Source organism: Micromonospora sp. NPDC049559, from assembly GCF_040676675.1.
In the GTDB taxonomy this organism is placed as follows: Bacteria; Actinomycetota; Actinomycetes; order Mycobacteriales; family Micromonosporaceae; genus JBFAPK01.
On record NZ_JBFAPK010000030.1, the window covers coordinates 56134 to 111999 of the forward strand.

Here is a 55866-nt window from a genome sequence, read left to right on the forward strand (position 1 = left end):
GCCGGCGTACCGCGAGGGGAAGGCATTCGAGGGCGACCGCCGCGACGGCCAGCGCGTCGTACGGGCGGGCCGGCCGGTCGCCGACCTCGGTCCCGAGGCCGTGCAGCGCCGGCAGGAGCGACCCGACGACGAGCAGCAGCGCGAGCGGGAGATCCCGGACCGTGACGTCGTACCGACGCCACCGGTCCGGGACCCACCGAACGCCGATCACCGGGAGAGCGTAGCGGTCGCGGCGCCCGCCGGGGTGCGCCGACGACGGGGCACCAGGTGGCCGCGGCGGCGGGCCAGCGCCATGAAGACGAGCGTCAGCACCACGCCGGCCAGCACCGAGTACGCGCTCGCCTCCGGCCCGAACTCGCCGCCCGTGAGCAGGGCCGGACCCGACAGCACGCCGTCCAGCAGCCCGTCCCCGCTCTTGCCCGAGACCTCGGTACCGAAGATGCCGGCCTCGGCGAAGTTCCAGCCGAAGTGCAGGCCGATCGGTAGCCAGAGGGTCCGGGTGGCGGCGTACGCGGCGGCGAGCATGCCGCCGGCCTCGACCGCGATGGCGATCGCGCCCCAGAGGCTGGCGTGCGGATTCAACAGGTGCGACAGGCCGAAGAGCAGGCCGGTCAGGGCCAGCGCCAGCCACGTACCCAGGCGCTCCTCGACGATCCGGAACAGGATGCCGCGGAAGATCAGTTCCTCCGTCACGGCGGCGGCGGCCGTGAAGCCGAAGAACCCGAGCGCGCCCAGCGCCGAGCCCCAGCCGGTCACCCGGTAGCCGCCGAGGAACGCGATGTTCACGATGACCGCCGCGAACATCCCGGCGCCGATCAGCAGCCCGCGACCGACGGCCGCGCCGGCGCCGGCACGGGCCACCTCCACCGGCGCGCGGCGCTCGGTCCGGCGCACCACCCAGCCGTACGTGACCAGCGCGAGCACCGCCGTCGCGACCCCGAGTACCAGGGTGAGCGGCGCGTTCCCCGACACCGCGCCGACGGCCAGACTGCCGGCGAAAGCGACCGCCGCGACGGCCCCGAGCTGCTTCAACAGTCGCATGACGACTCCTTGGCGAGATCCCCGCGGCCGGAGCGCCGCGGCTGCGTCGAACGCTATGGATCCGCCGGGCCGGAATCGTCACCCCACCGTGGACAGTCGCGGGTAGCTCGCTCGGGGGACAGCAGCGAGCGCCCCGACCGCCCGGGCGCCCCGACTGCCCCGGGCGCAGCGAATGCCCCGGGCACGGCGACCGCCTCGGGCGCGGGGCGTCCGACTCCGGTGGGATCGGAAGCTCCGCGGCCCGGGGCGCGGTCAGCTGCCGGTCTCGGCGTGCGGCGTGGTGACCGGCTTCGACTCCGGCGAGCCGTGCTGGCGGAGGAAGACGCTGAGCACGATCAGCGCGCCGACGGCGAGGAACTCGCTCTGCCAGTTCTGCATCGACTGGAACCAGAAGTCGCTGGTACCGAGGAAGTGCCAGGCGGAGATCGGCGGCGCTCCGGTCTCCAGCGACTGCTGCTCGTTGTACTCGGCGGTGCCGCCGAGCAGGTGCAGCACGAAGGAGGCCCCGAAGAGCAGGAACAGCGCGATGGAGAGGCTGTTGCGGTACAGCACCGCCGCCAGGCCGCCGGCGCGTACGGGCCGGGGCGAGTCGGGTCCGGCCGCCCGGGGATCGTCGTCCGGCCGGTCGCTGTCCGGCTCGGGCTTGGACTCGGCCGATCCCCGCTGCACCAGGTACACCGTGAGCAGGACGTACGCGCCCATCTGGAGGAACTCCGACTCCCAGTTCTCGAACGTCGCCTCCACGAAGTGACCGGTGCCGAGGTAGTGGAGATAGCTCTCGGATGCCCGGCCCGCCTGGGTCAGCTCCTCGTTGTGGGTCTGCCAGCCGAAGAGGCTCTGCAGCACGAGGAAGAGCAGGAACGCGCCGAACATCGCCACGGCGAGGCCGTGGTCGCGCAGCCAACGGCGTACCGGGGTCGAGTGCGGCCGGGAGTCCTCCGGCTGCTTCGTGGCGGCCGGTCTCCCCTCGACGATCTGCTGGCCCATACCAGGATCTCCTTCCCCCGGTCGTGCCTCCCCAGGCGGGGAATCACCCCTGGCGTTGAACTTCCCTGGCGGGAGTCGCGGAAAACCTGGTCACGACGGTGCCAACCCTCCCGTAGCGCACCCCGTCGGCCGAGCAGCCCTCATCCCGCGAGCCGACGAAGTCAGAGAGCATCCCCGTGGCGATGGTCCAGCGGCGCCGCGCGGTGTCGGGATCAAGCGCGTACCCGGCGCTGCCACGGGGCCGGCTGTGGAATCCGCCGCCACCACCACCGGTCGGGCTCCGGCGGCACGGACGCCGTACCCAGTTCCGCCGCCAACTCGGCGCCGCCGTCGTCCTCCGTGAGCGCCACGAACCGCCGGTCGACGTCGTCCAACGACGTGGCGAACCGCGCCCGGAGTGGCTCGGGCAACGCCCGACCCAGCCCGGCCAGTTCGTCACGGAGTTCGAGGTCCTCCCGGTAGTGGACGGCCGGGTACCACCCGTCCGGCGGCCAGCCGTCCGCCAGCCGAGCCGCCATGCCCTCCCAGGCGCCGAGCCGGGTGCAGGCGCGCCACGCGGTTTTGCTGAGGTAGATGTCCAGCTGCCAGTGCAGGTGGCCGGCGATCGGCGCGACCGTGCAGCTGACCGGGGCGGACCAGTTGCGGTCGTCCCGCGACAGGGGTCGGTCGCGGTTCCGACCGCTCCGGCTAGTCCGTCGGATTCCGGTCCTGGCCCGAGCCGCGTACCCACAGGCGGACTCCCAGCAGGAGGCACGCCGCGCCGACGACCGCCACCGCGCTCTTGAGCGCCCACGGCGCGTCCTCGACGAACGGGAAGGCATTGCCGGCGGCGAGGGCGGCGAGCGCGACCAGCAACAGCAGGACGGCCAGGATGCGATCCCGAGACATTGCGACACCGTACCCGGTGAGATCACTGTCTTGATCGATGTCGGGGGCGGAAACTGTTACAGAACGCGGACATTCCTGGGATGGGCCCCGGACGTACCGGGTCGAGCCTGGTCCACGTGCACCCCGGACCGTCGTACTCGCCGATCGCCCCGTGGCCGGGCTCCGGCCGGCCCGCGGCGTGGCCGCTGCCACCCGTTCGCGACACCCATCCGAGCCGGCCGCTGCTCGTGGCGGCCGGCTGCTACCTGCTCGCCCTGGGGCTGACGTCCGGCGTGTTCCTCTGGACACGCGCCGGTCAATGGCTGGACGGCCTGCTGCTACCGCGCGCCGAGCGGGGCGGCGGGTACGAGCAGCGGACCGTCCTGGTCGGTCCGGCCAGGGCGGTGCTGGACGTCTTCGGCAGCCCGACGGTGCTGGCCGCCCTGCTCGGCTCGGTGCTGCTGGTGGGCCTGCTCGGCCGGCGGCTGGTGGCGGGGGTGGTCGGCGTCGGCATGGTCCTCGGGGCGGTGGCCGTGGCCGGCGTGGCCAAGTCGGTGCTGCTCCGCCCGGACTACCAGATCGAGAGCTCGACCACCCACAACAGCTTCCCCAGCGGCCACGTCACGGCCGCGACCGCGCTGCTGATGGCGTTCCTGCTGGTCCTGCCGGGGTGGGCCCGGCCGTGGCTCGCCGTGCCGGGCGCGGCGGCGGTCTCGGTGGTCGCCTCGGCCACCATGATCGCGGGTTGGCACCGGTTCAGCGACACGCTCGGCGGGGTCCTGCTGGGCGCGGTGCTCTGCTGCCTGGCGGCGGCCGCCCTGGCGGCGCGACGTGGCGACGCCGGTCCCGGCGACGCCGACGAAACGCGCGCCGGACCGAGGCGGGCTGCCCTGATCGGGGCGGTGCTGGGCCTGGTCGTGCTGGTTTGGGCGCTTCTGGCGGTCGTACCCCGGCTGGCCGCGTCGGTCGAGCCCGGTCCGCTCGCCGCCATCGTCGCGACCACCGTCCTGACGACGGTGACGGTGGTCGCGGTGCTGTTCCCGCTGCGTACGACGGACTTCCGCGACCGGACGAACCGTCGGAACTTCCGCGACCCGACGAACCGCCCAGAACGGCCGGGTCCGGGCCGGAACGTCGAGAACCGGTACGGCGCGGCGCGAGTCGAGGCGGGGTCGGCACCGTGGAACTAGCGAAATGGCGAAGTCGGCCTATGCTGCGATACTTGGCGACATGTCCCGGGTCCTGCTGATCGAAGACCACCAGACGGTGCGCGACGGTCTACAGCTGGCGTTGACCCGGCAGGGGCACACCGTGGACGCCGTGGCAACCGGCGAACAGGGGCTGGACCGGCTGCGGGCCGGCGCGTCCGACGTCGTGATCCTCGATCTCATGCTGCCCGGGATGGACGGGTTCGAGGTCTGCCGGCGGATCCGGGCGCTCGGTGACCTGCCGATCATCATGCTCACCGCCCGCAACGACGACATGGACGTGGTGGCGGGCCTGGAGGCGGGCGCCGACGACTACGTGGTCAAACCCGTACAGGCCCGGGTGCTGGAGGCGCGGATCCGCGCGGTGCTGCGGCGGGCCGCCGCCGAGTCACGCCGCGGCGGCGGCGAGCAGGGCCCGGAACAGTACGGCAACCTGACCATCGACCGGGCCGCGCTGGTGGTCGGCAAGGACGGCGTGCCGGTCAGCCTCGCCCCGACCGAACTGCGCCTGCTGCTCGAACTGTCGCGCACGCCCGGCCGGGTGCTCAGTCGCCAACAACTGCTGGAGGCGGTCTGGGAGCACGGCTACCTCGGCGACTCGCGGCTGGTGGACGCCTGCGTACAGCGGCTGCGGGCGAAGATCGAGGACGACTCGTCGGCCCCGGTCTTCGTACAGACGGTGCGCGGGTTCGGGTACCGGTTCGGGCCGCTGTGAACCCCTGGCGACGGTCCGGCCTGCGCGCCGCCGGGCTCCGGGTCCGGCTGCTCCTGGCCTTCGCGCTGCTCGGGCTGGTCACCACGGCGGTGGTCGCCGGCGGAAGCTACCTCCAGGCGCGCCGGGTCATCCTGCAGCAGGCGCAGGACGCCGCGGTGGTCTCGCTGACCGACCAGCTCACGAAGTTCTACCCGATCCGCCAGCTCCCACCGCAGCAGGAGGACCTCGACCGGATGGCCCAGCTCCTCTCCGACCGGGACGGGTACGCGATCGTCATCTACCACGACATGCGGGCGCAGGGCAGCCAGACGGCCGACCTGCTCACCCCGGAACTGCGGCGGGACGTACGGGACGGCGACCGCGTCGTCTGGCAACGGGTCTCGGTGCGCGGGGCACCCGCCCTGGTCATCGGCGCGCCGCTGATGCTGGAGCAGCCGGACGGTACGTCCGAGCCCTCCGGCGTGGAGGTCTACGCCGTACGCAGCCTGCTGTCCGAGCAGCGCAGCATCGACCAACTCGCCCTCTGGGCGTGGCTGACCGGCGGGCTCTGCCTGGTCTTCGCCGCCCTGCTGGCCTCGCTGGCGGCCAGCGGCGTGCTGCGACCCGTACGCGAGCTGGGCCGGGCCGCGCACCGCCTCGGCGAGGGCGACCTGACCACGCGGCTGGCGGTCCGGGGCTCGGACGAGCTGACCGAGGTGGCCCGGACCTTCAACCACACCGCCGAACTGTTGGAGCGGCAGGTCGGCGAGCTGCGCCGGATGGAAGCCGACGCCCGGCGCTTCGTGGCCGACGTGTCGCACGAACTGCGTACGCCGCTGGCGGCGATGACGGCGGTCACCGACGTCCTCGACGAGGAGGCGGACCGGTTGCCCGGGGACGCCGGCCGGGCCGCGCGGCTGGTCAGCGAGGAGACGCAGAAGCTCACCCGGCTGGTCGACGACCTGATCGAGGTGAGTAGGTTCGACTCGGGTACGGCGCGGCTCGCCCTCGACGAGGTCGACGTGGCCGCGGCGGTGACCGCGACGCTGCGGGCGCGCGGCTGGGCCGACCGGGTACGCGCCGAACTGCCGCCGGGGGTCATGGCCCGGCTGGACCCCCGCCGGTTGGACGTCGTCGTCGCCAACCTGGTCGGCAACGCCTTCCGGCACGGCGCTCCGCCGGTGTGGCTGCGGCTGCGCGCCGAACCCGACTGGATCACCGTCGAGGTCGGCGACCACGGACCCGGGCTGGACCCGGAGACGTTGCCGCACGTCTTCGACCGGTTCTTCAAGGCGGACACCGCGCGGACCCGGTCCGAGGGAAGCGGGCTCGGCCTCGCCATCGCCTGGGAGAACGCCCGCCTGCACCGGCACGCCGGGCACCAGGGCAGCCTCGTCGCCGGGAACGGTCCGAGCGGCGGGGCACTGTTCACGCTCCGCCTGCCGCGCGCGACCACCGACCCCGCGGAGGCCGCCGAGTCGGCCACGGCCGAGCGCGCGGGCGCCGCCGGTCCCGCGGCCGATCCGGCCACGGTCGGTCCTGCGGCCGCCGGCGATTCCGCGGCCGCCGGAGGCGTACGGTGACCGGGCGGAACGGAACGCGCGCCCGGCGGGCGGGTGCCACCCGGCTCGCGGCGCTGCTCGCCGCCGGGGCGCTGCTCGCCCTGCTCCTGACGGGCTGCGGGGTGCGGCCCAGCGCGGTCGTCACCGGCCGTCCCGCGCCGGACGGACCGGCCATGGGGATCCGCCTGTACCTGGTCTGGCACGGCCAGCTCGCACCGGTCACCCGCCCGGTCAAGCAGCACCTCTCCCGGGAGCAGGTGCTCAGGATGCTGGCGGCCGGGCCGGACGGGTACGAGCGGAGCCAGGGCCTCACCACCGAGGTGCCGCCCGACCTCGTACCGACCGCCCCGCCGTCGTCGAGGGCCGAGTCGATCGGCCTCACCGTGACCATGTCGGGCGCGGTGACCACCCTGTCGGCGATCGCCGCCGACCAGATCATCTGCACCGCGAGCGGCATGGCCGCCGAGGGCCAGAAGCCGGCTCCGGTCACCATCTCCGGACCCGACGGCTCCCGGCCGCCACGGCTCTGCCCCTACTGACCCACGGTGCGGTCACCGCGGTACGGGCCGGGGCGGAGGCGACCCCGGGACGGGCCGGCCAGCGCCCCGGAGATCAGGATGTCGAGCAGGGCGGGGAACTCGACGCCGGCCTGCTGCCAGATCCGGGGGTACTGCGACGTGTCGGTGAATCCCGGGAAGGTGTTGACCTCGTTCACGACCGGTTCGCCGAACTGGCCGGCGCCGGCAAGCCCCGGGCCGGCCGCGGCGGACTCCGGACCGGTCCCGGCGGACTCCGGACCGGTCCCGGCGGACTCCGGACCGGTCCCGGCGGACTCCGGACCGGGCTCGGCGGACTCCGGGCCGATGGTCGCAGCGGAGGGCTCGGCGTCGGGCAGGAAGAAGTCGACCCGGAGCAGGCCGCGGCAGTCGAGGGTGTGGAAGGCGCGTACCGCCCGGTCCTGGAGCAGCGCGGTGGTGGCGGGATCGAGCGGGGCGGGGATCTGGAAAACGGCGCCGCCGTCGTACTTCGCGTCGTAGTCGAAGAAGCCGGCGCCGGAGACGCTGATCTCCAGCGGCGGGCCGGCCGCCACCCGGCCGTCGGGGTACTGGAGGACGGCGACGTCGATTTCGCGTCCCCGTGCGGACCGCTCGACCAGGATCTTCGTGTCGAACTCCCGGGCCAGCCGCAGCGCGTCGGGCAGACGCGCCCAGTCGTCGACCCGGGTGACACCGAGGCTGGAGCCCGCCCGGGCCGGCTTGACGAAGACCGGCAGGCCGAGGCGTCGCCGGTCGGCCGGGGAGAGGTCGTCGCCGGGGCGCAGGGTGACCCCGGGGCTGACCCGCAGGCCCTCGGCGGCGAGGAGCTTCTTCGTGACCGCCTTGTCCATGCCGGCGGCGCTGGCGAAGACGCCGTTGCCGACGTACGGCACGCCGAGCCACTCCAGCAGCGACGCCACGGTGCCGTCCTCGCCGTACGGGCCGTGCAGGGCCGGGAAGACCACGTCCTGGGCGGCCAACACGCGCAGGGCCCGGACCAGCGACGCCGGCTCGCCGTCGACCCGCCATCCGCCGTCCCGGCCGACGAGGACCTCGGTCACCTCGTACCGCTCGCGGTCCAGTCCCGCGACGATGCTCGTCGCCGAACGGACGGACACCTCGTGTTCGCCGTTCTGCCCGCCGTACAGGACGGCCAGTTGGGTTTTCACCACGTCTCCACTTCCTCGTGCAGGTATCGCCGACCCACCCGGGCGCCGATGCCGGTCAAGATCTCGTTGGGATTGGTCCCCGCCCACCGGGCCCACTGGGCGACCGTCGGCCGGCTCCGGTCGTCCCGCTCGGGCCCGAACACCACGGCCGGGTCCCCGATCGCCACGGGCAGGTCGCCCGCGTCGACGACGCACTGGTCCATGGCGATGCGCCCGACGATCGGGCAACGCCGGCCGGCGAGCCACACCGCGGCGCGCCCCTCGGCCGCCCGGGGCAGACCGTCGGCGTAGCCGAGCGGCAGCAGGGCCAGCGTGGTCGGCTCGCGGGTCACGTACTCGGGGCCGTACGAGACACCGGTACCGGCCGGCACCCGCTTCACGTTCACCACGTCGGCGCGCAGCGTCATGGCCGCGCGCAGCCCGTACCGGCCCGGCCCGTCGCCGCCGAACGGGTCCACCCCGTAGAGCGCCAGCCCGATCCGGCACAGGTCGTAGCGGGTCCGAGGGGCGGAGAGCGCCGCCGCCGAGTTGGCCAGGTGCACCAGGTCGGGGCGCAGCCCCGCGGCCCGCGCGGTCGTCAGGGCCTCCTCGAAGACCGCCACCTGCCGCGCCAGGCGCGGGCTACCCGGTACGTCCGCGTCGGCGAGGTGGGACCAGACCCCGCGTACCCGTACCGCGCCCTCCAACTCGTACTTGCGGGCCCAGCCGGTCAGCTCGGGCCAGTCGTGCTCGCCGGCCCCATTGCGGGACAACCCGGTGTCGGCCTTGAGCTGCACCATCGCGGGTACGCCGAGCCGGCGGGCCGCCTCGGCGACGGCGTGCAGGTGGCTCGCGGTCGAGACGCCGAGGTCGGTGCCGGCCGTGATCAGCGCCCCGAAGTCGTCGTCGGGTCGGTGCAACCAGCTCAGCACCGGCGCGGTGATGCCCGCCGACCGCAGGGCCAGCGCCTCGGCCGTCGAGGTCACCCCGAGCCACCCGGCGCCGGCGCGCAGCGCGGCGCGCGCGACCGGTACCGCGCCGTGGCCGAACCCGTCCGCCTTCACGACCGCCATCAGCCCGGTACCGGCCACCGCCGCGATCGTCCGCACGTTCCCGGCGATCGCCGCGAGGTCGACCACCGCCTCGGCCAGCGCGCTCATCGCGCCGCCCCCAGCCGGTGCACTTCCGGGCGGTGCGGGTCCGGGCGGCGCGGGTCCGGGCGGTGCGGGTCCGGGCGGCTTCCGTCGCGGCGGCCCGCCGCCGGCCGGCGGCGCGCGGGGAGGTCGAACAGCCAGGACGCCCCCGCCGCCAGCAGGACCCGGTGGACGGCCAGGCTCAGGACCATGACGAGCCCGGTCGTCAGCACCGGGTAGCCGAGCACGACCAGCTCCTGCCCAACCCGGTCGAGCCCGGAGAGCGGCCCGACGACCAGCCGGTGCAGCAGGGCCAGTACCGGCATGTGGATGACGTAGACGGGCAGCGTGTTGCGGCCCAGCCGGGCGAGCGGCTCGGCGAGGGCGCGCCAGCGGCACAGCCGGGCGGCGGCCGTGATGCCGAAGGCGACCGCGACGACGGAGACCAGCGGCCACACGCCGAACCAGCTCTGCGCGCCGGCCGCCGCCATCGCGGCCAGGACGAGGGCGTACGCGCCGGCGGTGAGCACGAGCCGGCGTCGGGTGGCGGTGGCCGCCCACGCCTCGATCCGCGGTCGCAGGTGCAGGCCGGCGAGGAAGAAGATCAGGTTCTGGTAGCAGCCACCACGGTTGCCGGGGGTGTCGAGCAGGCCGGCGGCGGTGACGGCGGAGAGGACCGCGGCGGGCACGAGGACCACTGCCGGGGGCACCCGGCGCACCGCCTTGGCGAGGACGAAGTACAGCGCCAGGGCGTAGAGGTACCAGAGGTTGGAGGGGGTGACGGTGAGCTGCTCCAGCAGGCCGCGGAGGGACGTCGCGCGGTCGGTCGGGAAGCCCGGGGCCGCGGCGAGCAGCACGGTGTGGATCAGCAACCAGGTGGCGTACAGGTAGCCGAACCGGGCGATCCGGCCCCGCGCGACGGACCGCCAGGGACGCCGTACGGCGTTGGCCGCGAAGACGCCGGAGATGGTGAAGAACAACGGCATCCGCAACGGCAGGAGCTGCTCGCCCAGGATGCCCCACACGCCGGGCACCGGTACGCCGATGTGCCACTCGACCCGCAGGTAGTCCTTGACGACGACGTGCCAGCCGACGACCAGGATGATGCAGACGCCCTTCGCGACGTCGGCCCACTCGACCCGGCCCGATCCTCGGCCGGCGGCCCCGCCCCGCGTCCCGGCCGGCCGCCGCATCCCGGCCGACGGACGCGCCTCGGCCGACGGACGCGCCTCGGCCGACGGACGCGCATCGGCCGGGGGTTGCCACGGCGCGGGCCAGGCGGCCGGCGACGTTCGCTCTCGGATCACCCGTCCGAAGCTGTCACCCGCATATCCGTACCCGATGCGCGAAGTGTCACGAGCCGGTAATGGATGCCGGCGGGCGCCCGTACCCGGCTCCGGGCCCCGCCTCAGCCCAGGGTGACCTCTCCCGGCTCCCGGTCGGGTCGCAGCCCGCGCCAGGCGGAGTGGCGCAGCCGGCCGTCCGGCGTGATCGTGCGGTAGACCACCTCCCCCACCAGCACCGGTTCCACCCAGCGCGCGCCCCGTGCCTCGGCGGCGGGGACGGGGATCGCGAACGGCGAGGTCTCCCGCGCCAGCGGGCGGAAGCGCCGGTCCAGGTCGTGCAGCATCTCGTTGGTGAACCCGGTACCGACCCCGCCGACGTACGCCAGTCCACCGTCGGGCCGGTGGACGCCGAGCAGCAGGGAACCGACCGTACCGGCGCGGCGACCCTCGCCCGGCCGCCAGCCGCCGATGATCACCTCCGTGGTCTGGATCAGGGCGGTCTTGCGCCAGTCGGGCGAGCGCCGGCCGGGCTGGTACCGGGAGTCGACGCGCTTGGAGACCACTCCTTCGAGCCCCTGCTCCCGGGCGGCGCCCATGACGTCGCCGGGGTCGCGCTCGAAGACCGGGGAGAGCAGGACGCCCGGATGGTCCAGCCGCAGCCCCAGCAGCGCGTCCCGCCGTGCGGACCAGGGCCGGTCGAGCAGCGGCCGGTCCAGCCTCGGCAGGTCGAACAGCACGTACCGCACCGGGGTCGACGCGACCAGGGCCGGGCTCGGCGAGATCACGTGCATCCGGCGTTGCAGCGCCGAGAAGCTCGGCGCGCCCCGCTCGTCCAGCGTGATCAACTCGCCGTCGAGGACCACGTCGCGCCCGCGCAGCAGCGACGGCAGGACGTCCAGCTCCGGGTAGCTCCCCGTGACGTCCTTGTCGTTGCGGGAGAGCAGTCGGTACCGGCCGGTGCGGCTCGCGTACGCGAGCGCCCGTACCCCGTCCCACTTGAACTCGTACGCCCAGCCCGACTCCTCGGGCAGCTCACCCGCCACCGCCAGCATCGGCCGGATGATCGCCGGCGAGCCCGTACCCCGCATGGGCCGAGCCTGCCGCACCGGTCCTCGCCGCGCTGGAGAACAGGGGCGAAGCGCCTGGCGGGAGCAGCGGCAGTCGGGCGCGCACACGGGCGGCAACTTCTCCCATGCGGCGGATCCGCCGGCGGTAGCGGCACTCGGTAGCATGACCCGGTTCGTGTCCGGGACGACTGGCCTTCGTCCTCCGTTCACCAGAACCTGTTAGGACCACACGTCGACCGGAAGTCCGAGAATGGTTTTCTCGTCACCCACCTTCCTGTTCCTCTTTCTGCCGCTGACCCTGCTCGGCTACCTCGCCGCGCCGGCCCGGCTGCGCAACGGCTGGCTGCTGCTGGCGAGCATGCTCTTCTACTTCTGGGGCGCGGGCGGCGAGATCGGGGTCCTGCTCTACGTGGGCCTGGTCAGCTTCTTCGGGGCGCTGATCGGCTGGCGGGCCGGGCGGCGCGCCCAAGCCGCCCGGGAGTCGGGCGCTCCGCCCGCCGTGCCCCGGGCGGCGATCGTCGCGCTGATCGCGCTGCTGCTCGTACCGATCTTCCTGTTCAAGTACCTGCCGCCGCTGACCCACCTGGCCGACTCGCTCGGCTGGAGCGACCGGTTCGGCATCGGGCCGGTGACGTGGGCGCTGCCGCTGGGCATCTCGTTCTTCACGTTCCACGCCATCTCGTACGTGGTGGACACCGCGCGGGGCGTGATCCCGGCCGAGCGGTCGCTGCGCGACTACCTGCTCTACCTGTTCCTGTTCCCGCACCAGATCGCCGGCCCGATCGTCCGGTACTCGGAGATCGTCGACGAACTCAAAAGCCGCCGGGACGTACGGCTGGAGATGGCCGCGTACGGCGTCACGCGCTTCGCCTGGGGCCTGGCGAAGAAGGCGTGCGTCGCCGACTCCGCCGGCATCGTCGCGGACTCCGCCTTCGCCGCGGCCGGTCACGACATGTCCGCGCCGACCGCGTGGCTCGCGGCCCTCGCCTACACGGTGCAGATCTACTTCGACTTCAGCGGCTACTCCGACATGGCCATCGGCCTGGCCATGCTCTTCGGCTTCCGCTTCCCGGAGAACTTCAACGCGCCGTACACGGCGCTCGGGCCGGCGGACTTCTGGCGGCGCTGGCACATCACGCTCTCGCGCTGGTTCCGCGACTACGTCTACATCCCGCTCGGCGGCAGCCGGCACGGGATCCGGCGCGAGTACGCCGGCCTGCTGGTCACGTTCCTGCTCACCTCGCTGTGGCACGGGGCGACCTGGCCGTTCCTCGTCTGGGGCGGCCTGCACAGCCTGGGCCTCCTGGTCGAGCGGATGACCGGGATCCGCGACAGCAAGCGCCTGAAGTGGCTGCGCCGCGCCGTCACGGCGGTCTTCGTCGTCGTCGTCTGGGTGCCGTTCCGGGCGGAAACGCTGACGCAGGCGGGCCAGATCTGGCGGGCCATGGTCTCCGGCGGGCTCGGCGCGCCACCGCCGAGCGTGCTGACCGCGCTCACGCCGGTGACGGTCGCCGCGCTCGCGCTGGGGCTGGCCACCTTCTTCGCGCCCCGGACGAGGACCGGGTTCCAGCTCGTGCACGGCCAGTTCCAGGGCTTCCGCCTGCGGGTGGCCACGGTCACCGCGCCCGTCCTGCTCGGCACGGCGATCGTCGGCAGCCTCTGGCTCGACTTCAGCCCCTTCCTCTACTTCCAGTTCTGAAAACCCGACCGAGCGACAGTTCCGAGACCTACCGATCCAGCCACAGCTCCGAGACCACCCAGCGACAGTTCTGAGGACCCATGACGCAGACGCCGAACCTCGAACGAGACGTCGAGAGCCGGGTCGCACCGGCACCCGCCCGGGCGCGGCGCGGCCGGAGCGGCGGTCGCCTGCTCGTCGGCGCGTTGGCGGTACTGCTGCTGACGCCGACGCTGTTGAGCCTCCGTGGCGGCGACGACGCGGTGGAGAACCGGGCCCAGGTGCCGTTCCCGAAGCTGGACGCGTCCACGGTCTTCGATCCCAACACGTACGAACAGTTCGACGATGCGCTGAAGGACCGGCTCACGCTACGGCGCAAGATCATCAAGGCCGTGGGTGAGGCGGGGTACGACGGGCTGGGGTACAGCCTCAACAGCAAGGTCTACGTCGGCGAGGACCACGTACCGTTCCTGTCGGAGGACTTCACCAAGCCCTGCCACACCCCCTTCGACGCGGCACAGGTGGACGGGCGGCTGCGGGCCTTCGAGCAGACCGCGCGACGGTCGGGCAAGGACGTGCTCTTCGTCGTGGTGCCGGACAAGTCCTCGGTACTGCGCGACAAGCTCGGCTGGCCGGCGGACTCGCTGATGGTCTGCGCCGATCCGGTACGCGAGCGGTCGCAGGCGCGCTGGGGCGCGGACACCACCGGGCCGGTGGTGACGATGTGGCCGCAGTTCGCGGCGGCGGAGCGGGCGGAGCCCGGCCGGGTCTGGCAGGCCGGGGACAGCCACTGGAGCTACCAGGGTTCGATGATGTTCACCCGGGAGGTGCTCGACCGGCTGGTGGCCCGGGGCGACGCGCCCGCCGGGCTGCGTGGGGCGCCGGGTGCGGAACGGCGTCCCGACCGGCGTCTGGAGGGCGACCTCTACCGGTTGATGGGCATGAACCGCAAGGACAGCGTGGCGAACTGGGTGGTCGACCGCGAGGGCGTCACCGTGAGCACCGCGACGACCGCGACGACCACCGGCCGCGGGCTGCGCACCCGTACGACGAGCGCACCCGCCGGTACGCCGATGGTGCCGGGCCGGACGCTCGTCGTCTACGACTCGTTCTTCTACGTCGCCGAGCAGCAGATGGCCCCGTACTTCCAGCAGATGATCGCGCTGCACTGGGACGACTTCCTGCCGATGGCCCGCGCCGGCCAACTGCCCGAGTTCGACCGCGTGATTTTCGAGAGCGCCCAGCGGAGCTGGCCGCAGCGGACCGTGGACCAGCTGCCGGAACCGGCGGTCACCGCCACCCTCACCGCGGCGCTGAGCAAGCCGGCCGCCGCGCCGCGCCGCTGACCGGCGCCGGGGGGCCGTACCCGGGTGCGGCTCAGGGCCGGTCGGCGGCGCCGGTGGCGAGCGACTCCCGGAGCAGGGCGGCGAGTTCGGGCCAGGTGTCGACGGCCGTGGCCCAGCCGGGTACGGCGTCTGCCGGGACCTGTTCGCCGGTGCCGCCCAGAAACAGGTAGCGGTGCTCGACGGTGTCCAGGTGGGCCAGCACGTCGAGGCGGTCGTCGACGAAGTGGGTGATGCCGACACGCTGGCACACCGGCGCCTTGTCCCGGCGTTCCCGGACGAAGTGCAGGTTGCCGGCGGGAATGCCGGTACGGCCGAAGAACCCGTGGTGCTCCAGCCACGCGCTGGTGTTGGCGGCCACCTTCGGACCTGCTTTCGAGACGAGGTGAACCCGGCCGGCGAACGGCTGCACGGTCAGCGCGGCGAGCGCGTCGACGACCCCCGGTACCGCCGGAGTCTCCAGCGGCCGGCCGCCGAAGAACGAGGTGTCCTCGTCCCGCCCGGCCAGGGCCACGATCACACCGCCCACGTCGACGCCGAGCGTCGGCGGTCGCGACCGGCCCGGACCCCGGTACGGCGAGCGCAGCCGACCCGGCCGCTGCTGCCCGACCCGCTGCCGTGCCATCCTCGACCTCCGACTCGACCCCCGGGGGAACGCGGGTCGTCCCCGCCGCCAGGCTAGGCGCCGTGTCAACGCCGCCGGCCGTTCGAACGCACCGGGTGGCCAACGGCCGGCCTCGGACAGCGACCGGCCGGGGAGGGCCGAGGGGGCGACTGCGGACCTCGCGGGCGGGTGGTCACCAGGCGCGGGCGGCCTCGATGACCGCGTCGCGTACCCGGACCACCGCCGGGCCGAGCGTGGAGTTGGCGCGCCGGGCGGGTCGCCTCGCGGGCATCGAGCCGGTCACCCGGGCGGCAGCGAGCGCCGGAACCCGCCCGGGGGCGACCCGTACTCCCGCTTGAAGGCGTGCGCGAAGGCGTACTCGGAGGTGTAGCCCACCCGCCGGGCGACCGCGGCGAGCGGTACGTCGCTGTCGCGCAGCATCCGGGCGGCGAGGGTCATCCGCCACCAGGTCAGGTACGCCAGCGGAGGCTGGCCGACCAGGGTGGTGAACCGACGGGCGAACGCGGCCCGGGACAGCCCCGCCACCGTACCGAGCTCCTCGACCGTCCACTGCCGCGCCGGCTCGCCGTGGATGGCGCGCAGCGCCGCCGCGACCGCCGGATCGCGCAGCGCCGCCGCCCAGCCGGTCACCCCGTCGTGCCCGGCCCGCTCGGCGAACCAGGCCCGGAGGATGTGCAGCAGCAGCACCTCCAGCAGGGCGGGCACCATCGCGTCGCCGCCGGGTCGGGCCTGCCCCAGCTCGCCGCCGAGCAGCTCGATGGCGGCCCGGAGCCCGGGGTGGCGACCCACCCGGGCCGGCAGGTGGATCACGTCCGGCAGTTCGGCCAGGAGCGGGTGCGCCCGGGACCGGTCCATCAGGTACGCCCCGCAGAGCATGACCAGACCGGGGCCCTGCCCGTCGCCGTCGCTCCGGTCGGCCGCCGTGGCGCCGCCGATGCCGTCGGCCCGGTCTGCGGGGATCGTGGCGGTGCCGGCCGGTGGCTCGGCCAGCGAGGTCGCCGCCTCGGTCAGCGGGCCCGACGGGCTGTCGGCCAGGCCGTGGGCGCCGCCGCGCGGCAGGAACGCCACGTCACCCACGTTCAGCGCGATCGGCGCCGCGTCCGCCGGCAGGAGCCAGCAGGATCCCTGCAACACGACGTGGAAGCCGGCCCCGTCGAACGCGGGAAACCGCCGGCCGAAGGAGGACGGCCGGCGTACCAGGGAGGAGTGCGGCCGGCCGGTACGCATCGCGGTGACCGCGTCGGAGAGCACATCCATCCCACGGACAGTATCGGCCCGGGCTGACGGCGAGACGACCGCGCATCCGTACAAGATCCTGGCGCATTGGGAGTCTCTCCTGGCCACCGTACGGTGATTCGGCAGGGCCGGTCCGCGCCAGCCGTCCGGCATTCCGTCCCGGACCAGGAGAGCAATGTGAGAATCGCCGTCTACGGCGCCAACGGATTCCAGGGAAAGCTCGTCCTCGCCGAACTGGCTCGGCGAGGCATCGAGGCGGTCCTGGTCGGCCGCGACGCCGCCCGGTTGCGCGCGGCCGCCGGCGCCGTGACGGGTGCCGAGCACGCCGAGCGGCGCCTCGCCGCTACGGACGACCCCGACGCGCTCGTCGCCGCCTTCCGGGGCTGTGCCGCGGTCGTCAACTGCGCCGGACCGTTCAGCCGCTCCGGTCACGCCGTCGTCCGCGCCGCGATCGCGGCCGGCTGCCACTACGTCGACACCTCGGGCGAGCAGGTCTACCTCCGGACCGTCTTCGACGCGTTCCCGGTCGAGGCCGAACGGGCCGGGGTTGCCGTCGTACCCGCCGCCAACGACGGCTGCGTGCCCGGGGATCTGCTCGCCCGCCTGCTCTTCGAGCGCATCGGGCCGATGCGGGAGATCACGGTCACCCATCTCGTCGCCGGCGGCGGTGGGATGTCGCGCGGGTCGCTCCGCTCGCTCGCCGAGACGATCGAGACGCTCCGCGGCGGCGGCCTCGGGTACGACGGCGGCCGATGGCGCCCGCTGGCCGCCATCCGGTACGCGTCGATCGTCCCGCCCGACGCGCCGGCGCCGGTCGACGTGGTCAGCCTGCCGCTGTCGGAGGTGATCACCATTCCGCGACACGTTCCGGTCCAGCGGGTCGAGAGCCTGGTCGAGGCGGCGCTGCGGGCCCGGTTGAACGGACCACTCGCGCCCGAGGTCGTCGACACCGTCCCGGAGGGTCCCGCCGAGGCGGCCCGGCGTAGCCAGCGCTTCACCTACCTGGTCGACGGTACCGGTGCCGACGGTCGGTACGCCCGTGGCGTCGTGCGAGGTCCGGACACCTACGGCAGCACCGCGGTCATCGCCGTCGAGGCGGCCCGTCGGCTCGTCGTGGAGACACCGAAGCCCGGTGTGCTCGCCCCGGCGCAGGCGTACGACCCGGCCGGCTTCCTCGACTTCCTCGCCCCGTACGGCATCACCTGGAGCGTCGAACTCACCACCGGCCCCGCACTCGGACCGGCGTTCGGTCCGGCAAAGCCCCGCTGAACCGATCGCGTGCCGGCTCCGTGTGGATGGCGAACGGCTCCGGACCTGCTGGAACCGCGTACACAATGGAGAGTCAGATGCTGCGCACGCGCGTACTTCCCCTCGCCGTCCTGCTGGCCGCCGGAGCGGTACTGCTGTCGGCCTGCGACTCGACCACGGGCGCGCCGGCCGCCCAGCCCCCGGCGGCCCAGAGCACCATCCCCGTCGCCGGTCAGGGCGGCGCGAGCGACCTCTCGCTCCTCGCCGGCACCGCGAAGTCGAACAACGCGACCAAGGGCACCGGCGACTGGGCGATGCCCAACGGCGGGGTCGCCAGCGGCGCGAAGGCCCAGGTCGCGCAGAAGTGGGTCCAGCTCACCGCCGGCAAGGCGGGTGATCTCGACCCGGTGGTGGTCAACGGCGCCGGACTGACCCTCTACCGCTTCGACAACGACACCGCGAACCCGTCGAAGTCGAACTGCAACGGCGACTGCGCCGTCACCTGGCCGCCGGTCACCGTCGCCCCGGGCGGCAAGATCTTCATCGCGGGCCTCAAGAAGTCGGCGATCGGGCTGGTGACGCGGGCGGACGGTACCCGCCAGGTGACCATCAACGGCTGGCCGGTGTACCGCTTCGCCAAGGACACCAAGCCCGGCGACACCCTCGGCCAGGGCGTCGGCGGTACCTGGTTCGGCGTGACCCCGACCGGCGGCAAGGCCGGCGTCCCCGCCGGCGGAACCGACCAGCCCGACGCGGGTGACCCGCGGGTCACTCCCGCCACCAGCGCCGTCCTCTTCGACGACGCGAACTTCAGCGACAACGGCGCCTCGCAGGGCGTGGCCGGCCGCGGCTGCCAGAACCTGAGCCGCCCCGACGTGACCTCCTCCGTGGCCGCGCCCGGCTCGCTCAAGCTCTGGTCCGAGAAGAACTGCAAGGGGCAGTCGGTCGTGATCAACGGGGACGTCACCGACCTGGCCAAGCTCGACTTCGACGACACGGTCGCCTCGGTCTTCCTCGGCTGAGCGCGTACGACCCGACGGCTGCGCCGGTCTGGTGATTTCCACCGGGCCGGCACACCCGTGTCGGGCCGCTCGGGCGACGGGACCGGGCCGGCACCGACCACCGGATCGGCAGTGGAGCAGCGAACCAACCCACCACCTCGGGACGGCCCTGACCATGACCTCTCACCCAGCCACCGGACACGATCACCCGAGCCCCAGGGCGCGACGGCGTGCCCGGCCCGTACCCGGACGGGCCCGAGCGGTCGTCGCCGCGCTGGCCGCGTTGCTGGTGGCGAGCCTGTCGACCGGGTGTGCCCGGTCCGTGCCCGGCACCGGCGGCGCCGAGCGCTGGAGCCCGACCCGGGTCGCGGGGCTTGACATCACCACGGGCGAGAGCGGGCCGCGCCCGGGTGTCGCCGACTCCCGGCTACGGGTGCTCGGCACCGACGGCGGCGAGATCGACCGGCTGGCCCGCAACGCCGTGGACGACGTGCAAAAGTACTGGAGCGAGCGGCTGCCCGCCGACTTCGGCGAGCGGTTCCGGCCGGTCACCCGGCTGGTCTCGTACGACTCCACCGGCCCGGGCGCGCAGGTTTGCCAGGCCAGCACCGCCGGACTGGTCAACGCCTTCTACTGCGGCCAGGACGACACGGTCGCCTGGGACCGTGGCGAGCTGCTTCCCGGCCTCGACGACGCGTTCGGCCCGATGTCGGTGGTGGCGGTGCTGGCGCACGAGTTGGGGCACGCCGTACAGTTCCGCCTCGGCCTCGACCCGGACACCGGTTCGATCGTGAAGGAGCAGCAGGCCGACTGCTACGCGGGCGCATTCTTCCGGTGGGTGGCCGAGGGGAACGCGCCGCACTTCCGCATCTCCACCGGGCCCGGGCTCAACCAGATCCTCTCCACCCTCTTCTCCATCCGGGACTCCGCGGGCGTCGGCTTCGACGCGCGGGGCGCGCACGGCAACGCGTTCGACCGGGTCTCCGCGTTCCAGTTCGGCTTCGGTGACGGTCCCCGGCGCTGCGCCCGCATCGACGACGCCGAGGTGCGCGGCCGGATCACCCAGCAGTCCGGCGACGACGCGGCGCGGGAGCCCGCCGGCGACCTGCGGGTGGACGACCGGGACGCGCTCGTGGCGCTCGGCCGGACCCTGCGGGACGCGTTCGACCCGGGCGGCGCCGCCTCCCCGGGGCTCGTCATCGGATCGGCCGGCTGCCCCGCTGCCGTGCCGACCACGCCCGCCACCTACTGCCCCGACACGGACATCGTCGGGCTCGACCGCGTCGCGCTGGTCCGGATCGGTACGCCACCGGCCCGGGGCCGGCCGGGCGGCCTCGGCGACTTCGCCGCGTTCGCGGAGGTGGCCTCCCGGTACGCGCTCGCGGCGCAGCGGGCGGCCGGCTACCCGCTCACCGGTCTCGCCGCCGCGCAGCGTACGGCGTGCCTCACCGGCGTCTGGGCGGCGACCATCGTGGCGGGCCGGGGCGCGGCGTTGCGGCTCTCGTCGGGGGACCTGGACGAGGCGGTGGCCGAGATGCTGCGCGCCGAGAGCCTGATCGCCGCCGACCTCGACGGCGCCAGCGTTCCCTCCGGCTTCGCCCGGGTCGAGGCGTTCCGCGACGGCTTCTCCGGCGGCGGCGCCGCGGTCTGCACGGGCCGGTACCGCTGACGCACCGGCGGCGGAGGGACCGGCGAGCCCTTCCGCCGCCAGTATCGTCGCCAGCTCGGGTCCGGTCGGATCGGGTCCGGTCGTCCGTCGCCGGCCCGGGTCCGGTCGTCACCGGCTCGGTTCGGGTCCGGTCGGTCGTTGCCGGCCGGACCCGAACCGCCCGTCACAGATTGACGCTGGTGTAGTGCATGCCGTCGGTGTTCTCGACCCGGATCTGGGCGACCTGGTCCGGGTCGATCAGGGCGGTGCCGTCGAGCGTGGTTCCCTCGGCCGCGCCCTTCTGCGACACCAGCCAGCTGCCGGCCAGTACGGTCGTGCCGTCCTTGCCGACCACCAGCAGCCGGCAGCGCTGCCCGGCGGGAATGCCGGCGACGGCGGCGGTGAGCTTGATCCAGCCCGGTGACGGGGCGACCGCGACCGTGATCCGCGCTCCGGTGATCGGGTCCGAGGCGCTGGCGAACCGGGTGCCGGGCGCGGCCGTGGGGGCCGACGCGCTCGGCGTGGGGAGGGCCGTGGGCGTGGCGGGCTCGTTCGTGACCCGCCCGATCACCACGCCCGCCGAGATCGCCGCGGCGACGACTACCGCCGCGGCCGAGGCGACCAGCGCGGTACGCCGGGTGCGGTTGCCGGCGGACTCGTTCCGGATCTGCCGCAGGGTCCGCTGGAGCAGCAGGTCGCCGCCCTCGGGCGGCCCGTCGAGCAGCATCGCGTCGGGTACGGCCTGCAGGGCGTCCGCCCACTCCCGCAGCGACTCGACCTCGGCGCGGCACGCGGCGCACCCCGCGAGGTGCTCCTCCACCTGCCGCCGCTCGTCCGGGTCGAGCGACTCCGTCAGGTATCCGCCGAGGTCCACGTGGTCGTCGGCGGAGTTGATGCGGTCGGGAGTTCTCATGAGGCAGTCCGTTCCATCCGAGCCGGGCCTTCGGCGTGGATCTCGCGTAGCGCCCGGAGTGCATAGAAGGAGCGAGATTTGACCGTCCCGGGCGGGATGCCCAACGCCTTGGCGGCCTCCGCGACTGTACTCCCGAGTAGGTAAATCTGTTCGAGCACCTCACGGTGCTCCTGGGAGAGTCGGCTCAGGGCGTCCACCACGACCATCGAGTTGACGACCTGGTCGGCGTGGTCGCGTTCGACCGCGACCTCGGTCGGGGTCTCCGGGACCTCCGTGGGCCGGGCGTTGCGGGCCCGTACGGTGTCGATCACGATGTTGCGTACCACCGTCAGCAGCCACCCCCGGACCGAGCCCTTGCCGTTGAGCACGCTGTCCGGGTGTCGCCAGGCCCGTACCAGCGCCTCCTGGACCACGTCCTCGGCCGCCGCCCGGTCCCGGGTCAACTGCGTCGCGTACGCCAGCATGGCGCGCCCGTGTTCCTGGTACAGGGATCGGACCAGGGCCTCGTTCGCCACCTCCTGGCGGCGGCGTGTCGCCCTTAACCCTGCCATCTGTTACCACCCTCCCAGGCCCCACCCACCCGGCTTCCGCCGGCCACGGACCACAGGATGAAGTAGCGGTTTTCGTCCGGGTAGTTACCAGTTGGTAGCTGTGTCGCAAGCCACTTCGTTGACAGCGCAATCATCTAGTTCTCCCCGGGCGGGGCGGCCTTACCGCCGTCGGGCGCCACCGCGAACCAGAGCCCCTCCGCACCCTGCCCGCGGATCTGTCCCGGCACCTGGTCCTCGGCGAAGCGGTACACCGGCCAGCCGCCGACCGTGACCTGCTGGGTGCCGTCCTGGCGGTGCACCACGCCCAGCTTGGCCGGGTCGAGGTTCTGGAAGGTGATCTTCTCGCTGACCAGCACCGGCGGCCACCGCTCGGAGCAGTCGTCGGCGCAGGTCGAGGTCGGCGGGGTCGGGCTGTCGTCGTCGAACCGGTAGAGGGTGAAGCCCTGACCGTCGAGCACCACCTGGCCCAGTTCCGGATGCTGCCCGAGCTGCACCGACTTCGGCCAGTAGCCGCCCTCGGCGCTGCGCCGTCCCAGGTCGCCGCCGGTCGCGCCGCCGGCCTCGGCCTGCGGTACCGCGACCGGGTCCCGGACCGTGGTGGTGCAGCCGGCCGCCAGCAGCGCCACGGTCAGCGCGAGCGGGCCGGACAGCGTACGGGAGAGAACCGCCTTCATTGCCGAACCATCCTTCGGTCGAGGGCCTGACCACGGTCACCGGAGCCGGTACGACCGCGCCCCGACCGCGGCTGGTCCAGCCGCAGGCCGAGCACGCCGACGTCGAACGAGCCGTCCGGGCCGGACTCGAAGCGCCATGCCGCATTGGGTGCGTCCCCCACGACCAGCACGGCGGCACTGTTGTCGGAGCCGGCGGCGAGCGCACCGAGCCGTTCGAGGGCGGCCGGCGGGATCGGCGCGGTGACCACCACGAACTGCCGACGCAGCGACCGGGCCGGACCGCCCGCACCGCCCGCCGTCCCCGCCGGAGCGCCCGCCGTCCCCGCCGCGCCGGCCGGGCCGGCCGGGTGCGCCTCCGCCAGCTCGCGCACGTCCGAGATCGTCCGGATCCGCCCGGGCGCCAGCCGCCCGCCGGGCACCGGACCGAGGACGCTGATCGCGACGGCCGCGGCGGCCGGATCGGAGCCGATCTCGTCCAGGAAGGCGCCCGCGACCGACATCGACGTCGCCGGGTCGCCGGTGAGGGCCACCAGGCCGGGGGCGCGCCCGAGGTTCACCACGGTCAGCTCGCCGCCGATCGTGCCGACCGTGGCGAGCAGCGGCAGCTCCGGCGTGCCGGGGCCGGCCGAAACGGCGTCGAGCTGCCAGTTCGGTGCCTCCCACACCGAGCCCTGCTCGCGTACCTGCCAGGGCGGCGGCGCCTGCGGCAGCGCCGGTGCCAGCCGCAGCGACACCCGGTCCGGGCCGACCACCGCCGCGTAGACCTGGGGTCGGGCCGCCCCCGCGGGCAGCTGGCCCAAGGCCCGCTCCAGCACCGCCCGGTCCCGCCCGGTGCGCTCCGCCCCGGCCGAGGACGCGGTCGGGACCGCGGCTCCCGGCCCGCGCGAACGGCGGCGCAGCAGCACCGCGCCGGCAACCCCGGCGGCGAGCAGCAGCGCCGCGCCGACGAGGACGGCGGCACCGGCGGCCGGGGCGAGGCCGATGACCCGAACGTGCGGAACCCCGGCCGGCGGTGCGCCCGGTTCGTCCGGCGGCACGCCGGGCTGGCCGGCCGGCGGGAGACCGGGCTGACCGTCCGCGACCGGCGGCGCGCCGGGCTGGTTGGCCGGCGGGAGACCGGGCTGGGCGGTCGAGTCCGGCAGCGGACCGATGCGGATCTCGCCCGAGCGCGCCCCCTCCGGCAGCTCCAGCACCCAGCCCGCGCGCAGCTCCTGCGCCGGCTCGGTCAGGGTCAACCCGTCCGGCTGCGGCCGGCCCTGGTTCAGCTCGAAGATCTCCGGCCAGCGGTGGCTGTCACCGAGGACCCGGTCCGCCACGCCGGGAAGGGTGAGGTCGCTCGGCGTACCCGGCTGACCCGGCACCACCCAGTACGGCACGGCCGGGTCGGCCGCGGCCCGCCCGGGCGCCAGCGGCACCACCACCAACAGCGCCATCAGCGCCGCCACCAGCCACCCCGCCGTCCTGGCGGTACGGCCTGCTCCGCGTACGGGGACCAGCCTGGACATGACTACCTCGCTCACAGGATCGTCGCGACTCGTACGGGTGGGCAGGCGCTCGCGCCGGCAACCGAGACGAACACGTAATTCCGGGCCGGACCGGTTCACCGCCGCCCGTGCCAAATCGCCCCGCCCGTCCGCCCGGCCCGCCCGCCGGGGCGGACCGGGCGGCGCCGGTGCTACTTCCGGGTCACCCCGTTGAGCCCGTACTGGCGCTGGATGTCCTTGCCGTAGTCCCGCCACCAGTCGTCCGGGGTCTCGTTGCGGCTGATGTTCGGGTTGCCGTGCCAGGTGGCGTTGTACTTGCCGGTCTCCGGGTCGTAGTGCGCGCTGATGTCGTACTTGACCCCGTCGGGCTGCGCGTCCTTCGACGGCGAGAACGACGCGTTGCCGTTCAGCTTGTCCTCCTCCGCCCGCGCCGCCTCGTCGGCCTTCTTGAAGCCGTTCACGGTGTCCGCGTGCTTGCGGGCCGCGTCGGCCTCCTTGCGGTACTGCTCGGCGCCCTGCTTCGCGAACTTGTCGCCCGGGTTCTGCTTCGCCCAGCGCTCCGCGTTGTTCGCCTTCGCCTCGGCCAGGTCGGCGTCGCGGAACGCCTTCTCCACCTCCGGGGTACGGAGGGAGTCGGCGTGCGCCCGCAGCGTGTCGGCCTTCTGCGTGATGCTCCCGACCTCGTCGTTGACGATCTTCGAGACCTGCTTGGGGAAGTACTTCTGGTGCCACTCCTCGTTCACCTGGGACGGGAACCGCTCCCCCCGGCCGCCCGTGTAGGGCTTCAGCTCCCCGCCGAAGACCGGCGGCGAGTGGTGCTTGTTCTGGTGCGAGTCGAGCTTGACCACCACCCCGTCGTGCTCGCCCATGCCGACGAAGTCCTTGTTCCCAGAGGCCGTGGCCGGACCGGAGCCGGAGGCGGTGGCGTTTCCGGCGTCGTTGCCGGCGCCGGGCCGGTTGTTCTTCTTGGCGCCGCCGGCGCCGCCGCCCGCGCAGGAAGTGGTCTTGTTCCGGACCAGACCGAGCGGGTCGGACTCGCGGTACGGGTTCCCGACGTACGCGGCGGGGTCCGGGGCGGGGGCGAGCCCGAGCGGGTCCTGGCTGACGTACCGGCCGGAGATCGGGTCGTAGTAGCGGTACAGGTTGTAGTGCAGGCCGGTCTCGGCGTCGAGGTACTGGCCGGGGAAGCGCAGCGGCATCTCCGCGCCGTGGCCCGAGCCGCCCGCACCCCGGCCGGACCCGTCGGCGCCGGTCCCCGACCCGTCGAGCGGCGCGCCGTAGAGGGTGCTCTCGCCGTGCCAGGCCAGCGCGCCGTCGGTGCCGACCAGCTCGGTCGGCGTACCGACCAGGTCGGTGACGATCGAGTAGAAGCGGTGGTCGAGGGCGTCGCCGCCGGCGCGTACCGACTGCGCGACGGGGCGCCGCTGCTCCGGGTGGTGCTCCCACGTGGTGATCCGGCGCTCGCCCCGCGCGTCGGTGTGCGCCTGCTCCACCAGCACGGTCCCGTCCCAGACGAAGTCGAACCGCTCCGCCGGTACCCGGGACCCGCCGGGCGCGTACCGGTGCTTGGCGATCCGCCGCCCGAGCGGGTCGTACCGGTAGCGCCAGCGGTCCCCGTCCGGGGTGTGCACCTCGACCAGCCGGTCGTGGCCGTCCCAGCCGAAGTGCCAGGTCCGCTCGGCGCCGGTCGGGTCGGTCACCGTCCGCGCGGTCATCCGCCCCTGCGGGTCGTACCGGTAGCGCACCGCGCCGGCCGAGGCGACCAGGCTGCCGTCGTAGCGCAGCCGCCCGAGGTACGCCGAACCGGTCGCGCTCGTCGACGTCAGGTTCCCCACCGCGTCGTACCGGTAGGTCTCCCGCCGGCCCGGACCCGTCACGCCCGTCACCCGCCCGGCCGGGTCCAGCTCGAACTCGGTCCGGCCCGCCCGGTCGTCGGAGATCGCGGCGAGCTGGCCGTCCGGGCGGTAGTCGAACCGCCGCTGCCGCAGCCCGGCGACGACCTGCGCGGTGAGCTGGTCGCCTCCGGCGAAGCCCTGCGCCAGCACCACCGTGCCGTCGACGCTGCGGACCAGCTCCCGGCCCGCCTCGTCGTAGCGGAACGTGGTGGTGTGCGCGGCGGTGCGCAGCGAGACCGGGCTGCCGGTGCGGTCGTACGACCAGCTGCTCTCCTCGCCCGACGGGGTACGCCGGGAGCGGGTGCCCGCCTCGTCGTCGTACCGGAACGAGAGCGTGCGGCCGTTCGTGGTCGACGCCACCACCCGGCCCCACTCGTCCCGCTCGACGATCAGTACGGCGTCCTCGTTGGCCGCCCAGACCAGGTTGCCGACCGGGTCGTACCGGTACGCGGTGGTGCCGGTGGGGGTGCGCCGCTCGACGACGTTGCCGAGCAGGTCGTGCTCGTACTCGGTGACCTCGCCCAGCCCGTTCGTGGACCGGACGAGCTGCCCGGCCGCGTCGTACCCGAAGCGCAGCACCCGGCCGTTGAAGTCCGTCTCCTCGACCAGCCGCCCCGCCGCGTCGTACGCGTACCGCCAGACCAGCCCGCGCGGATCGGTGACGGCGGTCAGCCGCAGCTCGGTGTCGTACGCGTAGGTCGTCCGCGCGCCGGTGGCGTCCACGGTCGCGGTGACCAGCCCGAACGGGCCGTACTCGGTGCGGCTCGCCGCGCCGGCGGCGTCGACGCGCTCGACCGGGTTGCCCTCGTCGTCGTACCGCACCTGGTCTGCGCCGCCCCGCGCGCCGGTACGCGTGACCCGCCGGCCCGCGACCGTGACGTCGCGGCGCGGCTCGTCGTCGGCGCGCCGCCCGAAGCCCTCGGCGAGCCGCTCGTACGTGAACGACTCGGCCACCCCGACCGGCTCGTCGCGCGGGTCCGGCGCCTGCTCGTAGTACCGGGAGTAGGCCCGGTCGCGGTCGTGCACGCGGATGCTCAGCGCCTCGCCGCGCGGCGTGACCGCGACCGCGCTGCCGTCGGGCCGGACGATCCACTCCAGCCGGCCGGCGTCGTCGTACCCGTACCGGGTGATCCGGCCCAGCGGGTCGACCTTGGCCAGCAGCCGGTTGTACCGGCCCCACTCGAACCGGGTGGTGTTGCCGAGCGGATCGGTCTCGCTCGCCACGTGGCGCAGGTCGTCCAGCTCGTACACGGTGGTGTTGCCGAGCGAGTCGGTGTAGCGGGTGATGCGCCCCTCGACGTCGTAGGCGAGGACCGCGCTGAGGTATCCGCCGTCCCCCTCGGTGCGGACACAGCGGCCGTCGGCGTCGTACGCGTACCGGTAGCCGGAGCCGTTGCGGTCCCGCCACGCGGTGATCCGCCCCTGGTCGTCGTACTCGAACCGCATCGGCCGGCCGGAGGCGTTGGCCACCTCGACGAGGCGTCGCCGCTCGTCGTAGCCGTACCCGGCGGCCGCGCCCAGCGGCTCGCCGTCGGCGTCGAGCAGGCGCATCGCGGTGATCCGCCCCGCCTCGGTACGCAGCGCCACCCGCCGCCCCGACGGGTGCCGTACCACGGTCGGGGCCAGGTCGTCGTCGCGCAGCACCTCGACCCGGTTGCCGTCGGCGTCCGCGATCTCCGCGAGCAGCCCCACCTCGCCGTGCCGGGCGAACCGGAGCGTCCGGCCGAGCAGCGGATCCGCCAGCTCGGCGGTACCGTCCGCGGCGACGGTCAGCGGCCAGCGCGGGCCCTCCAGCGGCAGCGCCGGGGCGCCGGCCGGGGCCGACGGGTAGACCAGGACCATGCCGTCCGGGGCGAAGTAGCAGGCGCCCTCGGCGTCGAACTCCAGCCGCTGGTCCAGCGTGGAGGCCCAGGACGGGCCGAACCAGCCGCCCGCCCGGTACGACGAGACGTGGGTCCGCTCCAGCGCGAGCGCCAGCGGGGCGGGCAGCTCCAGGTCGACCTGGGCGAGCACCATCTCGCCGGTCGCCACGTCGACCGGGTCGGTGACGCAGTCGCGGGTGTCGATCGAGACGGAGGTGTCCTTCGGTACCGGGGGACGGTTGCCGCCGCCGACCAGGCCCCGACCGCCGCCGAACCCGCCGCCGATCGTCCTGCCGCCGCCGGCGTCGAGCCCCTTGACGCCGCCCTTGATCCCGTCGGCGACCGGTCCGGAGAGGAGCTTGCCGCCCTTCGCGGCGAACTTCATCACCCGGCCGACCAGGCGACCGCCCGGTACCAGCCCGAGGGCGATGCCGGCGCCGGCCATGGCGATCTCGCCGGCGTCGCCGCCGAGCAGCGCCGAGCCGAAGTCGATCAGGCCGGAGAGCAGGCCGATCGCCTCGCCCAGCGGCGGGAAGATGAACGAGGCGATGGCGGAGAGCACGTCCAGCACCGTCGTGATCCACTCGATCACGGTGCTGCGCAGGAAGTCCACGAACGCCTGGAACGCCTCGGCGATCTTCTCCCACAGCGACCGCTGCGGCGCGTCCTTGGCCAGTTGCCGCAGCGTCTGCGCGGCCGTACGGGCGGCCTGGTCCCGCAGCGCGGTCGCCTGCCCGAGCAGCGCCTTCGCCTGGTCCAGCGCCTGCTGCGCCTGATCGGCCCGGTTCCGGGCGGCGGTGACGTCGTCGGCGGCCCGGTCCTTGGCGGTCTGGTCGGCGTTCGCGTCCCCGCCCAGGGCGGCCACCGCCGACTGGGCGAGCGCGAGCGCCGCCTGCGACGCGCCCTGGTCCTGCGACGCGTTGCGGGCCTGCTCCAGCGCCCGCAGCGACATCGACTGCGCCTCCTGCAACGACGGCAGGTAGCGCAGGTAGGCGTCGGCGGCCTGACCGTACGAGTGGGCCATCCGGTCCAGGCGCCCCGGCAGCTTGTCGATCAGGTTCCGGAAGGCCTCCATCGCCTTGCCCTGGCCGACGTCGATCTGACCGCCCGAGGCGAGCAGGTCGTGCGCCTCCTGGGTGGTACGCGCCAACTCCTGGTACGCGTTCGTGATCTCGTCGAACGACTCCGGATCGCCCGGTACCGGATCGGAGTCCAGCTCCAGTACCGACCACTCGGCGGCTCCTGGACGTGCCATGGCCAACCCCCCAACTTCCACCTCTGACCTGCTCCTCGCTGCTCGGGAGCCGCCTCGAACACGTGGCGAGGGCTTCGTCGGTTCAGCCCGGCCGGCGGCGACCGGGCCTCGGGGCGGGACCCGCGTGCCTGGGCCGGTGAACCGATCCGTGGTGGGGAGCCGTGTACCGCGCGGAGTTGCTGTGACGGCCCGGAGGACTACCCCATGAGCGTGATCGACGTTCCCGGCGCGGAGCTGGAGCGGGTCCACGACCTGCTGCAACGCACCAAAGATCTGATGGACAGCGCACCGATCAAGGCCATGGGCCACCTGGTGGACTCGCTCGGCCAGCACGACCTGGAGTCGGCCGCCCACGAGTTCGAGAAGCGGTGGGGCGACGGCCGGCACGTGGTGGGCAAGGACCTGGAGGGGGTACGGGACGCCGCCAAGTCGGTCGCCGACGCCTTCCGGACGACCGACGAGGAGACGGTCGCCGCACTTGAGGCGCCGCAGGGCGACGGATGAGCCCGCCGGCGACAGAGGATCAGGAACCAGGTGAAGGAGCAGTACCCGTGACCGACGCGACGACGACCGCCGACAGAACGAGGACCGCCGACGGGATGACGACCGCCGGCGCGGCGACCACCGCTACCGCGCCGACCGGCTTCGAGCTGCGTACGCCCGTGGAGTGGGTCGACTTCGCCATGGCCGACGAGGCGAGCGAGAACCGCATCGCGCACGACGTCTGGACCCGGGCCCGGGAGGCCGGGCTGACCGAGAGCCAGGCGGGGGAGTTCACCGAATCGGTACGCCGGTCGGTGCGGCACGCCCGCCGCAGCGGCGCCCGGCACGCCGCCGGCGTCTTCCAGCTGTACGAGGACGGCCCGCTCACCGCGACGGTGCTGGTCTCGGTGGTGACCCCGCCCGCCTCCGGCGACGTGCTCGGCGCGCTGACCGCCGTGCGGCAACCGGAGCAGGGGGACGGGACCTGGCGCCGGGTCGGCACCGCGGAGATCGACGGCATCGGTACCGTCGGCCGGGTCCACGGCATCCAGGACCTGACCCTCGACGAGCGGACCATGCGCTGCGCGGTCATGCACACGGTCGTACCGCTGCCCGGCTCCCCGGACGTGCTGGTGGTGACGGGTTCGAGCCCGAACGTGGCCGAGGCGGACGAGCTGTTCGAACTCTTCGCCACGATCACCGGTACGCTCCGGCTCACCCGGGGCGAGGAGCGAGCCGCCCCGACCGGCGCGCCGCGGGCGGACGCGGACTGAGCGGCGCGCCGCCGGTGGGGCGGGCGGAGCGGGCATCCCACGAGGGGGACACCGGGAAGGTGTCCCCCTCGTCGCGTTCCGCGCCTCGGTGCCGGTGCCGGTGCCGGTGCCGGGGCCGTGCACGTAGCCGTCGTCCGGACCGACCACGCCTCCCGCGCCGGACGTCACCGGCGGAACGGCCGGATCTTGCCCGCCGGCCGTCCCGTCAGCCCCGCACCGGCTCCGCGTTTCGCGCGGACGCCGGCCCGGGCTCGGGCAGCGTCTCGCGGGCGGGTAGCGCGGCGCGGACCGACTCGACGTCGGCGCGGGGCACCTGCACCACGCGTACGGTGCCGTCGCCGAAGTGCGCGAGCACCCGACCGGGACGGCCCCCGCCGAGCTGGCCACGGGAGAGCTTCGCCCCGAGCAGCTCGCCGTCGCCCAGCCCCTGCGGGCTGATCAGCGCGCCCTGCCGGTTGCGGCGGGCGTCCACGTGCCAGCCGCCGAAGCCGCCGGAGAGCCCGTCGATGGTGCCCGCCATGACCAGGGCCCGCCCGGTCTCCGCGCCGGTTCGCGCGATCTCCCCGAGGTCGCTGCCCGCGTCGCACTTGAGCAGCAGCTCGGCGTCGTCGAGCACCACCACGGCCGGTCCGGGCACGCCCGCCAGCACCGAGGTGAGCCGGGCCGAGGTGAGGTCCTCGCCCGCGACCAGGTCGAGCACCCCGGGCAGCCCCGCCAGCTCCCGCAGCGGCGACCGCCGGGGCGCCGCGATCACTACCGGGGTGCCCCGGCCCAGCAGCTCCGCGACCATCGTCAGCAGGACGGTGCTGCGCCCGGAGCGGGGCGGACCGGCCACGACGAAGGTCGGGATACTGGCCAGGTCCGGGCCGACGCCGGCGAGCTGGTCGCCGCCGACCCCGAGCAGCGTCCAGAGCGGACCGGGCGAGCCGACCAGCGCCCGCGCCTGCGCCAGGGTCACCTCGTCCGGCAGTACGTCGATCCGGAACGGCCGGGCCGCCTTGGGGAGATCCGCGTCGCGCCGGCGGGCCGCCTCGGCGATCTCGGCGAGCACCCGTGCCTGGCCCTGTCCGGAGCCGTCGGCCCCGAGCAGCGCGATCTGGGCCTCCGCGCTGTCGACCGCCCGGATGGCCCGGCCGGTGGGGATCTCCTCCGGCAGCTGCCGGTAGTTGATGCCGACCATGCTGTAGTCGCTGCGCTCGGAGAGCCGGAGCACCAGCTTCTCCTCAGTGGTGGCGGAGACGCGGGTGGAGAACATGCTCCGGTCGCCGGCGAGCACCACGTGGATGCCCGCGCCGGCCCCCTCGCGCAGCAGCGTGAGCAGCGCGGCCATGAGGGTGCCGTTGTCGAAGTCGGCGAAGGTCTTGTCGAAGACCTCCCAGCGGTCGAGCAGCACCAGCAGGTGCGGCGGCCGCGCCTCCGGGGCCGCGGCGGCACGGAGTTCGACCAGGCTCGCCGAGCCGGTCGAGGCGAGCAGTTGCTGGCGCCGGCCCAGCTCGGCGGTGAGCCGGGAGAGCAGCCGGCCCAGCCGCTCGGCCTCGGTACGCCGCACCACCGCGCCGCAGTGCGGCAGCTCGGCCAGGGCCAGCAGCGCCCCGTTGCCGCAGTCGATGCCGTACAGGTGGACGTCGGCCGAGGAATGCGCCAGGGCGAGCGCGCCGGCGAGGGTACGCAGGGTCTGCGAGCGGCCGCTGCGGGACGAGCCGATCACGTGCAGGTGCCCCAGCGTGGCGAGGTCCAGCTCCAGCGGTACCTGCTCCTGCCGGTCCGGCAGGTCGACCAGCCCGTAGCCGACGGCGGGCAGGTGGTAGTCACCGGTACGGGCGGCCGGCAGGTCGGCCAGGGTCAGCGTGGCCGGCAGCGCCGGCAGCCAGGGGCTGTGCTGCGGCGGGATGCCCAGCCGCTCGCTGGCCCCGCGCACCGCCTCGACCAGCACGGCGAGGTCGGTCAGCTCCGTGGACTCCGGGCCGGCCCCGCCGGGCCGCGCCGGGGCCGGCCGACCGAGGTCGGTCCAGTCCAGCGGGGTCAGCGCCGGCGCCGGCCGCTGCCGCTGGCCGCTCCAGGCGCCCGGGCGGAACCCGCCGACCCGGCCGGCCTGGAACGGCACCAGCGACGACTGGGCCAGGCGCACGTACGCCCGGCCCGGCGTGGACTTGGAGATCGAGGCGGCGTCCGGGGCGTTGAGCACGTCCTGGCTCTCGCTGCTGTCGGTGACCCGCAGCGCGATCCGCAGGTTGGTGTTGGCCCGGATCTCCGGCGAGACCACGCCGCCCGGACGCTGGGTCGCCAGCACCAGGTGGATGCCGAGCGACCGTCCGCGCTGGGCGATGTTCACCAGGCCGGTGACGAAGTCTGGCAGGTCCCGCACCATCGAGGCGAACTCGTCGATGACGATCAGCAGCCGGGGCATCGGGGTGCGCGTCGGCTCCCGGCGGAGCAGCTCCACGTAGTCGTCGATGTCCTTCGCGCCGGCCTCGGCCAGGATGTGCTCCCGGCGGCGCAGCTCGGCCGAGAGCGAGGTCAGCGCCCGGCTGACCAGGTGGGTGTCCAGGTCGGTGACCATGCCGACCGTGTGCGGCAGCAGCACGCAGTCCTTGAACGCGCTGCCGCCCTTGTAGTCGACCAGCACGAAGGTCATCGCGTCCGGCCGGTTCGCCACCGCGAGCGAGGCGACCAGCGTCTGCAACAGCTCGGACTTGCCGGCGCCGGTGGTGCCGGCGACCAGGGCGTGCGGCCCGTCCCGCTTCAGGTCGAGCGCGAACGGCCCGTCCAGCGAGACGCCGACCACGGCCTCGGTGGTACGTCCGCCGGTGGCCCAACGGGCCGCCACCGCCTCCGGCTCCGGCGGCTCCAGCGCGAGCACGTCGAGCAGCCGGCTGGCGTCGGGCAGCGCGCCACCCTCGTCGGCGCCGCCGGTGTCCCGCAGCGGGGCCAGCGCCCGCGCCACGGTACGCAGCCAGCCCGGGGAGACCAGGTCGGGGTGCACGCCCGCGACCGGCTCGGCGAGCGTACGGGTCAGTAGCAGCGTGCCGTCGGGCTGCTGGGAGACCACGGCCTGGCACTCCTCGGGCAGCAGCTTCTCCTCCGCGTCGAGGCAGAGCGCGTAGACGCCGACCGCCGGCCCCTCCCGGAGCAGCTGGGTCACCCCCGGCAGCGAGCGCAGCCGGCGGGCCCCGTCGAGCACCACCAGCACGTCGCGGAACGCCGCCTCGGCGGTGGCGGAGGCGGCGGCCGAGGAGCGGGCCGAGATCATGGCGACCAGTTCGGCGATCCGGCGGGCGAGCGTCTGGGTGTCCGCGCCGATCGTGGCGACGGTCTCCTGCCCGTCGCGCGGCGACAGGTGCGGCAGCCACCGCGCCCACGACCAGCCGGGCTCGTCGCCCGTGCCGCTGAGCAGGTAGATCTGGAGATCCTCGGGGCTGTGCAGGACGGCCGCCTGGGCGAGCAGCCAGCGGGCGGTGGCGCGGGCCGTCTCGCCCCCGGCGACGCCGACCACGCCGTGCCGGCGTACCGCCACGGTCGCCGGTACGTCCAGGGCGCTCCACCGAACCTCGCGGCGGTTTTCGTCCCGCGCCGGGTCGGTGAGCACCACGTCGGAGGGGAGGTCGGCCGTGCCGGCCCGCAGCTCCAGGAAGTCCGGGTCGGAGCGGCGCCGCTCCCAGAGGCGGCGCTGCGGCCGTACCGCGATCAGCAGCACCGCCGCCGGGTCGGGGGCGGCCTCCCGGCGGGCCCGCCGTTCGCTTTCCAGCGCCTCGCGCGCCTCCTGCGCGACCCGCGCCTTCTTCTCCTCGTACTGGGCCAGCCGGGCGCGGTACGAGGCGCGTCCCTGGCGCCGGTTGCTGATCTGGTTGGCGATCAGCGCGAGCGGCGAGAGCAGGGCGAAGAGCAGGGTGGCCGGGTTGTGGGTGAGGAAGTAGCTCGCCCCGGAGACGACCAGTGGGGCGAGTACGCCGATCAGCGCGAGCGGTCGCCGCTCCGGTGGGGCCGGCGGGTTGGGCAGGGTGAGCCGGGTGGTCCGGGCCGGCGGCAGCAGCCGGGGCGGCCGGTTGTAGTCCAGCCCGGTCCGGTCCTCCGACGGTTGCAGGGCGGCGTCGGCCCGCTCGGGGATCCGTAGCTCCAGCAGCGACGAGCCGACGGCCAGTTGGGCGCCCGGTGCCCAGAGCGTCTCGCCGGTCGCGGCGGTACGGTCCAGCAGCAGGTTGTCGCCGACCGGCAGCAGGTGGCAGCGGCCGTCCGGGGTGACGCGTACCCGGGCGGCCACGGCGGGCAGCGCCGGATCGGAGAGGCGTACCCGGCAGGTGCTGGCCGCGCCGACGGCGTGCTCGCCGATGTCCAGCGGATGTATGTCGCCCGCGTCGGTGCCGGCGACCACGCGGATCTCCACCAGTCCCCGGGGCGGCGCGGTCGGCCCGTCCACGGGACGGTCCAGCGCCAGAACCGTACCCTGGCGCAGCGGCGCGTCGGCCAGCGTCAGGCCCGGGTCCAGCGGCGCGCCGGCCAGGTAGACCGAGGGCGGCCGGTCGGCCGGGACGGGCCGGCGGGCGGCCAGCGCCTCGGCGAGTTCCCGAACGGTGGTGTCGGGCGCGGCGTCGACCTGGTAGTCGGTGGTGACCGTGGTCGGGTCGACCACGGTGAGCAAGAGGCGCACGGCATTCTCCTGGTTGGTCGGTCCGATCGAACAGCCGACGGACGACGAGACGGCTCGGGGCCGCGCGGTGGGCGTACCACCCGCGCGGCCCCGTGGTCGGCCGGTTCAGCCGAGGCTGTTGCCGGTCTGGGTGTCGGTGTCCTCGAACGCCGTGCCGACCTGCTGGAGGTACTGGCTGATGCCCTCCATGCCCTGCAATGTCTGGTCGACGCTGCCCTTGTACTCGTCGAAGTACGGGCCGAACTTCGCCTGCGCGGCGGGGGTGTTGTACCCGCCCTGGATCAGAGTGTCGATCTTGCTCTTGGCCTGGTTCATCCCGTCCAGCAGCGTCTGCATGTTCTGCTGCAGCCAGCTCGCCGACTCCTGCATGTCCTCGGTGACGACGTGGTACGTGGCCATGGTGATACCCGCTTTCCTGAATTGGTGGGGTGTCGCGGGGGACCGGCGGCTCATCGCCGCTGCGGCGTCCCGCCGCCGTTGACACCACCCACACGGACCCGCGCCGGATTCGGTTCAGCCGGTTCCGCGTCCGGTCCGGGAACGTTTCCGGTCCGGCCGGTCCCGTTTCCGGTTCGGCTCCCGGGCCGGCCGGTTCGGCTTCCGGTTCAACCGGTCCCTTTCCGGTCCGGCGGTTCCGGTGAACCGCCGCGCTGTCCGGCCCGTGTGGATGCCGACCGGCCCACCGCCGCGGTGGGCGCAGGAGCGAGAGACCACGAGGTGGACCATCATGATGCTGCGCAGCAAGCTCGCGGGTACCGCGTTCGCCGTGGCCGGCCTGGCGGCGCTGGCCGCCTGCGGCACCACCACGCCGGCGGTCACCCCGGCCGCACAGACCGGCGTGCCCGCCACCGCGTCGCCGGTACCGACGGTCGAGGCGACGCCCGAGGTGATCGAGGCATCGCCAAGCTCTCCCGCGAGTCCCGTACCGCGGCCGACGGTGGCGAAGACCCAGCGTCGCGTCGAGATCTACAGTGGCCCGTCGGACGTACCGCTGCCGTCCCCGGCCGCCAACGGCAAGGCCGGCAACGTCGTGCAGCTGAACAGCACCGCCTCGGACGAGATCGGCACGTACGTCGCCGACGGCCGGGGCATGACCCTCTACCGCTTCGACAAGGACACCGCCAAGCCGTCGAAGTCCGCCTGCACCGGCGACTGCGCCAAGACCTGGCCGCCGCTGCTGATCAAGTCGCCTGGCAAGATCTACCCGAGCGGGGTGGACCCGCGGCTCGTGGGCTACGTCGAGCGGCCCGACGGCACCTGCCAGGTCACCGTCAACGGCTGGCCGGTCTACTACTTCGCCAAGGACACCAAGCCCGGTGACCTGCTGGGCCAGGGCGTGGGCGGCGCCTGGTTCGCGATCGGCCCGTCGGGCGGCAAGACCCGGGCCGCCGTCGAGGTGGTTCCCGTACCGGGCAGCGCCGGCTACTGAGTCGGGGAGTCGACGATGACCAGCCCGTACGAATTCCTGGAGCAGAACGGCCCGCAGCAGTGGGGCGCGTACGGCGGCGGCCAGCCGACGGACGCGGCGCGGCCGACGCCCGCGCCGGGATGGGGACCGGCGCCCGCCCCGCAGTGGGGACCGGCGACGGAGTCCGGCGGCCCGGGCGGCCCCGGCGGTACGACTCGGCGCGGCCGGCGGGTGCGCTGGCCGCTGCGGCGCGGGGCGACGCTCGCGGTCGCGGTACCGGTGGCGCTGCTGGTGGCCCTGGTCGCGGTCCTCGGCTTCGGCTGGCCCGGCTTCCTCAACCGCACCGTCTTCGACGCCGCCGGGGTGCAGGCCGGCGTGGCGAACGTACTCCGGACCAGCTACCAGGTCGACGCGAGCGAGATCAGCTGCCCGCCCGACCAACCGGTCCGGGCCGGCACCCGGTTCCCCTGCTCGGTGGTGGTCGACGGCCAGCGGCGGACCGTGACGATCGTGGTCCGCTCCGACGACGGCCGGTTCGAGGTCGGGCGCCCGCAGTGACCGCCCGAGACGACTCCGGCCACGGCCGGTTCGGGTGGGGCCCGCCGGGCCTGGCGAAGGCCCTCGGGCCCGATCTCCTCGCGTGCGGCGGGGCCCGCCGGGGCGTCGGGTCGCGACCCGGCTGGGCCGGACCCGGCCGCCGGGTCAGCGGGGCGCCGCATCGGTGTCGGTGCAGGTCCGGCCGGCGTTGAGGCAGTCGACCACGCGCGCCATCGACGCGTCGGACATCAGGTTGACGAAGAACGCGTGATCGGTGAGTGGGCTGTTGCGCTGCCCGTCGAACGCGTCGATCCGGTACCGGGTGCCGGCCGGCAGGTCGTACGCGGTGACGATGCGCAGCCGTGGTACCGCGAAGGTGCCGACCGGGCAGCCGCCACCGGGCAACGGGAAGGCCAACTGCTCCCGGTGGTCGGCGCTGTCCACCCGCCGGCCGTCCCAGCAGCTCGGGAAGTCGAAGACGCGCAGCACCCGCTCGCCCGGGGCGCAGAGCGGATACCGGGTGGTACGCCGGTCCGGGGTGTCCGAGCAGGTCCAGGTGGCCTGCGCCCGCGCGCCGCCGTTCGTGATCGCGACGGCGTCGCCCATCGTGCCGCGCAGCAGCCTCGGCATCGGGACGACGGGCGTACGCGGGTTGCCGTGGAAGCTGAGCGTCACCTCGACGGGTACCTGGATCGGGCCGCCGTGCTCGTCGCCCTCGGCCGGGACGGTGCGCAGCACCGGCCAGTAGTAGGTCGACCTGTCGCCGTTGGCGCAGCTCGTGCCCGCCCCCGCGAGGCTCTCGACGGTGGAGTTCACGTCGGTCGAGAGGTTGCCGACGTAGTCGTGCACGTGGTGGACCGGGCCCGGGACACCGGGCACGACCACGACGTTGGCGGTGTTGCGGTGGCCGTTCTCGTTGCGGCCGCAGTCCCAGGTGTACGTGCCGGTCGCCGACCCCGCGACCGGCGCCGGCTCGGCCGGCCCGCGCGGTACCGCCGACATGTCGACGTAGTCGGGCCCGAGCCGCGCGGCGGCCACCGACCGCGGTGACTCCGCGCTGGCGCCGGCGCCCAGGCCGACCCCCACGCCGATCCCGAGCAGTAGCACCTCCAGTACCAGCGCGAGGACGATTCCCCTTCGTCCCGCCGCCGGCGTCCGCATGAATTCCAGCCTACGTGTCCGCATCCGTCGCCCCCGGCTCGCTCAATCCGGCCCCCCGTGGTTGAGCTGCACGAGCCGGAGGCTATGCGGCGGCCGGTCGCGCTGGCCAGCGCGTCGAGGCCGGAGTGTGTTCCGTTACATGGGAGGCCCGGCTCGCGCGTGCCCCACGGGCCGGGCGGGGGTGTTTGGGCGGTAACGCACGGTGGTACATGACGTCAGGAATACCTGGCCCTGCGGCCCGGGCGTGACCGACACGCTCGCCGCCGTCCTCGACCACCGCCCGGAGACCTCGAAGCCGATGCCCAGCACCGATCGGCCGGACCTCGCCCGCCGAGGGGCGTCATGACCGTCGAAGCGATCCGGTCCGACCCGGACGAGGTACCGTCCACGGCCCGCCACCTCATGCTGGCCATCGTCTGCGTCACCCAGTTCATGGTGGTGCTCGGCGTCACCCGTGACGATCACCCTGCCGGCCGTCGAGGCGGACCTGTCGTTCCGGCCGCGGGATCTCCAGTGGACGATCAGCGCCTACCCGCTGGCGTTCGCGGGGGCGCTGGTCGTCGCCGGCCGGGCCGCCGATCTCTACGGACGGCGCCGGTTGTTCGTCGCCGGACTGGCCGTGTTCGGCGTGGCGTCGCTGGGCTGCGCCGCGGCGACCACGCCGGCGCTACTGCTGGCGGCCCGCGCGGTGCAGGGCCTCGGCGCCGCCGCGCTGGCGCCCTCGGCGTTGGCGATCCTGGTCGCGATCTTCCCCGCCGGGCGGCGGCTGAACGCCGGGGTCGCCTGGTACACGGCGGCGCAGGCGGTCGGCGGCGCGTCCGGCTGGGTCGTCGGCGGCGTCGTCAGCGACCACGTGGGCTGGCGCTGGCTCTTCGTGGCCAATGTGCCGGTATGCGTCGCGGCGGTCCTCACGACCTGGCGGGCGCTCCCCGCCGACCCGTCCGCGGTACGTGGCGGCGCGCGACAGCTCGACTATCCCGGCGCGCTCCTGGTGACCACCGGGATCACCCTGGTCGTCCTCGGCCTCACCCAGGTGGGTGCCGGGGGGAGCGGTTGGTCGGTCGCCGTCGGGCTCGGCGCGGGTCCGCTGCTGCTCGCGCTGCTGACCCGGGTGGAGCGGCGGGCCGCCAGCCCGCTGGTACCGGCGCGGCTGCTGCGCCGAAAGGCGCTGGTCACCGGGTTGGCGGTAGCGCTGGTGTTGACCGCCGCCACCACATCCGTGCTGTTGCTCTGCTCGCTCTACCTCCAGCACGTCGCCGGCTGGAGCGCGGCGACCAGCGGGCTGGCCTTCGTGCCCTTCAACCTCGCGGTCATCGCCGCGTCGATGATCGGGCCGATGCTGCTGCGCCGGCTCGCCCCCGACGCGGCGATGGTGCTCGGGCTCGGCGCCATCTGTGCGGGCTCCGTCGTGCTCATGGCCCTGCCGGAACACGGGCCGCCGCTGGTCGTGACGGTACCGGCGTTCGTGCTGCTGGGACTGGGCAATGGTCTCGCCGCCGTGGCGGCCGTGAGTGCCGGCACCCGGGCCGCCGGGGACAGTCCCGGGGTGGCGTCCGGGCTGCTGAACAGCGCCAGCGAGTTCGGTGTCGCGCTGGGGCTCGCCGTGCTCGTCACGATCGCGTCCGCCCGGACCGCGGCCCTGTCCGGCGTCCGGCCGGCCGCGGCCCTGCTCGACGGGTACCGCTGGGCGTTCGCCGCCGGCGCGGTGGTCGCCGCGGCGGTCGCGCTCGCCGTGCTGGCGACGTCACGGCCCCGGCCCGGCCGGCGTGGCGTCAGGCCCGTACCAGCGGGACCTCGACCAGGTGCTCGGCCAGGAACCAGGTCTGCAACTCGCCGGTACGGATGACGTTGGAGACGAGGATGTCGTTGCTGCCGTCGTCGCCCATCTCGGCGACCCGGCCGGCGGCGTCGTGGCAGTCGATGAGGATCATCTCGTGCGTCTCCAGCAGCCGGGAGAGCATGACGGGCACCTCCTCGGCACCGTCCGGGGGCCGGGGCACCCTGGTGATCTCGGCGACGTGGCGGGGGTCGCCCACCGCCACCCCGCCGAGGGTCTGCACCCGTTCGGCCAGCAGGTCGACGAGGGCGAGCTGCTCGCCGGCGTGCTTGTCCAGCAGCAGGTGCAGCTGGTAGAAGGTCGGGCCGCGCATCAGCCAGTGGTACTTCTTGTAGAGCGCGTAGAGGATCTGGGTGTCGGCGAGCACCCGGTTGAGCCGTTCGCACGAGTACATCCGCGTCTCGAACGAGAGCCCGAGCGGGAACTGGCGGACGGTACCGAACTCCTGGATCTCCCTGCCACGCTGGTGCAGCCAGGGCTGGCTGCCGTCGTCGTGTGCGCCCGGTGAGCTCATGAGCGGCCTCTCTCTCGCCATGGGCGATGGTCGTCGGGACGCGTGGCTACCCCGCCGAACCGCCGCCAAACCCGCCGCATCCACCGAAACCGCCCCGGGCCTGCCGGCTCTCGCAACCGGGCTGGGCCGCCGGCTTACGGGCGGCCGCCGCGGTTCACCACGCGCTGGTCGGCCATCCCCTCGCGCCAGTCCCGTACGTGGTCCCGCAGCTGGTCGAAGAGGAGCAGCGGCGGCCCGCCGACGAGGTTGCGTGACGCGGTGTCCCCGGCGTGGGGGTGCGGCCGGGTCGGTGCGGCGGCCTCCGCCGCCCGTACCGCCCCCGCCATCTGCTGGAGCTGGTCGACGGAGAGCCGTTCCCGCAGCCGGGGAAACTCCGCGGTCTCCTCGTGCGCCGCGTGCGCCGAGACCGCCTGGGCGAAGGCGTCGAGCTTGCCGTCGAACTCCGGATGGTCGACGCCGAGGTCGTAGAGTTCGGCCAGGGCCTGCTTGGCCTCGTGTTCCTCGGCCAGCCGGCCGTCCACCACCCGCTCGCCGTCCTGGATCGCCCGGCGCGCGGCGGGGTGGACCACCTCCTCCTCCGCGGTCTCGTGCACCGCGAGGACGTGTACGAGCTGCTCGAAGAGTTCCCGCTTCCGCCGACCCGTCTCGCGCGGGATCCGGCTGAACAGAATCTTGATCTCCTTGTGCTGCGCCAGCAGCACGTCCACCACGTCCTGCTCCCTCGTCATCCGGATCACCTCGCCGTCGGCGTCGTAGGGCGGAAGTACGGCTCGACCGGGAGTTCCCCGGCGTACGGCGGCTATGCGGCCGGGGCGGTCAGCCGGGCCGCGAGCGCCGCCCGCAGCCGGTCGACGCCGGCGCCGGTGCGCGCCGAGACGGCCACCGCCTCCGGGTACGCGCGCCGAAGGTCGCGCACGGACTCCTCCGGCGCGATGTCGATCTTGTTGAGCACCAGCAGCTCCGGCACGTCTCCGGCGCCGATCTCGCGCAGCACGCTCCGTACCGTGCTGATCTGGTTGCGGGCGTCCGGAGCCGAGGCGTCGACCACGTGCAGCGCCAGCTCGGCGCGGGTCACCTCCTCCAGCGTCGACCGGAAGGCGTCGACGAGCTGGTGCGGTAGGTACCGGACGAATCCGACGGTGTCGGTGACGGTCGCGACGGTGTCGCCGAGCCGGATCCGGCGTACGGTCGGGTCGAGGGTGGCGAAGAGCACGTCCCGCACCTGGGCGTCGGCCCCGGTCAGCCGGTTGAGCAGGGAGGACTTCCCCGCGTTGGTGTAGCCGGTGATGGCGACCGACGGGACCTCGTTGCGGGTCCGGCGGCGCCGGGTGCGTTCCCGCCGCCGGGCCACCTCGGCCACCCGGTCGCGCAGCCGGGCGGCGCGCTGCCGCAGCCGCCGTCGCTGCGTCTCCAGGCGCATCTCACCCGGACCCCGCACCCCCATCCCGGCGCCGCCGGCGGTACGGCCACCACCAACCCGGGACAGCTCCCGGCCGGAGCCCGCCACCCGGGGCAGCTGGTACGCGACCTGGGCCAGCTCCACCTGGAGCCGCCCCTCGCTGGTACGGGCGTGCTCGGCGAAGATGTCCAGGATCAGCGCGGTGCGGTCGACGGTCCGTACGCCGATTCGCTCCTCCAGGTTGCGCACCTGGCCCGGGCTCAGCTCACCGTCGGCGATCACCAGGTCCGCGCCGGCCTGTTCCGCGGTCGTGGCCAGCTCGTCCACCTTGCCCGACCCCACGTAGGTCGCGGGGTCGGGGCGGGGTCGGGTCTGCACGACCACGTCCACCACGGCGAGGCCGTCGGTGTCGGCGAGCCGGCGCAGCTCCGTCAGCGAGAGTTCGCTACCCGGCCCGCTGCCGTCCGCGCCGTCCCCCTCGCGGACCGCGAGCAGGACCGCCCTCGGCCGCTCGACCTGCTCGTCCGTGCCGAGCAACCACGCTCCCGCCATGGACCCCCTCCAACCTCCCGGCGGGCCTACCCGGTTTCCCGGGCCGTCATGCTCCCGGTTCCGGGTGTGAACCGGGGCATTCCGGGTAGGCGGCGCCGGAGAGTGGTACCGGCAGAGTGGAGTGATCATGAATCTGTCCCACATCCCGCTCCGGACCGCCGTCGGCGCGTACTTCCTCAACTCCGGTCTCTCGAAGTGGAACCTGGAGGGCGAGGCGGCCGAGGGCATGTACGGCATGGCGGTCGGGGCGATTCCCGCCCTCAAGCGGTTCGCACCCGGCGCCTTCGCGCGGCTGCTCGCCGGCAGTGAGATCGCCATCGGCGTCGGCCTGCTGCTACCGGTGGTGCCGTCCGCGCTGATGGGGACCGGACTGATCGGCTTCGGCGGGGGGCTGCTGCGGCTCTACTGGGCCACCCCGGGGATGCACCAGCCGGGCGACCTCCGCCCGACGCAGCAGGGCGCCGCGCTCGCCAAGGACGTCTGGCTGGTGGGCGCCGGCCTCACGCTCGTCCTCGACGACATGTTCAACCGCGGTCGCCGCGCCGGCAGGAAGATCGGCCGGAAGGTGCGCTGACCGGCAGCCCGGTCGCCCCGGCGACCGTCTTTATTACCTCACCACGCTGCCCGACGCCGGCCTGGTGCCCGCCGAGCGGGTCGGCCGGCGGCTGCGCCACCGACGTGCCGGCCTCGGCGACCAACTCGGGGGCCTCGACGTGCCCCGGTCGTCCGGGCGTAGCGGCCTCGCCGGCTCGTCGCGCGCCGTCCGCCGCCCGTAGCGCGCAGCCGGCCACCCCTGGCGCGCCGTCCGCCGCCCGTAGCGCGCCCAGCGCGCAGCCGGCCACCCGTAACGCGTAGCGCGCAGCCGGCCCATCCGGACGACGATGGCACGGCATCCACGACTTTACAAGCGTTGATGTTAAGACTTTTGCCTGTAACAATTAGGTGTCTTAACAGTTAGGTCCACCGTTCCCGGCGCGCCTGCCGCCGGAGCGCCCGTGCGGTGTCAGACCGGGACTGGTTCGGCCGCCCGCGGCCGTGCCGACGGCGGACCGCCTCGCGTCTGCCGCGTGGGCGGCGGGAAGGACCACCATGACCCAACATTCGCTCGGGACGGGGCTCCGCCGGCCCGGTGGGCGGAAGGTCGCGCTGGTCGCCGCGACCACGCTCACCGTCACGGCCAGCCTCTTCGTCGGGATCGGTGGCGCGGCCGCGGACACGGTGGGCGCCATCACCGGGTACGGGGGCAAGTGCGTCGACATCGCGGCGGCGAGCAGCGCCAACGGCACCCAGGTGCAGCTCTACGGCTGCAACGGCAGTACGGCCCAGCAGTGGACCGTCGGCGACGACGGCACCATCCGAGGGCTCGGCAAGTGCCTCGACGTAGCCGCCGCCGGCACGGCCAACGGCACCAAGGTGCAGATCTACGACTGCAACGGCACCGCCGCCCAGCGCTGGACGTACGCCGGTGGCGCGTTGACCAACGTCAACTCGGGCAAGTGCCTCGACGCGACCGGCCCCAGCTCCGCCGACGGTACGCCGTTGCAGATCTGGACCTGCACCGGCGCCGCCAACCAGACCTGGACGCTGCCGACCGGAGGCGGCACCCCGCCCACCACCCCGCCGCCGTCGGGTGGCTTCGTGCACCCCGGCGTGCTGGTCAGCCGCTCGCAGCTCGACTTCGTGAAGGGGCGGGTGCAGGCCGGGGCGCAGCCCTGGACGGCGGCCTACAACCAGATGATGGCCAGCCGGTACGCCTCGCTGTCGCGGACCCCGGCGCCGCGCGCGGTGGTGGAGTGCGGCTCGTACTCGAACCCCAACTACGGCTGCACCGACGAGCGCGAGGACGCCATCGCCGCGTACACCGACGCGCTCGCCTGGTACATCACCGGCAACGCCAGCTACGCCCAGAAGGCGATCCAGATCATGGACGCCTGGTCGGCGACGATCACCTCGCACACCAACAGCAACGCGCCGTTGCAGACCGGCTGGGCGGGTTCGGTCTGGCCCCGGGCCGCCGAGATCATCAAGTACACGTACAGCAGCTGGCCCAACGCCAACCGCTTCGCCACCATGCTGCGCAACGTCTACCTGCCGATGGTCCGCAACGGCTCCAACAGCAACGGCAACTGGGAGCTGAGCATGATGGAGGCCGCCATCGGCATCTCCGTCTTCCTCGACGACCGCACCAGCTACAACGCCGCGGTGACCCGCTTCCTCAACCGCACCAAGGCCTACGTCTACCTCAGCAGCGACGGCTCCCTGCCGTACACCGTGCCGGGCAGCGGTCGGGACACCGCCGCCGAGATCATCGAGTACTGGCAGGGCCAGTCCACCTTCGTGACCGGGCTGACCCAGGAGACCTGCCGCGACTTCGTGCACACCGGGTACGGCATCTCGGCCATCTCGCACGTCGCCGAGACCTCCCGCATCCAGGGCCAGGACCTGTACCCGCAGGTCGGTGAGCGGCTGCGCCAGGCGCTCGGCTTCCAGGCCAAGTACCAGCTCGGTGAGGCCGCGCCCTCCTGGCTCTGCGGCGGCAGCCTCAACCTCGGCCTCGGCCCGGTCACCGAGGTCGGCTACAACGCCCTGGCCAACCGCCTCGGCAACACCATGACCAACACCCGGACGCTCACCCTGCAACAACGTCCGGCCGGTACGAACAACCTCTTCGTCGCCTGGGAGACCCTGACCCACGGCGACAACCCGAACTGACGCACCCGCCCGGTGGCCACCCGACACGCGCCGCGAAGGCGTGACCGGGTGGCCACCGTCCGCCACGCCCGCATCTCGGCGTACCCCCGCTAGCTCCTGTTCGTGCTGCTCGTGGCCCGGTGGCGCCGGCTCGGTGCCGGGCCGGCCGGTCTTACGTAAGCTTCGAAGATCGGCGGCGCGCGCCGATCCGCCGGGTCGGGCCGACCGGTCCGGCGCCCGGCGGGCCGGTGACGGACGGGAGACGATGGGGGCATGACGCGGCAGCGGTTGGGCCTGGTGGTGCACGAGGGTCGGGCGGCGGCGGTCGAGGCGGCCGGCATCGTCCGCCGCTGGGCCGTCGAGCACTCGGTCGAGGTCAGCGACATCGACGTCTGGTCGCCGGACGCGAAGGACTGGAAGCACTGTCACCGCCGCACGGCCGTCGACGAGATGGCCGCCGCCGGTCACCCGGCGCTGATCGTCACGGTCGGCGGCGACGGTACGTTCCTGCGCGGCGCGCGGGTGGCGGCCGAGGACAACGTACCCGTGCTCGGGATCAACGTCGGGCGGGTCGGCTTCCTCACCGAGGTGGAGCCGCACGAGATCGGCTCCGCGCTGACGGCGTTCTTCGCCGGCCAGGTGCAGCTCGACGAGCGGTTGATGCTGACCCTGCGCGCGTCCCGGCCGCTGGAGATCCCCGAGGGCATGCAGGCGCTGCTGCGCTACGGGCGCGGCCCGCTGCTACCGCCGCCACCGCTGCGCCCGGGGTCCGAGCCCGTCGACGGGAGCGGCGTCGCGCTGGACGTCACCGCCCTCAACGACGTCGTCTTCGAGAAGCTGGCCCGGGACCGGCAGGCCAGTCTCGGCGTCTACCTGGACGAGACGCTCTTCGCCTCGTACTCGGCGGACGCGCTGGTGGTCGCCAGCCCGACCGGCTCGACCGCCTACAACTTCGCGGCCGGCGGGCCGATCCTGTCGCCCCGGCTGCGCGCCCTGGTCTTCACGCCGGTCGCGCCCCACATGGTCTTCAACCGCAGCCTGGTGATGGCCGCCGACGAGGCGGTCTCGATCCGGGTGCTCGAACACTCCGGCCAGGTGGCGGTCAGCGTCGACGGGCAGCTGCGGGGCGTACTGAACCCGGGCGACTGGGTCACCGTGCTCCCCGCGGAACGTCCGGCGAACCTGGTCCGGCTGCGCTCCTCGCACTTCTACTCCCGGCTGCGGGAGCGGTTCTCGCTGACCGACGCGCCGGCCGCGATCGCCGACAGCCTGCCCACCGGCTGACCGCCCGCCGGGCCGGCCGGCGCGCCCGTCACCGGCCGATGCGCCGCACCGCCGGCCGTCACGGCCCGGCGGCGCCGACGGCCGCGCGGAGACCGTACCCGCCGTCAGCGCCCGCGCGGAGACCGTACCCGCCGTCAGCGCCGGCGGGCGGGCGCGGCCGTGCGGAAGCCGCGCAGCCGCAGCGAGTTGCTGACCACGAAGACCGACGAGAACGCCATCGCGGCCCCCGCGATCATGGGGTTGAGCAGCCCGGCGGCGGCCAGCGGCAGGGCGGCCACGTTGTAGGCGAAGGCCCAGAACAGGTTTCCCTTGATCGTCCGCAGGGTCGCCCGGGAGAGCCGGATCGCGTCGACCGCGACGGTCAGGTCGCCACGGACCAGGGTGAGGTCCGAGGCCTCGATCGCCACGTCCGTACCGGTGCCCATGGCGAGGCCGAGATCGGCCTGGGCGAGCGCGGCGGCGTCGTTCACCCCATCGCCGATCATGGCCACCACCCGGCCCTCCGCCTGCAACCGCTGGACCGCGTCGACCTTGTCGGCCGGCAGCACCTCGGCGATCACCTCGTCGATCCCGACCTCGGCGGCGACCGCCCGGGCGACGGTGGCGTTGTCCCCCGTCAGCAGGACCGGGGTGAGTCCCAGGCCGCGCAGTCCGGTGATCGCGTCCCGGCTCGTCGGCTTCACCGTGTCGGCCACCACCAGCGCGCCGCGGGCCCGACCGTCCCAGCCGGCCGTCACGACGGTACGGCCGGCGGCGGCGGCCTCCTCGACGGCGCGGGTCAGCTCGGCCGGCACCTCGACGCCGTGCTCCGCGAGCAGCCGCGCGCGACCGACGACGACGCGGTGACCGTCGACCGTACCGGTCACGCCGAGGCCCTCGGCGTTGGCGAAGCCGGTCACCGGGGGCAGCGTTCCGACCCGCTCGACCGCGCCGGCGGCGACGGCCCGGGCGATCGGGTGCTCGGAGGCGGCCTCGACCGCCCCGGCGAGCCGGAGCAGTTCCTCGGGGTCCGCGCCGTCCGCGGGGATCACCTCGACGAGGGACATCCGGCCGGTGGTGACCGTGCCGGTCTTGTCCAGCAGCACGGTGTCCACCCGGCGGGTGGATTCCAGCACCTCCGGACCCTTGATCAGGATGCCGAGCTGGGCGCCCCGGCCGGTGCCGACCAGCAGCGCCGTCGGGGTGGCCAGGCCCAGGGCGCAGGGGCAGGCGATGATCAGTACGGCCACGCCCGCAGTGAAGGCGGCCGTGGCGCCGCCGCCGTTGCCGAGCCAGAAGCCGCAGGTGGCGACCGCGAGCGCGATGACGATCGGTACGAAGACCGCGGAGATCCGGTCGGCGAGCCGCTGTACCTGCGCCTTGCCGGTCTGCGCCTGCTCGACCAGGCGCGCCATCTGCGCCAACTGGGTGTCCGCGCCGATCCGGGTGGCCCGGACCACCAGCCGGCCGCCCGCGTTGACGGTCGCGCCGACCACCTGGTCGCCCGGTCCCACCTCGATCGGCACCGACTCGCCCGTGAGCATCGAGACGTCCACGGCCGAGGAGCCGTCCTCGACGATCCCGTCGGTGGCGATCTTCTCGCCGGGCCGTACCAGGAACCGGTCGTCCACGGCGAGCTGGTCGACCGGTACGCGCACCTCGGCCCCGGCGCGCAGCACGGTGACCTCCTTGGCGCCCAGCTCCAGCAGGGCGCGCAGCGCCGCGCCCGCCCGCCGCTTGGCCCGCGCCTCGAAGTAGCGGCCGGCCAGCAGGAAGAGGGTCACCCCGGCGGCGGCCTCCAGGTAGATGTCCCCCGAGCCGTCGCCCCGGGCGATGGCGAAGCTGAACGGGTGGGTCATGCCGGGGGTACCGGCGGTGCCGAGAAAGAGCGCCCAGAGCGACCAGCCGAACGCCGCGAGTGTGCCGAGCGAGACCAGCGTGTCCATCGTCGCCGCCGCGTGCCGCAGGTTGATCCAGGCGGCCCGGTGGAACGGCCACCCGCCGTAGGCCACGACCGGGGCGGCCAGGGTCAGCGAGAGCCACTGCCAGTACGTGAACTGCAGCGCGGGGACCATCGCCAGGGCGATCACCGGGACCGTCAGTACGAGCGAGACCAGCAGCCGGTCACGCAGCCCGCGCAGCTCGTCGGCGGGCTCGCCCGGACCGCCCGGCTCCTCGCCCGCCGTGGGCCGGGGCGGTGGCGGTACGGCCGCCGTGTAGCCGGTCCGCTCGACCGTCGCGATCAGGTCGGCCGGCGTCAGCGGCTCGGTGTACGTGACCGTGGCCTTCTCCGTGGCGTAGTTGACCGTCGCGGTCACGCCGTCCATCCGGTTCAGCTTCTTCTCGATGCGGGCCGCGCAGGAGGCGCAGGTCATCCCGCCGATGGCCAGCTCGATCTGGTGGGGGGCGGTCGGCAGCGGGCCGGTGACGGATGCCATCACTGCTCCTTCAGCTCTGTGCGGTGACGGTGAACTCGGCGGTGCGCACGGCGTCGCCGTGCCGGAAGTCGAGGTACAGCCGGTAGGTGCCGGTCGACGGCACCTCGACGGCGAAGGTGACCCGAGGACCGGGCGCGGTACGCCCGTCGCCGGGCGCCCCGTCCGGGTGTACGTGCAGGTACGCCAGGTCCCCGTCGCGCAGCGCCACCAGGTGGCCGTACGCGCCGAGGTAGGGCTGCAGGTCGGTGACGGGTACGCCGTCGCGGGCGACGGTGAGGGTGAGCCGGCTCGTCCGGCCCGCCGACAGGGTGCCGTCGAGGGTGACGGTGTAGCCGTCGACGGTGCTGACCGGCGCCGGGGCGGGCAGCGGGCGCGGGGTGAAGGCGCCGGGGACCGGGACGTCCACCCCGAGGGTCAGCGGTTCGGCCCCCGTGGGCTTGAAGTCGGCGAAGGCCCGCCAGGTGCCGGGCTCGCCGAACGGCGACGCGATCCGCCAGGTCCCGTCGGGGCCCAGCTCCGGATGCAGGTGGCGGAAGCCGGAGAGGTCCCGGCGTACCGCGATGAGATGCATCCGCTGCTCGTGTTCGACGTCGTACCCGGTCACCGCGCGGCCGTCCGGGCCGAGGACGCGGAACGCGAACTCCCCGGCGGCGGCAGGTACGGGGGTCAGGGTGTAGCCGCGCTCGGCCACGAGCAGGCCGCCCGGCATCCGCGCGGTCGCCTGCTCGTGCCCGCCGTCACCGTGCCCGCCGTCGGCCTGTCCAGCGTCGGCCTCTCCAACGTCACCGTGCCCGCCGTCGGCGTGCTCGGCGGCCGGGGCGGCGGTACGGGTGACGGGGCCGACCAGGTCGCCGGCCCCGTACGCCGCACCGAACACCGCCGCGAGCCCGAGCAGGAAGGCGCTCAGCTTCGTCGCCGTGTTCATGGTCGGCACCTCGTCTCGCCGCCGGGTCGCGCTCAGGCGGAGACGAGTTCGTAGCCGGCCTCGTCGACGGCCGCCCGGACCGCGTCGAAGTCCAGCGGCTCCGCGCTGGTGACGGCGACCTCACCGGTGGCGAGGTCGACCGAGACGTTCTCGACGCCGGGCAGGGCGCCGACCTCGCTGCTGACCGAGTTCACGCAGTGCCCGCAGGTCATGCCCTTGACCAGGTAGTTCGTGGTAACCATGGTGACTGTCTCCTTCTGCCGGGGGACGTCGAGCGCCGATGGGCGCGGGATCCGGCTCTATACCGTTACCCAGTGGGGGTATCCCGACGCACCTGAACCTAACATACCCCCCGGGGGTTTGCACGAGGGCCGCCACGGGACCTCCCACGCCCGATCGTGACGTGACGGCCTCGACCGGAGCGGAGACAATGCGAGACACCCTCGCCGTCCCACCGGCCGGACCACGGCCGCCTATCCCCGGAGCTGCGACGATGACCGAGACCGCCGGCGCCGACGAAGACGGGTACCTCTGGCTGGAGGAGTTGGACGGCGAGCGCGCCGCGCACTGGGTCCAGGACCGCAACGCGGAGAGCGTCGCGGCGCTGACCGCCGGCTCCCGCTTCGACGGCCTGGTCGGGGAGCTGCGCCAGGTGCTCGACGCCGCCGACCGGATCCCGTACCCGGTCTGGCGGGGCGAGCACCTCTACAACTTCTGGAAGGACGAGCGACATCCGCGCGGCCTGTGGCGGCGCACCACGCTGGACCAGTACCGCCGGCCCGAGCCCGACTGGGAGCCGGTGCTCGACCTCGACGCGCTCGCCGAGCGGGAGGCGGAGAACTGGGTCTGGCAGGGCGCCACGGTGCTGCGCCCCGGCTACCGGCGCGCCCTGGTCTCGCTCTCGCGCGGCGGCTCGGACGCCACCGTGGTGCGCGAGTTCGACCTGGTGGAACGGGACTTCGTGGCGGACGGGTTCGCGCTGCCGGAGGCGAAGACCGACGTCGGCTGGATCGACTTCGACCACGTCTACGTCGGTACCGACTTCGGGTCCGGGACGCTGACCGAGTCGGGCTATCCCCGGCTCGTGAAGCGGTGGCGCCGGGGCACGCCGCTGGCCGAGGCGACGGTCGTCTACGAGGGCCGGGCCGAGGACGTGTCGGTCTTCGCGGTACACGACCCGACCCCGGGCTTCGCCCGCGACTTCGTCGGACGCTGGCTCGACTTCTTCCGCAGCGAGCAGTACCTGCGCACCGGCAGCGGTGACCTGGTACGCATCGACGTGCCGGACGACGCCCAGATCGACACCCACCGGGACTGGCTGCTCATCCGGCTGCGCTCGGCCTGGACCGTGGGCGGCACCAGCTACCCCGCCGGGGCGCTGCTGGTCACCGGCCTCGACGCCTTCCTCGCCGGCCGGCGCGAGCTGCACGTCGTCTTCGAGCCCGACGGCCGTACCTCGCTGCGCTCGCACGCCTGGACCCGGAACCACCTGATCCTGGCGCTGCTGACCGACGTACGCAGCCGGCTGGAGGTGCTCACCCCGGACGGGCGGGGCTGGCGGCGCCGGCCGCTGGCCGGCGCGCCGGGCTTCGACCACACCGACATCGTGGCCACCAATCCGGACCACGACGACGACTACCTGCTCTCGTCGAGCGGCTTCACCCACCCGGCCACGCTCCGGCACGGCCGGCTCGACGCGCCGGACGGCGCCGGCGCCGTCGAGCGTGCGGAGGTCGTCGAGCGTACGCCCGGCGAGGAGGAGATCCTCAAGCGCGAGCCGGACTGCTTCGACGCCTCCGGTCTCGCGGTCCGGCAACACTTCGCCAACTCCGCCGACGGCACCCGGGTCCCGTACTTCGTCGTGGGCCGCCCCGGCGCGCCCGCCGGCCCGACCCTGCTCTCCGCGTACGGCGGGTTCGAGTACTCCTGGACGCCCGGCTACAGCGGCATCGTGGGGCGGGGCTGGCTGGCCCGTGGCGGTACGTACGCGGTGGCCAACATCCGCGGCGGCGGCGAGTACGGCCCCGAGTGGCACCGGTGCGCGATCCGGGAGAACCGGCTACGGGCGTACGAGGACTTCGCGGCGGTCGCGACCGACCTGGTCCGCCGGGGCGTGACGGTGCCGGCGCAGCTCGGCATCGAGGGTGGCAGCAACGGCGGACTGCTGACCGGGGTGATGCTCACCCGCTACCCGGAGCTCTTCGGCGCGGTGGTCAGCCAGGTACCCCTGCTCGACATGCGCCGCTACCACCGACTGCTCGCCGGCGCCTCGTGGATGGCCGAGTACGGCGACCCGGACCGCGCCGAGGACTGGGCCTACCTGCGGGAATACTCGCCGTACCACAACGTCCGCGCCGGCCGGCCCTACCCGCCGGTTCTCTTCGTCACCTCGACCCGGGACGACCGGGTGCACCCCGGCCACGCCCGCAAGATGGTCGCGCGGCTGCGCGAACACGGCTACGACGTGACCTACTTCGAGAACGTCGAGGGCGGGCACGGTGCCGCCGCCGACAACGCCCAGCTCGCCTTCAAGTGGGCGCTGATCCTGGAGTTCCTCCGGCGGCACCTGGTTCCGGCGGCCTGACCGCTGGTCCGGCCCTTGTCTTGCCTCCCCGTCCCGCGCCGTCCGGCCCTCGCTCAGTCCTCTCGGGTCGAGGTCTCCCGCCGCCAGCTGGAGACGTACCGGCGGGCGGTGCTGTCGGCCAGCCCGAGTTCGTCGACGAGCAGGCCGGCCAGCGCCGTGGTCTCCAGCTGCCCCTCATCCCGCGCCTGGTCGAGCAGCTCGTAGACGCGTGACTTCGACGAGCCGCCACCCTGCTGGCCGGCGGCGCCCGACGCCAGCTCCGGCACCGCCGCCAGGGTCGGGCCGTCGTCCGGCGCGCGCCGCGGGCCCGGAACGGGGATCGGCACCGGCGTCGAGATCGTACGGGTCGCCGCGGCGCGTACCAGGTCCGGCAGCGGCCGGTCCCGCAGCGGTACCTCCTCCGGGCCGAGCGGGGCCGGACCGTTCGCCCGGCCCGCCGCCGTACTCTCGGCGACCGCCTGCGGGGCGGTGCGCTGCGCCGGGATGGTGGCCGAGGCCGTGGTACGTCCCGTTTCGGCGGCCCGCCGCTGTGCCGGTACCGTCGCCGTGGCCGCGCCGCGCGCCTGTCCGGCCGCCGCGACCGCGCCCCGGGGCTGCCCGGCCGGGCTCCGACCGGTCCCCGACCGGTCCGGGTTCGGCCGGGTGCCGCGCCGCTGCCCCCGCGCCGACTGCAACGCGCTGATCTCCGCCGTCACCGCGAGCGCCCACTCCGGCTTGCGCCGGTTCTCCGGGGTGTCGGCGCGCTCCGGGGTGTCCGCGCGCTCCGGGGACTTCTCCGCCGGGTCGGCGGCCTCCGGCTCGCCGGCCTCGTGCCGGGCCCGCCCTCGCCTCGTGGTGGGCCGTTCCGGCGTACCCCCCTCGGCCGCCTCGGCCGAGGGCTCGGGGCCGTCGGTCTGCTCGGCCTGTCCGGCGTGTTCGGTCTGTCCGGCCCGCCCGGCCGGCTCGCCCGGGTCGGGCTGCCCGGCGGCTGCGGGCTGCTCGGCCTGGTCGGGCCGCTCCGCCGGGAGTGCGCTCGGCGCCTCCTCGACCGCCGCACCCGGCGACGTCCGTCCGGGGCCCGCGTCCGCCCGCGTGCTCGCCTCCGCTCCGTTCCAGGCCTTGCCGACCGGCTGCGGCCACGTCGCGACCCCCGTCGCCACCTCGCCGCGGGACCATCCCTGTGCCGCGACGGCGACGGTCGCGCCGGACGCCCAGTGCGGGCGGGGCGTAACCGGTACCGCCTGGTCGGGCTCGACGCCCGCCGCGCCCGGCACCGGCCTGGCGTCGGCGAGCAGCCGCTCGGCCGAGGCCAGCACCTCCGGGTCCAGCTGCGGGCCGCGCCGGCGGCGCCAGCGGCGACCACCGGCCGGCAGGTTGCCCGCCAGTACCCGGGCGGGGGCGAGATCGGCGGCGATGAGCGAGGTCAGCCCGTCGTAGTCGGCGCGTTCGGCCAACCGTCGGGCGATCTCGTCGAGGTCGTACACGGCGACGGCGATGTCGGCGGTCGTACCGTCCAGCGCCTGCCGGATCTTGCGGTGCAGCACCTTGGAGAGCGCGGCCTGCCGGCGCTCGGTGCGGAGCTGGGCGCGGGCGGCGTCGAGCGAGTCGTAGAGCCCGAGTCGCGGGTCGGCCTTGGCCAGCGACTTCGCCCGCCGGGTCAGCCAGGGGTGTCGCAGCCAGTGCCCGAACACCTCGTACGCCGGCGGGGTCGGCGGGAGCTGGCGCTTGGCGCGCAGCCGGTCCCGGCGCTTGTTCTCGGTGTTCATGAGCCAGACCAGGTAGCCCAGCAGGGACATGCCGCCGTAGAAGCCGCCCTCCAGGTGGTTGGTGTGGGCGAGCCAGTTGAAGGCGACCGCGCCGCCGGCGATGGCGGCCGAGAGCAGGCGCGAGAGGGTGGCGTGCTCGCCGAGGCGGCGCCGTACGTCGGCGTTGGCGAGCACCACCATGCCGCCGAGTTCCAGGGCGCCGACCGCCGGCAGGGCGACGTACCACTGCATGTCGAGCGCTTCCATGGCGCCGGAGACCTGACCGCCGAGGGCGATCAGCAGCACCACCACGTAGAAGCCGGTCCGGAGGGTGGTGGTCGACCGCACGGCCCGGGCCAGGTCGGCGTCGACCTCGCCCGTATCGCCCAGCGCGTCGCGTTCCCGCGCGGTGCCGGCGCTGGCCGGAGGCGACCACGCCGTCTCTCGTACCTGAGACATGGGAACTTCAGCGTCCTCTCGTCCGGCGCCGGCGCGAGCTGTGGGAGGCACGATCGTCGGGCCGCGGTGGCTAGGGCTTGTCCCGCCTAGGCGGCGTTCTCGAGGTGGTACCCGCGGGCGGCGAGGAACTCCTGTAGGGCCATGTCGACCGTGTCCTGCACCGTCGCGCTCTGCTCCGTCACGAAGCGCGCGAGCAGTGCGTTTATGTCGTGCCGGACTCGGGTGTTGAGCTGGGACCGGGGTACGCCGCGCGGTCGGCGCGCCGGCATCGCGGGCTTCGGCGTGGGGACATGCCGGTCCGCCTCGTCGCGTCGCTCCGCGATCCGTCGCTGAACGACCGGATTCTCCGCCATGTCCGCCTCCTTCCCGGGGAGGGATGCTAGCAACGTGCTAGCCGCCGGCGGAGCCGGAGATCGGCCGGCGCGGATCGGTCGTCGTCCACCCGGAGGGTCGGCCCAGTTCAGGACCGTTCGCGGGAGTACGGGTCCGATCACGTGCACTCGTGGTCGTGTACTCGCCGCAATGCCCCGGGCTCTCCCCGGCGCAGGGATCCCGGGCAGGATTCGTCCGGCGCCAGCCACTCGCGTACGGCCACCCGTCCGGGGCGACCGCGGGATGCGCCGTGGGAATCCGGCAGTCAGCTGCCGGTAGGCGGTCGCGGGTCCACCGCCCTGGTCGCGGTCCAGTGCCCCTGGGCGCGGTCCAGTGCCCCTGGGCGCGAAAGGCGTCGGTGCGGAGTCCGCGCGACGTGGGTCTTCGCGGAGGGCGCGGCGTGACAGGACGGGTACCTTCCGCAATTCCCGACCCCGATTTGACGATCGAATGACCGACCGCGTAACTTTCTCTCTGCCCGCAGGGAGCCGGACAAAACGGAGCAAAAAGCTTCGGGAGGCCGGGCCTGAGGGTCGACCAACTCCAACCGGTCAGGGGTAACCCAGGACCGGGCCGGGGGGTCGGTGCGACACCGCCGATCTGTGACGCAGGTCAGTTTGGTGCCGGGCCATCCGCCGGGTAAGGTAGTCGGTCGCGGCAGGGTTCCGGGCGAGCTTTGCGGGTTGTTCCGCGGGTAGGCCGGTCTGCTTTCTCCTCTGGTTCGTGTGGCGGTGGTTTCGTCGTGCGTGCTGGTGGGGGTCTGGGTGGTTCTGTGTTGGTCCGGATGGGTTCGGGTTGACACGGGAGGAAAGCCCGGGTAACGTAGTAAAAGTGCCCAGCGCGGGAACGCGGTGGGTGTGGGGCAAGTAGACCCCGGTGGGTGTGCCTGAGGTTCGGGTGTGCCGGTCCGGTGTGTGTTTGTTCTTTGAGAACTCAACAGGGTGCTTGATAAGCCAGTGCCAATTATGATTTATCCTCCGGGCTGGCTGACTGCTTCTCTTGGGGAGTGGTTGGTTGGTTTGGATTCCTTTGGCAACTTTTTGTTGCTGGGGTTTTCTCTTCTAGTTTTTGTTGGAGAGTTTGATCCTGGCTCAGGACGAACGCTGGCGGCGTGCTTAACACATGCAAGTCGAGCGGAAAGGCCCTTCGGGGTACTCGA

The 55866-nt window shown here is 74.0% G+C and carries 45 protein-coding genes and 1 rRNA gene (1 of these 46 only partly in view); 19 read left to right on the forward strand and 27 right to left on the reverse strand.

Annotation, left to right across the window (positions count from 1 at the left end):
• The 5 genes from AB0J86_RS27410 to AB0J86_RS27430 all read right to left on the reverse strand — a co-directional run.
• Positions 1–211, reverse strand: partial view of a histidine kinase gene (locus AB0J86_RS27410; protein WP_363860488.1) — the 5' portion only. It extends 944 nt beyond the left edge of the window; the window shows 211 of its 1155 coding nt (coding positions 1–211); the start codon lies at positions 209–211; its stop codon lies off the left edge, out of view.
• Entirely contained in the window at positions 208–1041 is an 834-nt protein-coding gene (locus tag AB0J86_RS27415) for a CPBP family intramembrane glutamic endopeptidase (RefSeq protein WP_363860489.1), read from the reverse strand. Before AB0J86_RS27415 ends, AB0J86_RS27410 begins: the two co-directional genes overlap by 4 nt.
• Before the next feature lie 252 nt (positions 1042–1293).
• Positions 1294–2028 carry a DUF6766 family protein gene (locus tag AB0J86_RS27420; protein WP_363860490.1) on the reverse strand — a complete coding sequence of 245 codons (735 nt, stop codon included), beginning with the start codon at positions 2026–2028 and terminating at the stop codon, positions 1294–1296.
• Between the two features lie 212 nt (positions 2029–2240).
• Positions 2241–2546 (reverse strand): hypothetical protein, encoded by a 306-nt coding sequence (locus AB0J86_RS27425; protein WP_363860491.1) that lies wholly within the window; start codon positions 2544–2546, stop codon positions 2241–2243.
• Positions 2547–2715: 169 nt separating this feature from the next.
• On the reverse strand, positions 2716–2916 hold the full coding sequence (locus AB0J86_RS27430; protein WP_363860492.1) for a hypothetical protein: 201 nt from the start codon (positions 2914–2916) through the stop codon (positions 2716–2718).
• Positions 2917–2996: 80 nt separating this feature from the next.
• On the opposite strand from AB0J86_RS27430, the gene AB0J86_RS27435 reads away from it, so the two are divergent.
• The 4 genes from AB0J86_RS27435 to AB0J86_RS27450 are packed head-to-tail and all read left to right on the forward strand — an operon-like array spanning position 2997 to position 6898.
• The gene (locus AB0J86_RS27435) at positions 2997–4085 is read left to right on the forward strand and encodes a phosphatase PAP2 family protein (protein WP_363860493.1); all 1089 of its coding nucleotides are present in this window, start codon (positions 2997–2999) and stop codon (positions 4083–4085) included.
• Between the two features lie 40 nt (positions 4086–4125).
• Entirely contained in the window at positions 4126–4818 is a 693-nt protein-coding gene (locus tag AB0J86_RS27440) for a response regulator transcription factor (protein WP_363860494.1), read from the forward strand.
• Positions 4815–6380 carry a HAMP domain-containing sensor histidine kinase gene (locus AB0J86_RS27445; RefSeq protein WP_363860495.1) on the forward strand — a complete coding sequence of 522 codons (1566 nt, stop codon included), beginning with the start codon at positions 4815–4817 and terminating at the stop codon, positions 6378–6380. The genes AB0J86_RS27440 and AB0J86_RS27445 overlap by 4 nt, the downstream gene beginning before the upstream one ends.
• Positions 6377–6898: a hypothetical protein gene (locus AB0J86_RS27450; RefSeq protein ID WP_363860496.1), complete on the forward strand. Its 522-nt coding sequence runs from the start codon at positions 6377–6379 to the stop codon at positions 6896–6898. Before AB0J86_RS27445 ends, AB0J86_RS27450 begins: the two co-directional genes overlap by 4 nt.
• Here AB0J86_RS27450 and AB0J86_RS27455 read toward each other — a convergent pair.
• The 4 genes from AB0J86_RS27455 to ligD all read right to left on the reverse strand — a co-directional run bounded on the left by AB0J86_RS27455 (position 6892) and on the right by ligD (position 11550).
• A complete protein-coding gene (locus tag AB0J86_RS27455; RefSeq protein WP_363860497.1) occupies positions 6892–8064 on the reverse strand; it encodes a D-alanine--D-alanine ligase family protein in 1173 nt (390 codons plus the stop codon). The genes AB0J86_RS27450 and AB0J86_RS27455 overlap by 7 nt on opposite strands.
• A complete protein-coding gene (gene alr / locus AB0J86_RS27460; RefSeq protein ID WP_363860498.1) occupies positions 8061–9203 on the reverse strand; it encodes an alanine racemase in 1143 nt (380 codons plus the stop codon). Before alr ends, AB0J86_RS27455 begins: the two co-directional genes overlap by 4 nt.
• Entirely contained in the window at positions 9200–10483 is a 1284-nt protein-coding gene (locus AB0J86_RS27465; protein ID WP_363860499.1) for an acyltransferase, read from the reverse strand. The genes alr and AB0J86_RS27465 overlap by 4 nt, the downstream gene beginning before the upstream one ends.
• 101 nt (positions 10484–10584) lie before the next feature.
• Positions 10585–11550 (reverse strand): non-homologous end-joining DNA ligase, encoded by a 966-nt coding sequence (gene ligD, locus AB0J86_RS27470; protein ID WP_363860500.1) that lies wholly within the window; start codon positions 11548–11550, stop codon positions 10585–10587.
• A 229-nt stretch (positions 11551–11779) separates the two neighbouring features.
• On the opposite strand from ligD, the gene AB0J86_RS27475 reads away from it, so the two are divergent.
• Complete coding sequence (locus tag AB0J86_RS27475) at positions 11780–13228, forward strand: MBOAT family O-acyltransferase (protein ID WP_363860501.1); 1449 nt, start codon at positions 11780–11782, stop codon at positions 13226–13228.
• Between the two features lie 80 nt (positions 13229–13308).
• Positions 13309–14553: a hypothetical protein gene (locus AB0J86_RS27480; RefSeq protein WP_363860502.1), complete on the forward strand. Its 1245-nt coding sequence runs from the start codon at positions 13309–13311 to the stop codon at positions 14551–14553.
• Between the two features lie 31 nt (positions 14554–14584).
• Here AB0J86_RS27480 and AB0J86_RS27485 read toward each other — a convergent pair whose 3' ends face one another.
• Together AB0J86_RS27485 and AB0J86_RS27490 are read right to left on the reverse strand one after the other, a co-directional pair.
• A complete protein-coding gene (locus AB0J86_RS27485) occupies positions 14585–15175 on the reverse strand; it encodes a hypothetical protein (protein WP_363860503.1) in 591 nt (196 codons plus the stop codon).
• Between the two features lie 279 nt (positions 15176–15454).
• Positions 15455–16432: an AraC family transcriptional regulator gene (locus AB0J86_RS27490; RefSeq protein ID WP_363860504.1), complete on the reverse strand. Its 978-nt coding sequence runs from the start codon at positions 16430–16432 to the stop codon at positions 15455–15457.
• A 156-nt stretch (positions 16433–16588) separates the two neighbouring features.
• Between AB0J86_RS27490 and AB0J86_RS27495 the strand changes: the two genes are divergently transcribed.
• The 3 genes from AB0J86_RS27495 (at position 16589) to AB0J86_RS27505 (ending at position 20329) form a co-directional block, all read left to right on the forward strand.
• A complete protein-coding gene (locus AB0J86_RS27495; RefSeq protein ID WP_363860505.1) occupies positions 16589–17680 on the forward strand; it encodes a saccharopine dehydrogenase NADP-binding domain-containing protein in 1092 nt (363 codons plus the stop codon).
• 77 nt (positions 17681–17757) lie between these two features.
• Positions 17758–18681 (forward strand): hypothetical protein, encoded by a 924-nt coding sequence (locus tag AB0J86_RS27500; protein ID WP_363860506.1) that lies wholly within the window; start codon positions 17758–17760, stop codon positions 18679–18681.
• A gap of 154 nt (positions 18682–18835) precedes the next feature.
• The gene (locus AB0J86_RS27505) at positions 18836–20329 is read left to right on the forward strand and encodes a neutral zinc metallopeptidase (protein WP_363860507.1); all 1494 of its coding nucleotides are present in this window, start codon (positions 18836–18838) and stop codon (positions 20327–20329) included.
• A gap of 163 nt (positions 20330–20492) precedes the next feature.
• On the opposite strand, the gene AB0J86_RS27510 is transcribed toward AB0J86_RS27505, so the two are convergent.
• From AB0J86_RS27510 to AB0J86_RS27530, 5 genes are all read right to left on the reverse strand, one after another.
• Positions 20493–21221, reverse strand: a complete 729-nt coding sequence (locus tag AB0J86_RS27510) for a zf-HC2 domain-containing protein (RefSeq protein WP_363860508.1) — start codon at positions 21219–21221, stop codon at positions 20493–20495.
• On the reverse strand, positions 21218–21772 hold the full coding sequence (locus AB0J86_RS27515; protein WP_363860509.1) for a sigma-70 family RNA polymerase sigma factor: 555 nt from the start codon (positions 21770–21772) through the stop codon (positions 21218–21220). Before AB0J86_RS27515 ends, AB0J86_RS27510 begins: the two co-directional genes overlap by 4 nt.
• Before the next feature lie 134 nt (positions 21773–21906).
• The gene (locus AB0J86_RS27520) at positions 21907–22446 is read right to left on the reverse strand and encodes a hypothetical protein (RefSeq protein WP_363860510.1); all 540 of its coding nucleotides are present in this window, start codon (positions 22444–22446) and stop codon (positions 21907–21909) included.
• A complete protein-coding gene (locus AB0J86_RS27525; RefSeq protein ID WP_363860511.1) occupies positions 22443–23951 on the reverse strand; it encodes a hypothetical protein in 1509 nt (502 codons plus the stop codon). Before AB0J86_RS27525 ends, AB0J86_RS27520 begins: the two co-directional genes overlap by 4 nt.
• A 170-nt stretch (positions 23952–24121) precedes the next feature.
• Complete coding sequence (locus tag AB0J86_RS27530; RefSeq protein WP_363860512.1) at positions 24122–28942, reverse strand: DUF6531 domain-containing protein; 4821 nt, start codon at positions 28940–28942, stop codon at positions 24122–24124.
• A 204-nt stretch (positions 28943–29146) separates the two neighbouring features.
• Between AB0J86_RS27530 and AB0J86_RS27535 the strand changes: the two genes are divergently transcribed.
• On the forward strand, positions 29147–29446 hold the full coding sequence (locus AB0J86_RS27535) for a hypothetical protein (RefSeq protein ID WP_363860513.1): 300 nt from the start codon (positions 29147–29149) through the stop codon (positions 29444–29446).
• Between the two features lie 47 nt (positions 29447–29493).
• Entirely contained in the window at positions 29494–30198 is a 705-nt protein-coding gene (locus tag AB0J86_RS27540) for a hypothetical protein (protein ID WP_363860514.1), read from the forward strand.
• A 205-nt stretch (positions 30199–30403) separates the two neighbouring features.
• Here the strand turns inward: AB0J86_RS27540 and AB0J86_RS27545 are convergent, their stop codons facing one another.
• Together AB0J86_RS27545 and AB0J86_RS27550 are read right to left on the reverse strand one after the other, a co-directional pair.
• A complete protein-coding gene (locus AB0J86_RS27545) occupies positions 30404–34843 on the reverse strand; it encodes an FtsK/SpoIIIE domain-containing protein (protein WP_363860515.1) in 4440 nt (1479 codons plus the stop codon).
• Between the two features lie 105 nt (positions 34844–34948).
• The gene (locus AB0J86_RS27550; RefSeq protein ID WP_363860516.1) at positions 34949–35242 is read right to left on the reverse strand and encodes a WXG100 family type VII secretion target; all 294 of its coding nucleotides are present in this window, start codon (positions 35240–35242) and stop codon (positions 34949–34951) included.
• Positions 35243–35570: 328 nt separating this feature from the next.
• Between AB0J86_RS27550 and AB0J86_RS27555 the strand changes: the two genes are divergently transcribed.
• Together AB0J86_RS27555 and AB0J86_RS27560 are read left to right on the forward strand one after the other, a co-directional pair.
• The gene (locus AB0J86_RS27555; protein ID WP_363860517.1) at positions 35571–36272 is read left to right on the forward strand and encodes a hypothetical protein; all 702 of its coding nucleotides are present in this window, start codon (positions 35571–35573) and stop codon (positions 36270–36272) included.
• Positions 36273–36287: 15 nt separating this feature from the next.
• Positions 36288–36809, forward strand: a complete 522-nt coding sequence (locus tag AB0J86_RS27560; protein WP_363860518.1) for a DUF4333 domain-containing protein — start codon at positions 36288–36290, stop codon at positions 36807–36809.
• A gap of 144 nt (positions 36810–36953) precedes the next feature.
• Here the strand turns inward: AB0J86_RS27560 and AB0J86_RS27565 are convergent, their stop codons facing one another.
• A complete protein-coding gene (locus AB0J86_RS27565) occupies positions 36954–37949 on the reverse strand; it encodes a DUF1996 domain-containing protein (RefSeq protein ID WP_363860519.1) in 996 nt (331 codons plus the stop codon).
• A 454-nt stretch (positions 37950–38403) separates the two neighbouring features.
• Here AB0J86_RS27565 and AB0J86_RS27570 point away from each other — a divergent pair, with 454 nt between their 5' ends.
• Entirely contained in the window at positions 38404–39795 is a 1392-nt protein-coding gene (locus AB0J86_RS27570; RefSeq protein WP_363860521.1) for an MFS transporter, read from the forward strand.
• Here AB0J86_RS27570 and AB0J86_RS27575 read toward each other — a convergent pair.
• The 3 genes from AB0J86_RS27575 to hflX all read right to left on the reverse strand — a co-directional run bounded on the left by AB0J86_RS27575 (position 39722) and on the right by hflX (position 42251).
• Entirely contained in the window at positions 39722–40300 is a 579-nt protein-coding gene (locus AB0J86_RS27575; RefSeq protein ID WP_363860522.1) for a DNA starvation/stationary phase protection protein, read from the reverse strand. The two genes, AB0J86_RS27570 and AB0J86_RS27575, sit on opposite strands and share 74 nt — an antisense overlap.
• Before the next feature lie 134 nt (positions 40301–40434).
• Complete coding sequence (locus AB0J86_RS27580; protein WP_363860523.1) at positions 40435–41028, reverse strand: hemerythrin domain-containing protein; 594 nt, start codon at positions 41026–41028, stop codon at positions 40435–40437.
• A 71-nt stretch (positions 41029–41099) separates the two neighbouring features.
• A complete protein-coding gene (gene hflX / locus AB0J86_RS27585) occupies positions 41100–42251 on the reverse strand; it encodes a GTPase HflX (protein WP_363860524.1) in 1152 nt (383 codons plus the stop codon).
• A gap of 127 nt (positions 42252–42378) precedes the next feature.
• Here hflX and AB0J86_RS27590 point away from each other — a divergent pair, with 127 nt between their 5' ends.
• The 3 genes from AB0J86_RS27590 (at position 42379) to AB0J86_RS27600 (ending at position 46226) form a co-directional block, all read left to right on the forward strand.
• The gene (locus AB0J86_RS27590) at positions 42379–42825 is read left to right on the forward strand and encodes a hypothetical protein (RefSeq protein ID WP_363860525.1); all 447 of its coding nucleotides are present in this window, start codon (positions 42379–42381) and stop codon (positions 42823–42825) included.
• 515 nt (positions 42826–43340) lie between these two features.
• Positions 43341–44963, forward strand: a complete 1623-nt coding sequence (locus tag AB0J86_RS27595) for a ricin-type beta-trefoil lectin domain protein (protein WP_363860526.1) — start codon at positions 43341–43343, stop codon at positions 44961–44963.
• A 252-nt stretch (positions 44964–45215) separates the two neighbouring features.
• Entirely contained in the window at positions 45216–46226 is a 1011-nt protein-coding gene (locus tag AB0J86_RS27600; RefSeq protein WP_363860527.1) for an NAD(+)/NADH kinase, read from the forward strand.
• Positions 46227–46360: 134 nt separating this feature from the next.
• Here the strand turns inward: AB0J86_RS27600 and AB0J86_RS27605 are convergent, their stop codons facing one another.
• From AB0J86_RS27605 to AB0J86_RS27615, 3 genes are read right to left on the reverse strand one after another with little or no spacing between them, the layout of a single operon-like run.
• Entirely contained in the window at positions 46361–48643 is a 2283-nt protein-coding gene (locus AB0J86_RS27605; RefSeq protein WP_363860528.1) for a heavy metal translocating P-type ATPase, read from the reverse strand.
• Positions 48644–48653: 10 nt separating this feature from the next.
• Positions 48654–49568: a hypothetical protein gene (locus AB0J86_RS27610; RefSeq protein ID WP_363860529.1), complete on the reverse strand. Its 915-nt coding sequence runs from the start codon at positions 49566–49568 to the stop codon at positions 48654–48656.
• A gap of 32 nt (positions 49569–49600) precedes the next feature.
• Entirely contained in the window at positions 49601–49810 is a 210-nt protein-coding gene (locus AB0J86_RS27615; RefSeq protein WP_363860530.1) for a cation transporter, read from the reverse strand.
• A 251-nt stretch (positions 49811–50061) separates the two neighbouring features.
• Between AB0J86_RS27615 and AB0J86_RS27620 the strand changes: the two genes are divergently transcribed.
• Entirely contained in the window at positions 50062–52152 is a 2091-nt protein-coding gene (locus tag AB0J86_RS27620; RefSeq protein WP_363860531.1) for a prolyl oligopeptidase family serine peptidase, read from the forward strand.
• Between the two features lie 53 nt (positions 52153–52205).
• On the opposite strand, the gene AB0J86_RS27625 is transcribed toward AB0J86_RS27620, so the two are convergent.
• Together AB0J86_RS27625 and AB0J86_RS27630 are read right to left on the reverse strand one after the other, a co-directional pair.
• Positions 52206–54335, reverse strand: a complete 2130-nt coding sequence (locus AB0J86_RS27625; RefSeq protein WP_363860532.1) for a hypothetical protein — start codon at positions 54333–54335, stop codon at positions 52206–52208.
• 86 nt (positions 54336–54421) lie between these two features.
• Positions 54422–54688 (reverse strand): hypothetical protein, encoded by a 267-nt coding sequence (locus tag AB0J86_RS27630; RefSeq protein ID WP_363860533.1) that lies wholly within the window; start codon positions 54686–54688, stop codon positions 54422–54424.
• A gap of 1087 nt (positions 54689–55775) precedes the next feature.
• On the opposite strand from AB0J86_RS27630, the gene AB0J86_RS27635 reads away from it, so the two are divergent.
• A 16S ribosomal RNA gene (locus AB0J86_RS27635) occupies positions 55776–55866 on the forward strand; the annotation flags it as partial.

Excerpts from the sequence above, each read along its gene's own strand:
- AB0J86_RS27415 (WP_363860489.1), bottom strand. The coding sequence starts at position 1,041 with ATGCGACTGTTGAAGCAGCTCGGGGCCGTCGCGGCGGTCGCTTTCGCC.
- AB0J86_RS27420 (WP_363860490.1), bottom strand. The coding sequence starts at position 2,028 with ATGGGCCAGCAGATCGTCGAGGGGAGACCGGCCGCCACGAAGCAGCCG.
- AB0J86_RS27425 (WP_363860491.1), bottom strand. The coding sequence starts at position 2,546 with ATGGCGGCTCGGCTGGCGGACGGCTGGCCGCCGGACGGGTGGTACCCG.
- AB0J86_RS27430 (WP_363860492.1), bottom strand. The coding sequence starts at position 2,916 with ATGTCTCGGGATCGCATCCTGGCCGTCCTGCTGTTGCTGGTCGCGCTC.
- AB0J86_RS27435 (WP_363860493.1), top strand. The coding sequence starts at position 2,997 with ATGGGCCCCGGACGTACCGGGTCGAGCCTGGTCCACGTGCACCCCGGA.
- AB0J86_RS27440 (WP_363860494.1), top strand. The coding sequence starts at position 4,126 with ATGTCCCGGGTCCTGCTGATCGAAGACCACCAGACGGTGCGCGACGGT.
- alr (WP_363860498.1), bottom strand. The coding sequence starts at position 9,203 with ATGAGCGCGCTGGCCGAGGCGGTGGTCGACCTCGCGGCGATCGCCGGG.
- ligD (WP_363860500.1), bottom strand. The coding sequence starts at position 11,550 with ATGCGGGGTACGGGCTCGCCGGCGATCATCCGGCCGATGCTGGCGGTG.
- AB0J86_RS27475 (WP_363860501.1), top strand. The coding sequence starts at position 11,780 with ATGGTTTTCTCGTCACCCACCTTCCTGTTCCTCTTTCTGCCGCTGACC.
- AB0J86_RS27480 (WP_363860502.1), top strand. The coding sequence starts at position 13,309 with ATGACGCAGACGCCGAACCTCGAACGAGACGTCGAGAGCCGGGTCGCA.
- AB0J86_RS27485 (WP_363860503.1), bottom strand. The coding sequence starts at position 15,175 with ATGGCACGGCAGCGGGTCGGGCAGCAGCGGCCGGGTCGGCTGCGCTCG.
- AB0J86_RS27490 (WP_363860504.1), bottom strand. The coding sequence starts at position 16,432 with ATGGATGTGCTCTCCGACGCGGTCACCGCGATGCGTACCGGCCGGCCG.
- AB0J86_RS27500 (WP_363860506.1), top strand. The coding sequence starts at position 17,758 with ATGCTGCGCACGCGCGTACTTCCCCTCGCCGTCCTGCTGGCCGCCGGA.
- AB0J86_RS27505 (WP_363860507.1), top strand. The coding sequence starts at position 18,836 with ATGACCTCTCACCCAGCCACCGGACACGATCACCCGAGCCCCAGGGCG.
- AB0J86_RS27510 (WP_363860508.1), bottom strand. The coding sequence starts at position 21,221 with ATGAGAACTCCCGACCGCATCAACTCCGCCGACGACCACGTGGACCTC.
- AB0J86_RS27515 (WP_363860509.1), bottom strand. The coding sequence starts at position 21,772 with ATGGCAGGGTTAAGGGCGACACGCCGCCGCCAGGAGGTGGCGAACGAG.
- AB0J86_RS27520 (WP_363860510.1), bottom strand. The coding sequence starts at position 22,446 with ATGAAGGCGGTTCTCTCCCGTACGCTGTCCGGCCCGCTCGCGCTGACC.
- AB0J86_RS27525 (WP_363860511.1), bottom strand. The coding sequence starts at position 23,951 with ATGTCCAGGCTGGTCCCCGTACGCGGAGCAGGCCGTACCGCCAGGACG.
- AB0J86_RS27530 (WP_363860512.1), bottom strand. The coding sequence starts at position 28,942 with ATGGCACGTCCAGGAGCCGCCGAGTGGTCGGTACTGGAGCTGGACTCC.
- AB0J86_RS27535 (WP_363860513.1), top strand. The coding sequence starts at position 29,147 with ATGAGCGTGATCGACGTTCCCGGCGCGGAGCTGGAGCGGGTCCACGAC.
- AB0J86_RS27550 (WP_363860516.1), bottom strand. The coding sequence starts at position 35,242 with ATGGCCACGTACCACGTCGTCACCGAGGACATGCAGGAGTCGGCGAGC.
- AB0J86_RS27555 (WP_363860517.1), top strand. The coding sequence starts at position 35,571 with ATGATGCTGCGCAGCAAGCTCGCGGGTACCGCGTTCGCCGTGGCCGGC.
- AB0J86_RS27560 (WP_363860518.1), top strand. The coding sequence starts at position 36,288 with ATGACCAGCCCGTACGAATTCCTGGAGCAGAACGGCCCGCAGCAGTGG.
- AB0J86_RS27565 (WP_363860519.1), bottom strand. The coding sequence starts at position 37,949 with ATGCGGACGCCGGCGGCGGGACGAAGGGGAATCGTCCTCGCGCTGGTA.
- AB0J86_RS27575 (WP_363860522.1), bottom strand. The coding sequence starts at position 40,300 with ATGAGCTCACCGGGCGCACACGACGACGGCAGCCAGCCCTGGCTGCAC.
- AB0J86_RS27580 (WP_363860523.1), bottom strand. The coding sequence starts at position 41,028 with ATGACGAGGGAGCAGGACGTGGTGGACGTGCTGCTGGCGCAGCACAAG.
- hflX (WP_363860524.1), bottom strand. The coding sequence starts at position 42,251 with ATGGCGGGAGCGTGGTTGCTCGGCACGGACGAGCAGGTCGAGCGGCCG.
- AB0J86_RS27590 (WP_363860525.1), top strand. The coding sequence starts at position 42,379 with ATGAATCTGTCCCACATCCCGCTCCGGACCGCCGTCGGCGCGTACTTC.
- AB0J86_RS27595 (WP_363860526.1), top strand. The coding sequence starts at position 43,341 with ATGACCCAACATTCGCTCGGGACGGGGCTCCGCCGGCCCGGTGGGCGG.
- AB0J86_RS27600 (WP_363860527.1), top strand. The coding sequence starts at position 45,216 with ATGACGCGGCAGCGGTTGGGCCTGGTGGTGCACGAGGGTCGGGCGGCG.
- AB0J86_RS27605 (WP_363860528.1), bottom strand. The coding sequence starts at position 48,643 with ATGGCATCCGTCACCGGCCCGCTGCCGACCGCCCCCCACCAGATCGAG.
- AB0J86_RS27610 (WP_363860529.1), bottom strand. The coding sequence starts at position 49,568 with ATGAACACGGCGACGAAGCTGAGCGCCTTCCTGCTCGGGCTCGCGGCG.
- AB0J86_RS27615 (WP_363860530.1), bottom strand. The coding sequence starts at position 49,810 with ATGGTTACCACGAACTACCTGGTCAAGGGCATGACCTGCGGGCACTGC.
- AB0J86_RS27620 (WP_363860531.1), top strand. The coding sequence starts at position 50,062 with ATGACCGAGACCGCCGGCGCCGACGAAGACGGGTACCTCTGGCTGGAG.
- AB0J86_RS27625 (WP_363860532.1), bottom strand. The coding sequence starts at position 54,335 with ATGTCTCAGGTACGAGAGACGGCGTGGTCGCCTCCGGCCAGCGCCGGC.
- AB0J86_RS27630 (WP_363860533.1), bottom strand. The coding sequence starts at position 54,688 with ATGGCGGAGAATCCGGTCGTTCAGCGACGGATCGCGGAGCGACGCGAC.